At 62.5% G+C, this 54,921-nt stretch carries 55 protein-coding genes and 2 pseudogenes (1 of these 57 only partly in view); 20 read left to right on the top strand and 37 right to left on the bottom strand.

The window, feature by feature from the left end; translation table 11 throughout:
• Positions 1–765 carry the 3' portion of a Gfo/Idh/MocA family protein gene (locus NKH49_RS09825; RefSeq protein WP_352614242.1) on the top strand. 294 nt of this gene lie to the left of the window's left edge, so only the last 765 of its 1,059 coding nucleotides appear in the window; the start codon falls outside the window, past its left edge; it ends in the stop codon at positions 763–765.
• 15 nt (positions 766–780) lie between these two features.
• Positions 781–1,779 (top strand): ABC transporter ATP-binding protein, encoded by a 999-nt coding sequence (locus NKH49_RS09820; protein ID WP_352527632.1) that lies wholly within the window; start codon positions 781–783, stop codon positions 1,777–1,779.
• A gap of 105 nt (positions 1,780–1,884) precedes the next feature.
• On the opposite strand, the gene NKH49_RS09815 is transcribed toward NKH49_RS09820, so the two are convergent.
• The 5 genes from NKH49_RS09815 to NKH49_RS09795 all read right to left on the bottom strand — a co-directional run bounded on the left by NKH49_RS09815 (position 1,885) and on the right by NKH49_RS09795 (position 8,231).
• Positions 1,885–2,730, bottom strand: coding sequence for a fumarylacetoacetate hydrolase family protein (locus NKH49_RS09815; protein ID WP_023677125.1), 846 nt, complete (start codon positions 2,728–2,730; stop codon positions 1,885–1,887).
• Positions 2,731–2,896: 166 nt separating this feature from the next.
• Positions 2,897–3,628 (bottom strand): SDR family oxidoreductase, encoded by a 732-nt coding sequence (locus NKH49_RS09810; RefSeq protein ID WP_352614245.1) that lies wholly within the window; start codon positions 3,626–3,628, stop codon positions 2,897–2,899.
• Positions 3,629–3,805: 177 nt separating this feature from the next.
• Positions 3,806–6,178, bottom strand: a complete 2,373-nt coding sequence (locus NKH49_RS09805) for an aldehyde dehydrogenase family protein (protein WP_352614246.1) — start codon at positions 6,176–6,178, stop codon at positions 3,806–3,808.
• 13 nt (positions 6,179–6,191) lie between these two features.
• Positions 6,192–7,241 carry a deoxyribose-phosphate aldolase gene (gene deoC, locus NKH49_RS09800; protein ID WP_352614247.1) on the bottom strand — a complete coding sequence of 350 codons (1,050 nt, stop codon included), beginning with the start codon at positions 7,239–7,241 and terminating at the stop codon, positions 6,192–6,194.
• Between the two features lie 162 nt (positions 7,242–7,403).
• A complete protein-coding gene (locus tag NKH49_RS09795; protein ID WP_352614248.1) occupies positions 7,404–8,231 on the bottom strand; it encodes a ferredoxin--NADP reductase in 828 nt (275 codons plus the stop codon).
• A 218-nt stretch (positions 8,232–8,449) separates the two neighbouring features.
• On the opposite strand from NKH49_RS09795, the gene NKH49_RS09790 reads away from it, so the two are divergent.
• From NKH49_RS09790 to NKH49_RS09780, 3 genes are read left to right on the top strand one after another with little or no spacing between them, the layout of a single operon-like run.
• Positions 8,450–10,534 (top strand): hydantoinase/oxoprolinase family protein, encoded by a 2,085-nt coding sequence (locus NKH49_RS09790; protein WP_352614249.1) that lies wholly within the window; start codon positions 8,450–8,452, stop codon positions 10,532–10,534.
• Position 10,535: 1 nt separating this feature from the next.
• A complete protein-coding gene (locus NKH49_RS09785) occupies positions 10,536–12,251 on the top strand; it encodes a hydantoinase B/oxoprolinase family protein (RefSeq protein WP_352614250.1) in 1,716 nt (571 codons plus the stop codon).
• On the top strand, positions 12,223–12,966 hold the full coding sequence (locus NKH49_RS09780) for a hypothetical protein (protein ID WP_352614251.1): 744 nt from the start codon (positions 12,223–12,225) through the stop codon (positions 12,964–12,966). Before NKH49_RS09785 ends, NKH49_RS09780 begins: the two co-directional genes overlap by 29 nt.
• Positions 12,967–12,993: 27 nt before the next feature.
• Here NKH49_RS09780 and NKH49_RS09775 read toward each other — a convergent pair whose 3' ends face one another.
• From NKH49_RS09775 to NKH49_RS09760, 4 genes are all read right to left on the bottom strand, one after another.
• Entirely contained in the window at positions 12,994–13,623 is a 630-nt protein-coding gene (locus NKH49_RS09775) for a methionine ABC transporter permease (protein ID WP_352925970.1), read from the bottom strand.
• Positions 13,604–14,701, bottom strand: a complete 1,098-nt coding sequence (locus NKH49_RS09770; RefSeq protein ID WP_502907862.1) for a methionine ABC transporter ATP-binding protein — start codon at positions 14,699–14,701, stop codon at positions 13,604–13,606. The genes NKH49_RS09775 and NKH49_RS09770 overlap by 20 nt, the downstream gene beginning before the upstream one ends.
• A gap of 101 nt (positions 14,702–14,802) precedes the next feature.
• The gene (locus NKH49_RS09765; protein ID WP_352614253.1) at positions 14,803–15,651 is read right to left on the bottom strand and encodes a MetQ/NlpA family lipoprotein; all 849 of its coding nucleotides are present in this window, start codon (positions 15,649–15,651) and stop codon (positions 14,803–14,805) included.
• 345 nt (positions 15,652–15,996) lie between these two features.
• Positions 15,997–16,296 carry a DUF1236 domain-containing protein gene (locus NKH49_RS09760; RefSeq protein WP_352614254.1) on the bottom strand — a complete coding sequence of 100 codons (300 nt, stop codon included), beginning with the start codon at positions 16,294–16,296 and terminating at the stop codon, positions 15,997–15,999.
• A gap of 204 nt (positions 16,297–16,500) precedes the next feature.
• Between NKH49_RS09760 and NKH49_RS09755 the strand changes: the two genes are divergently transcribed.
• A complete protein-coding gene (locus NKH49_RS09755) occupies positions 16,501–17,283 on the top strand; it encodes a DUF1236 domain-containing protein (RefSeq protein WP_352614255.1) in 783 nt (260 codons plus the stop codon).
• Positions 17,284–17,388: 105 nt separating this feature from the next.
• On the opposite strand, the gene NKH49_RS09750 is transcribed toward NKH49_RS09755, so the two are convergent.
• The gene (locus tag NKH49_RS09750) at positions 17,389–17,631 is read right to left on the bottom strand and encodes a polymerase (protein ID WP_352473088.1); all 243 of its coding nucleotides are present in this window, start codon (positions 17,629–17,631) and stop codon (positions 17,389–17,391) included.
• A gap of 247 nt (positions 17,632–17,878) precedes the next feature.
• Positions 17,879–18,433 (bottom strand): DUF4142 domain-containing protein, encoded by a 555-nt coding sequence (locus NKH49_RS09745; RefSeq protein WP_352473087.1) that lies wholly within the window; start codon positions 18,431–18,433, stop codon positions 17,879–17,881.
• Positions 18,434–18,688: 255 nt separating this feature from the next.
• Between NKH49_RS09745 and NKH49_RS09740 the strand changes: the two genes are divergently transcribed.
• Positions 18,689–18,919, top strand: coding sequence for a hypothetical protein (locus NKH49_RS09740; RefSeq protein ID WP_352614257.1), 231 nt, complete (start codon positions 18,689–18,691; stop codon positions 18,917–18,919).
• A 72-nt stretch (positions 18,920–18,991) separates the two neighbouring features.
• Here NKH49_RS09740 and NKH49_RS09735 read toward each other — a convergent pair whose 3' ends face one another.
• Complete coding sequence (locus NKH49_RS09735) at positions 18,992–19,429, bottom strand: hypothetical protein (protein ID WP_352539853.1); 438 nt, start codon at positions 19,427–19,429, stop codon at positions 18,992–18,994.
• Positions 19,430–19,611: 182 nt separating this feature from the next.
• Between NKH49_RS09735 and NKH49_RS09730 the strand changes: the two genes are divergently transcribed.
• Positions 19,612–19,776: a DUF3309 family protein gene (locus tag NKH49_RS09730; RefSeq protein ID WP_352539854.1), complete on the top strand. Its 165-nt coding sequence runs from the start codon at positions 19,612–19,614 to the stop codon at positions 19,774–19,776.
• 268 nt (positions 19,777–20,044) lie between these two features.
• On the opposite strand, the gene NKH49_RS09725 is transcribed toward NKH49_RS09730, so the two are convergent.
• Entirely contained in the window at positions 20,045–20,242 is a 198-nt protein-coding gene (locus NKH49_RS09725; RefSeq protein WP_352449586.1) for a hypothetical protein, read from the bottom strand.
• Between the two features lie 501 nt (positions 20,243–20,743).
• Between NKH49_RS09725 and NKH49_RS09720 the strand changes: the two genes are divergently transcribed.
• On the top strand, positions 20,744–21,475 hold the full coding sequence (locus NKH49_RS09720; protein ID WP_352473082.1) for a Crp/Fnr family transcriptional regulator: 732 nt from the start codon (positions 20,744–20,746) through the stop codon (positions 21,473–21,475).
• Between the two features lie 169 nt (positions 21,476–21,644).
• Positions 21,645–22,172: a YciE/YciF ferroxidase family protein gene (locus tag NKH49_RS09715; RefSeq protein WP_352614258.1), complete on the top strand. Its 528-nt coding sequence runs from the start codon at positions 21,645–21,647 to the stop codon at positions 22,170–22,172.
• A 131-nt stretch (positions 22,173–22,303) separates the two neighbouring features.
• Here the strand turns inward: NKH49_RS09715 and NKH49_RS09710 are convergent, their stop codons facing one another.
• The gene (locus NKH49_RS09710; RefSeq protein ID WP_352614259.1) at positions 22,304–23,302 is read right to left on the bottom strand and encodes an ATP-dependent DNA ligase; all 999 of its coding nucleotides are present in this window, start codon (positions 23,300–23,302) and stop codon (positions 22,304–22,306) included.
• A 30-nt stretch (positions 23,303–23,332) separates the two neighbouring features.
• Positions 23,333–23,500, bottom strand: coding sequence for a hypothetical protein (locus tag NKH49_RS09705; RefSeq protein WP_352614260.1), 168 nt, complete (start codon positions 23,498–23,500; stop codon positions 23,333–23,335).
• Positions 23,501–23,726: 226 nt separating this feature from the next.
• On the opposite strand from NKH49_RS09705, the gene NKH49_RS09700 reads away from it, so the two are divergent.
• Both NKH49_RS09700 and NKH49_RS09695 read left to right on the top strand, forming a co-directional pair.
• Positions 23,727–24,431, top strand: coding sequence for an MgtC/SapB family protein (locus NKH49_RS09700; protein WP_352614284.1), 705 nt, complete (start codon positions 23,727–23,729; stop codon positions 24,429–24,431).
• 103 nt (positions 24,432–24,534) lie between these two features.
• Positions 24,535–25,797 carry a DUF763 domain-containing protein gene (locus NKH49_RS09695; RefSeq protein ID WP_352614262.1) on the top strand — a complete coding sequence of 421 codons (1,263 nt, stop codon included), beginning with the start codon at positions 24,535–24,537 and terminating at the stop codon, positions 25,795–25,797.
• Positions 25,798–25,807: 10 nt separating this feature from the next.
• On the opposite strand, the gene NKH49_RS09690 is transcribed toward NKH49_RS09695, so the two are convergent.
• The 5 genes from NKH49_RS09690 to NKH49_RS09670 form a co-directional block, all read right to left on the bottom strand.
• A complete protein-coding gene (locus tag NKH49_RS09690; protein WP_352614263.1) occupies positions 25,808–26,251 on the bottom strand; it encodes a PPC domain-containing DNA-binding protein in 444 nt (147 codons plus the stop codon).
• 281 nt (positions 26,252–26,532) lie between these two features.
• Complete coding sequence (locus NKH49_RS09685; RefSeq protein ID WP_352925966.1) at positions 26,533–28,248, bottom strand: HAD family hydrolase; 1,716 nt, start codon at positions 28,246–28,248, stop codon at positions 26,533–26,535.
• 4 nt (positions 28,249–28,252) lie between these two features.
• Complete coding sequence (locus NKH49_RS09680) at positions 28,253–29,224, bottom strand: SDR family oxidoreductase (RefSeq protein WP_352614265.1); 972 nt, start codon at positions 29,222–29,224, stop codon at positions 28,253–28,255.
• Positions 29,225–29,286: 62 nt separating this feature from the next.
• The gene (locus NKH49_RS09675; RefSeq protein WP_352614266.1) at positions 29,287–30,384 is read right to left on the bottom strand and encodes an FAD-dependent oxidoreductase; all 1,098 of its coding nucleotides are present in this window, start codon (positions 30,382–30,384) and stop codon (positions 29,287–29,289) included.
• Positions 30,385–30,485: 101 nt separating this feature from the next.
• Positions 30,486–30,656 carry a hypothetical protein gene (locus NKH49_RS09670; protein ID WP_352539862.1) on the bottom strand — a complete coding sequence of 57 codons (171 nt, stop codon included), beginning with the start codon at positions 30,654–30,656 and terminating at the stop codon, positions 30,486–30,488.
• Positions 30,657–30,986: 330 nt separating this feature from the next.
• On the opposite strand from NKH49_RS09670, the pseudogene NKH49_RS09665 reads away from it, so the two are divergent.
• A pseudogene (locus NKH49_RS09665) lies at positions 30,987–31,370 on the top strand (cytochrome c3 family protein); the annotation flags it as partial.
• A 59-nt stretch (positions 31,371–31,429) separates the two neighbouring features.
• Here NKH49_RS09665 and NKH49_RS09660 read toward each other — a convergent pair.
• The 3 genes from NKH49_RS09660 to NKH49_RS09650 form a co-directional block, all read right to left on the bottom strand.
• Positions 31,430–31,717, bottom strand: a complete 288-nt coding sequence (locus NKH49_RS09660) for a hypothetical protein (protein ID WP_352449563.1) — start codon at positions 31,715–31,717, stop codon at positions 31,430–31,432.
• Positions 31,718–32,184: 467 nt separating this feature from the next.
• On the bottom strand, positions 32,185–33,585 hold the full coding sequence (locus NKH49_RS09655) for a phospholipase D family protein (protein WP_352925963.1): 1,401 nt from the start codon (positions 33,583–33,585) through the stop codon (positions 32,185–32,187).
• A 63-nt stretch (positions 33,586–33,648) separates the two neighbouring features.
• A complete protein-coding gene (locus tag NKH49_RS09650; protein WP_302893445.1) occupies positions 33,649–34,464 on the bottom strand; it encodes an endonuclease/exonuclease/phosphatase family protein in 816 nt (271 codons plus the stop codon).
• Positions 34,465–34,646: 182 nt separating this feature from the next.
• On the opposite strand from NKH49_RS09650, the gene NKH49_RS09645 reads away from it, so the two are divergent.
• Positions 34,647–35,057: a DUF427 domain-containing protein gene (locus NKH49_RS09645; protein ID WP_352814075.1), complete on the top strand. Its 411-nt coding sequence runs from the start codon at positions 34,647–34,649 to the stop codon at positions 35,055–35,057.
• 31 nt (positions 35,058–35,088) lie between these two features.
• On the opposite strand, the gene NKH49_RS09640 is transcribed toward NKH49_RS09645, so the two are convergent.
• From NKH49_RS09640 to ku, 4 genes are all read right to left on the bottom strand, one after another.
• The gene (locus NKH49_RS09640; protein WP_352539867.1) at positions 35,089–35,505 is read right to left on the bottom strand and encodes an HD domain-containing protein; all 417 of its coding nucleotides are present in this window, start codon (positions 35,503–35,505) and stop codon (positions 35,089–35,091) included.
• A gap of 118 nt (positions 35,506–35,623) precedes the next feature.
• Positions 35,624–35,995, bottom strand: a complete 372-nt coding sequence (locus NKH49_RS09635) for an avidin/streptavidin family protein (protein WP_352539868.1) — start codon at positions 35,993–35,995, stop codon at positions 35,624–35,626.
• A 75-nt stretch (positions 35,996–36,070) separates the two neighbouring features.
• Positions 36,071–37,414, bottom strand: coding sequence for a PAS domain-containing HWE histidine kinase family protein (locus NKH49_RS09630; protein WP_352614285.1), 1,344 nt, complete (start codon positions 37,412–37,414; stop codon positions 36,071–36,073).
• A 150-nt stretch (positions 37,415–37,564) separates the two neighbouring features.
• Complete coding sequence (gene ku, locus NKH49_RS09625; protein WP_352539869.1) at positions 37,565–38,398, bottom strand: non-homologous end joining protein Ku; 834 nt, start codon at positions 38,396–38,398, stop codon at positions 37,565–37,567.
• A gap of 119 nt (positions 38,399–38,517) precedes the next feature.
• On the opposite strand from ku, the gene NKH49_RS09620 reads away from it, so the two are divergent.
• Positions 38,518–38,982, top strand: coding sequence for an NUDIX hydrolase (locus NKH49_RS09620; protein ID WP_352501155.1), 465 nt, complete (start codon positions 38,518–38,520; stop codon positions 38,980–38,982).
• Between the two features lie 54 nt (positions 38,983–39,036).
• Here NKH49_RS09620 and NKH49_RS09615 read toward each other — a convergent pair whose 3' ends face one another.
• Positions 39,037–39,639, bottom strand: a complete 603-nt coding sequence (locus NKH49_RS09615; protein ID WP_352614272.1) for an alpha-ketoglutarate-dependent dioxygenase AlkB — start codon at positions 39,637–39,639, stop codon at positions 39,037–39,039.
• A gap of 111 nt (positions 39,640–39,750) precedes the next feature.
• Here NKH49_RS09615 and NKH49_RS09610 point away from each other — a divergent pair, with 111 nt between their 5' ends.
• Positions 39,751–39,966 (top strand): KTSC domain-containing protein, encoded by a 216-nt coding sequence (locus NKH49_RS09610; RefSeq protein WP_352473055.1) that lies wholly within the window; start codon positions 39,751–39,753, stop codon positions 39,964–39,966.
• Between the two features lie 16 nt (positions 39,967–39,982).
• On the opposite strand, the gene NKH49_RS09605 is transcribed toward NKH49_RS09610, so the two are convergent.
• Positions 39,983–41,164, bottom strand: a complete 1,182-nt coding sequence (locus NKH49_RS09605; protein WP_352614274.1) for an acetate/propionate family kinase — start codon at positions 41,162–41,164, stop codon at positions 39,983–39,985.
• Positions 41,164–43,575, bottom strand: coding sequence for a phosphoketolase family protein (locus tag NKH49_RS09600; protein ID WP_352614275.1), 2,412 nt, complete (start codon positions 43,573–43,575; stop codon positions 41,164–41,166). Before NKH49_RS09600 ends, NKH49_RS09605 begins: the two co-directional genes overlap by 1 nt.
• A 301-nt stretch (positions 43,576–43,876) precedes the next feature.
• Here NKH49_RS09600 and NKH49_RS09595 point away from each other — a divergent pair, with 301 nt between their 5' ends.
• Positions 43,877–45,877, top strand: a complete 2,001-nt coding sequence (locus NKH49_RS09595; protein WP_352614276.1) for a protein-L-isoaspartate(D-aspartate) O-methyltransferase — start codon at positions 43,877–43,879, stop codon at positions 45,875–45,877.
• A 48-nt stretch (positions 45,878–45,925) separates the two neighbouring features.
• A complete protein-coding gene (locus NKH49_RS09590; protein WP_023720508.1) occupies positions 45,926–46,171 on the top strand; it encodes a hypothetical protein in 246 nt (81 codons plus the stop codon).
• Positions 46,172–46,288: 117 nt separating this feature from the next.
• Here NKH49_RS09590 and NKH49_RS09585 read toward each other — a convergent pair whose 3' ends face one another.
• The 4 genes from NKH49_RS09585 to NKH49_RS09570 form a co-directional block, all read right to left on the bottom strand.
• Positions 46,289–46,780, bottom strand: a complete 492-nt coding sequence (locus NKH49_RS09585; RefSeq protein ID WP_352614277.1) for a DUF1772 domain-containing protein — start codon at positions 46,778–46,780, stop codon at positions 46,289–46,291.
• A 102-nt stretch (positions 46,781–46,882) separates the two neighbouring features.
• On the bottom strand, positions 46,883–48,421 hold the full coding sequence (locus NKH49_RS09580; protein ID WP_352473050.1) for a SpoVR family protein: 1,539 nt from the start codon (positions 48,419–48,421) through the stop codon (positions 46,883–46,885).
• On the bottom strand, positions 48,421–49,743 hold the full coding sequence (locus tag NKH49_RS09575; protein WP_352539876.1) for a YeaH/YhbH family protein: 1,323 nt from the start codon (positions 49,741–49,743) through the stop codon (positions 48,421–48,423). Before NKH49_RS09575 ends, NKH49_RS09580 begins: the two co-directional genes overlap by 1 nt.
• A 19-nt stretch (positions 49,744–49,762) precedes the next feature.
• Positions 49,763–51,712 (bottom strand): PrkA family serine protein kinase, encoded by a 1,950-nt coding sequence (locus NKH49_RS09570; protein ID WP_352449545.1) that lies wholly within the window; start codon positions 51,710–51,712, stop codon positions 49,763–49,765.
• Positions 51,713–51,982: 270 nt separating this feature from the next.
• Here NKH49_RS09570 and NKH49_RS09565 point away from each other — a divergent pair, with 270 nt between their 5' ends.
• The gene (locus NKH49_RS09565) at positions 51,983–52,144 is read left to right on the top strand and encodes a hypothetical protein (protein ID WP_292655465.1); all 162 of its coding nucleotides are present in this window, start codon (positions 51,983–51,985) and stop codon (positions 52,142–52,144) included.
• Between the two features lie 16 nt (positions 52,145–52,160).
• Here the strand turns inward: NKH49_RS09565 and ocd are convergent, their stop codons facing one another.
• Entirely contained in the window at positions 52,161–53,228 is a 1,068-nt protein-coding gene (gene ocd / locus NKH49_RS09560) for an ornithine cyclodeaminase (protein WP_352614278.1), read from the bottom strand.
• A 3-nt stretch (positions 53,229–53,231) separates the two neighbouring features.
• Positions 53,232–54,152, bottom strand: a complete 921-nt coding sequence (gene rocF, locus NKH49_RS09555) for an arginase (protein WP_352614279.1) — start codon at positions 54,150–54,152, stop codon at positions 53,232–53,234.
• Between the two features lie 128 nt (positions 54,153–54,280).
• Here rocF and NKH49_RS09550 point away from each other — a divergent pair, with 128 nt between their 5' ends.
• Positions 54,281–54,718 (top strand): Lrp/AsnC family transcriptional regulator, encoded by a 438-nt coding sequence (locus NKH49_RS09550; protein WP_352449541.1) that lies wholly within the window; start codon positions 54,281–54,283, stop codon positions 54,716–54,718.
• Positions 54,719–54,801: 83 nt separating this feature from the next.
• On the opposite strand, the pseudogene NKH49_RS09545 reads toward NKH49_RS09550, so the two are convergent.
• Positions 54,802–54,921 (bottom strand): annotated as a pseudogene (locus NKH49_RS09545) (IS110 family transposase); the annotation flags it as partial.

The raw sequence follows: 54,921 nt of genomic DNA, 5'->3' as shown, positions 1-54,921 counted from the left end.
ACCGTCGCAGATGCAGAGCGCGTCGTCGCCGCCGCCAAGGCCAACGGCAAAAAAAAGCTGGTGATCGGCTATATCCTGCGCCACCATCCGTCCTGGATCAGGCTGATTGCCGAGGCGCGGAAGCTCGGCGGCCCTTACGTGTTCCGCATGAACCTCAACCAGCAATCCTCCGGACATACCTGGGAGACGCACAAGCAGTTGATGCAGACGACGTCGCCGATCGTCGATTGCGGCGTGCATTATCTCGACGTGATGCTGCAGATCACCGACGCCAGACCAGTCGAGGTGCGCGGTATGGGACTCAGGCTGAGCGACGAGATCGCGCCGTCAATGTACAATTACGGTCATCTGCAGGTGCTATTCGACGACGGTTCGGTCGGCTGGTACGAGGCCGGCTGGGGGCCGATGATTTCGGAGACGGCTTTCTTCGTGAAAGACGTGATCTCGCCCAATGGCTGCGTGTCGATCGTCATGAAGGAGGGTGTCAGGTCCGACGACATCGACACCCACACCAAGACCTCGACCATCCGCCTGCATAGTGCGGCGACCGGCGCCGACGGCAAGTTCGCGAAACCGGACGAAATGCTGTCGATGCAAGGCGAGCCCGGCCATCAGGACCTCTGCGACCTGGAACAGGCGTTTGTGCTGAAGGCGATCCGCGAGGATCTGGACTTGACCCGCCACATGGACGACGCGGTGAAGTCGCTCGCCGTCTGCCTTGCCGCAGACGAGAGCGTGCGCAGCGGCCTCGCCGTGAAACTCTAGAACAGGGACGAAGCCGTGGGCTCGCTGAACATCGAGAACGTGAAAAAAGCCTTCGGGCCGGTCGAGGTGCTGAAGGGCATCAACCTCGAGGTGACGGATGGCGAGTTCGTCGTCTTCGTCGGTCCATCCGGCTGCGGGAAGTCGACGCTGCTCAGGGTCATTGCCGGGCTGGAGGACTCGACCTCGGGCCGCGTGGTGATCGACGGGGCGGACGTCTCCGCCACGCCGCCGGCCAAGCGCGGTATCGCCATGGTGTTCCAGACCTATGCGCTCTATCCGCATCTGACTGTGAAGAACAATATGGGCCTCGGCCTCAAGCAGGCGGGCACGCCGGCGGCCGAGATCGACCGCCGCATCGGCATCGCTTCCTCGATGCTGTCGCTGGAGCCCTACCTCTCGAGGCGGCCGGCCGAGTTGTCCGGCGGCCAGCGCCAGCGCGTCGCCATCGGCCGCGCCGTGGTGCGTGAGCCCAAGCTTTTTCTGTTCGACGAGCCGCTGTCGAACCTCGACGCCGCACTGCGCGTCAACACCAGGCTGGAGATCGCGCAATTGCATCGCCGGCTGAAGGCCACGATGATCTATGTCACCCACGACCAGGTCGAGGCGATGACACTGGCCGACAAGATCGTCGTGCTGAACGCGGGAAAGATCGAGCAGATCGGCGGACCGATGGAGCTTTACAATTCGCCGGCAAATGAATTCGTCGCCGGCTTCATCGGCTCACCGAAGATGAACTTCGTCGACGGGGCCAGGCTTGGCGAGACGGCCAAGACCATCGGTGTCCGCCCCGAGCACCTGACCGTCGATCCGAAATCCGGCGCCTGGAAAGGCACGGTCGTCCATGCCGAGCACCTTGGCGCCGACACCAATCTCTATCTCGACTGCGAGAAGGCCGGCTTGATCACAGTGCGCATCTTCGGCGTCTATAACGCCGAACCGGGTGCCACGCTCTACGCGACGCCGGATCCGGCAAAGACATACCGGTTTGGGGCCGATGGGAAGGTGCTGAAATAGCGCAGGTGCCGACTCCCCTTCTCCCCTTGTGGGCTAGCGTGCGCACACCTCTCCGAAGCCGATGTGTGCGCACGCTAGCCCCCAGGGGAGAAGGCAAAGCGGCGCCTACAAATCCGCCTTGAACGTCTGCTTCTGGATGCCCAGCCCTTCGATACCGAGCTCGACCACGTCGCCGGGCTTCAGGAAGACCGGCGGCTTCATGCCGAGGCCGACGCCGGGCGGCGTGCCGGTAGAGATGATGTCGCCCGGGTGCAGCGACATGAACTGGCTGAGATAGGAGACGAGATAAGCGACGCCGAAGACCATGGTCTTGGTCGAGCCGTTCTGCATGGTCTTGCCGTTGACCGTCAGCCACATCGGGATGTTCTGCGGGTCCTTGATCTCGTCCTTGGTCACCAGCCACGGGCCGATCGGCCCGAACGTGTCGCAGGACTTGCCCTTGGTCCACTGGCCCTGGCGCTCGGCCTGGAAGGCGCGCTCGGAGACGTCGTGCGCGACGCAATAGCCGGCGACATAATCCAGCGCCTCGGCCTCGGTGACATACTTCGCAGTCTTGCCGATCACCACGCCGAGCTCGACCTCCCAGTCGGTCTTCACCGAGCCGCGCGGGATCAGCACGTCGTCGTTCGGCCCGACAATAGCCGAGCTTGCCTTCATGAAGATGATCGGCTCCGGCGGCACGGTGGCGCCGGTTTCGGCAGCATGGTCGGAATAGTTGAGACCGATGCAGATGAATTTGCCGGTGCCGGCGACGCAGGCGCCGATGCGTGGCTTGCCGGAAACCGCCGGTAGCGTTTTCGGATCGAGCTTCGACAATGTCTCAAGCGATGCCGGATCGAGCGTCTTGCCGGCAATGTCGGTGACATGGGCGGAGAGGTCGCGGATCGTTCCATCCGCATCGAGCAGGCCGGGGCGTTCGCTCCCCGCCTCGCCATAGCGCAGCAGTTTCATGCAGTTTTCTCCCAGTTGCGACCAGAGGCCGTTTGCAAACTCGCTCCGCTGCGGCGAATGGCGTGGGTTTCGAGAACCGGAGCGGAGCGTACTTAAAGTACGTGAGCACCGGAAGCGCAGAAAGCCGCGTCAGGCGCCCGGCGGAGTAGGGTTTTCAAATGGCCTCTTAGATCGACCAGCCACCGTCGATATTATAAGCCTGCCCCGACGTATAGGTGGCGCCGGCCAGATAGACGGCGAGGTCGGCGATTTCCTCGGGCGTGCCGAGGCGGCCCATCGGCTGGCGGGCGATGAAGGCGGCGCGAGCTGCTTCGTAGTCGCCCTGCGCATGCATGCGGTCCTGCAGCGACGGGCTTTCGACCGTGCCCGGACAGATCGCATTGCAGCGTATGCCCTTGCCGATATAGTCGGCGGCGACCGACTTGGTCAGGCCGATGACGGCTGCCTTGGTTAGGCCATATACGAAGCGGTTCGGCACGCCCTTGGTCGAACTGGCCAGCGAGGCCATGTTGATGATCGAGCCGTCGCCGCGCTCCAGCATGCCGGGCAGCACGGCGCGGATGGTGCGGATCATCGAGCGGACATTGAGATCATAGGCAAAGTCGAGATCGCCGTCCTTCATCTCGAGGATCGAGCCGGAATGGACGAAGCCGGCGCAGTTGAACAGCACGTCGACGGCGCCGATCTCGGCAAACGCGGCGTTCACCGCCTCGTCGTTCAGCACGTCGAGCTTGCGGGTCTTGATACCGGGCGTCTTGCCGAGGTCGGCGAGCACCACCTCGTTAATGTCGGTGGCATGGACGACGGCGCCGGCCTTGGCGAACGCCAGCGCGCTCGCCCGGCCGATGCCTTGCGCCGCCGCCGTGACGACAACGACCTTGCCTGTCAGATCCGCCATGCTTCTCTCCTCGCCCGTCTGTGATCGTTCGGCTTTTTACCGGCATTAGGCCGGGGCGCAATGTGCCAGCCGGGCACTACCATCCCGCCTGTTTCGATATTCGCCTGCCGGCCAAATGTTTTTTCTCGGTAAAGAACATTTGTTGGCCCGTCAAGCCCGGACGTCCCTCCGGGACACTCAGTCGCCGTAGGGCACCCAGACGTTCTTGACCTCGATCGCACGGCGCAGCAAGGCATCGCCGGCTGCTTCGTTCGAGGGCCAGTCGAGGCTGTGGCCGTTGCCGGTCCAGACGCGTTTGAGATTGCCGATGGACTCGGCCTCGGCCTTGGCGCAAGTCTCGGCGTCGGCGAACACCCAGAGCCCGTCGACATCGTCATGCTTGGCCAATACGCCGGCAAGCTCGGCGCTACGGCCGGTGACGATATTGATGGCGCCTGCCGGAACGTCGGAATATTCGATGACCTGGTAGAGGTCGGTGGCAAGCAGCGGGTATTTTTCGGATGGCACTGCGACTACGGTGTTGCCCATGGCAAGCGCCGGCGCCACCAGCGAGATCAGGCCAAGCAGAGGCGCATTATCCGGCGCGATGATGCCGACGACGCCGACTGGCTCGTGCAGCGCCAATGTGACGGCGCGGGCCGGCGGCTGGTGGACGCGGGCCTCGAATTTGTCGGCCAAGCCGGCATAGAGGAAAAGGCGCTCGATCGACAGCGCGACCTCGTCACGCGCCGCCTTGGCGGTCGCGCCGGTGAGCTGGGTCAAACGGGCGGCAAACTCGTCTGCGCGGCCGGAAAGGTTTTCGGCCACGTAGTAGAGTACCTGGCTGCGGTTGTAGGCGGTCGCCTCCGGCCACGACTTGCAGGCGCGCGCGGCCGCGACGGCGTCACGGATATCCTTGCGGTTGCCGAGACCGATCTCGCCGGCAAGCTTGCCCTTGGCGCTGGCGATGGCGAAGGAATAATTGCCGTCCGGCCGGACCTGCTTGCCGCCGATGAACAGCTTTGCCGTGCGGTCGATGGCGCCACCTTCCGCCTGCTCGACAGGTCGGGCCGAAGACGTTGCCGGTTTGATGATCGGGCCGAGCGGCAGTTTTGCCGAGAGATATTCGAACATGCCCTCGCGCCCGCCTTCGCGGCCAAAGCCGCTCTCGCGGTAGCCGCCAAAGCCGCAGGAGGCGTCGAACATATTGGTGCCGTTGACCCAGACGACGCCGGCCTTCAATTGCGGCGCGACGTGCAGGGCAAGATTGATGTTCTCGCTCCACACCGAAGCGGCCAGGCCATAGCGTGTGTTGTTGGCGAGCTCGATCGCTTCCTCGGTGTTGCGGAAGGTCATAGTGGCGAGCACCGGCCCGAACACCTCTTCCTGTGCCAAGATGTTAGCCGGCGAAACACCGGTCGCCAGCGTTGGCAGATGGTAATAGCCCGCGGCGGGCAGTGCCGAGTCCGGCTGCCAGCAGATCGCGCCCTGCTTGGCGCCTTCGGCGATCAGGCCCTTGACGCGATCGAGCTGAGTCAAATCGACCAGCGGGCCGATATCGGTGTTCTTGTCGAGCGGACTGCCGATGCGCAGCCGGCTCATCCGCGTCTTGACCTTGGCGATGAAGGCGTCGGCGATGCCTTCTTGCACCAGAAGGCGCGAGCCGGCACAGCACACCTGGCCCTGGTTGAACCAGATGCCGTCGACCAGACCCTCGACGGCGCTGTCGAGGTCGGCATCCTCGAAAACGACGAATGCCGACTTGCCGCCAAGCTCCAGCGACAGTTTTTTGCCCGAGCCGGCAGTGGCCTTGCGGATGATCTTGCCGACCTCGGACGAACCGGTGAAGGCAATCTTCTGGACGCCGGGATGGTTGACGATGGCTGCGCCCGCCTCCGGCCCGCCCTGGACGATGTTGACGACGCCCTTCGGCACGCCGGCGCGTCCGCAGATCTCGGCAAACAGGATCGCGGTGAGCGGCGTGAATTCCGCGGGTTTGAGCACCACGGTGCAGCCCGCAGCGAGCGCCGGCGCGATCTTCCAAGCGAGCATCAAGAGCGGGAAGTTCCACGGGATGATCTGGCCGACGACGCCGACGCCCTTGTGGCCGGGAAAATCCCTGTCCAGCGCCTGCGCCCAGCCGGCATGATGGATGAAATGGCGGATCGCCAGCGGCACGTCGATGTCGCGGCTTTCGCGGATAGGCTTGCCATTGTCGATCGATTCCAGCACCGCGAACAGCCGTTGGTGGCGCTGCATGGCGCGGCCGATGGCATAGAGCACTTTGGCTCGGCTGTAGCCGGTGCTGGCGCTCCATTTCGGCAGCGCTTTTGTGGCCGCCGCAACCGCCGCGTCGATATCGGCGGCACCGGCATCCGACACCTTGGCCAGCAGCTTTCCCGAGGACGGATCGCTGGTGTCGAAGGTTTTGCCTCCGCTGGCTGCCTTCCAGTCGCCGCCGATAAACAGCGCTTTGCCGAAATCCCGCGCGGCAAGCCACGCATCCGCCTCGTTGCGCGCCTCCGGCGCCGGGCCGTATTCCATGGCGTGATAGCGTTCGAGAATGTTCATGGCGCGCTCCGAATCACGCCATCGCGTGGCGATGATTGGCCGAGTAGTGGCCGGTCAGATGATGCTCGAGCTGGCGCTCGATGTCGGTCAAAAGGCTCGATGCTCCGAAGCGGAACAGCTCCGGCTCCAGCCACGGCCGGCCCAGTTCTTCTTTCATCAGCACCAGCCAGTCGAGCGAGGCTTTTGCCGTGGAAATGCCACCGGCCGGCTTGAAGCCGATGAGATAGCCGGTTTCCTCGAAATAGGCGCGGATGGCGCGCACCATGGCAAGGCCGACCGGCAGCGTCGCGTTGACGCTTTCCTTGCCGGTCGAGGTCTTGATGAAATCTGCACCCGCCATCATCGCCACCATCGAGGCGAGCATGACGTTGCGCAGCGTCGCGAGGTCGCCGGTGCCGAGGATCACCTTCAGATGGGCCTCGCCGCAAGCGGCGCGCATCGAGACAATCTCGTTATAGAGCTCCTGCCATTTCGCCCCGAATACCAGGCCGCGCGGGATGACGACGTCTATCTCGTCGGCGCCGTCGCGGACCGATGCTTCGATCTCTTGCAGGCGCGTAGAAAGCGGTGCAAGGCCATGCGGGAAGGCGGTCGAAACGGCGGCGACATGGACGCCGCTGCCGCGCAGCGCTTCTACGGCGGTGGCGACGAAGGGATGATAGACGCAGACCGCCGCCGGGCGGATCTTTTCACCAGTAATGCCCAGCCCCTCGACGACGTCGCGGCGGAACGGGTTGACCGCCTTGGCACAGAGCCTGCGCACGCGCTCTTCCGTGTCGTTCGAGTTCAGCGTCGTCAGGTCCATGCAGGCGACGGCGCGCAGCAGCCAGGCGGCCTGGTTATCGGCCTTTATCGAGCGTCTTTTGGTCAGGCTGGCGACGCGGCGTTCCAGCGCCGAGCGGTTGACGCCGCGCATCGATTCCATGAAGCCGAGATCGAGCCTCATGCCGGGATTGCGAGCAATGCCATGGGCTTGCGGGATTGGTGCATTGGCGGCGGCGCGCGCCGGCAGCGGCGTGACCTTCGATGTGCCGACGTCGGTTTCGCGGATTGTGCTGCTCATCTCCTGCCCCTTGTTCAGCGACTTATGCCGAAGATAGACCGTGAAGCAGCGCTTCACGAGTCCTTCAAGCGGTCATAGCGGAAAAAGACAGTCAAGGCAGCCGATTTTTGACCGCATGATCAAAATCAGGGTCTCGAACCAGTGGACGCTGAACTGCGCGTCTCAGCCGACGAAGGCGCGCTCGACGACGAAGCTTGCCGGATGGTGCAGCGAGCCTTCCTGGAAGCCGAGGCTTTCGGCCAGTTCCTTGACGTCCTTGAGCATATGCATCGAGCCGCAGATCATGATGCGGTCGGTCTCGGGATTGAGCTTGTCAATGCCGAGATCGGTGTAGAATTTGCCCGAGCCGATCAGCGCGGTAATGCGGCCCATGCGCTCGGAGGTCTCGCGCGTCGTCGAATTGTAGAGCGTGACGCGGCCGCCGGTCAGTTCGCCGATCAGCGGATCGTTCTCCAGTGCGGCCACCAGCTCCTGGCCGTAGGTGAGCTCGGCATTGTCGCGGCAGGTATGGGTCAGGACCACCTGCTCGAACTTCTCATAGGTGTCGGGATCGCGCAGCAGGCTGGCGAAGGGTGCGATGCCGGTACCTGTCGAGATCATGAACAGGCGCTTGGCCGGCGTCAGCGCGTCGACCACCAGCGTGCCGGTCGACTTCTGCCGCATGATGACTGTATCGCCGATCCCGATTTTCTGCAGCTCCGAGGTAAGCGGGCCGTCCGGCACCTTGATCGAGAAGAATTCGAGTTCGTCGTCCCAGGACGGGCTGGCGATCGAATAGGCGCGGAACACTGGCTTCTCGGCATTGGGCAGGCCGATCATGACGAATTCGCCGGAGCGGAAGCGCAGCGACTGCGGCCGGGTGATGCGGAACGAAAACAGCCGGTCGGTATAATGCTTCACCGAGACCACGGTTTCGGCATAGACATTGGCCGGTATCGGGAACTGCAGCGGCCGGGCGCCGGCTGTGTTGAACGCGGATGTGGTGTTCATCAAACCTAACCTTCTGGGCCGGCTCAGCGCCGGCGCCAAATCTCCACCTGCGCGCCCGAACCGGTCAGGTTCCAGCGTGCCGTTTGCACACTCCGAAGCGGTAAGCTCTTGTGTCCGGAATTTATTAGTATACAAACGATATTTGCGTCAAGACGCCACCGTAAAACAGCTTTCCAAACTAAGGCATCTAGGCAGTTCGGGCATTTCGGGTTTCGACAATGGGACAGAATTTTTCGGCGCAAGCGCTGGATTCAACTGGCGGCGTCGTCGCCGGCATCGATGTCGGTGGAACTTTTACCGACCTGCTTCTGATCGACGGCCGTGACGGTGGCCGGGTTCACATCGCCAAGACCCCGACGACAGTCGACAACCAGGCGTTCGGCGTCGTTGCAGCACTTGGCGCCACCGGCTTTCCGGTCGACGGCATCGACCTCATCGTGCACGGCACGACGACTACCACCAACGCGGTCCTGGAGCGCCGGCTGGCCAAGACCGGCATGATCACCACGCGCGGCTTTCGCGACGTCATCGAGCTTGGCCGGCGGACACGGCCGCAGGCCTATGGCATGACGGGCACGTTCGTCCCGATCATTCCGCGCAATCTGCGGCTCGAAGTGTCGGAGCGGGTCGAGGCCTCGGGCGCGGTGCGCATCCCGCTCGACGAGGCCGAGATGCGGACAGCGATTTCACAACTGATCGCAGCCGGCTGCGAATCCCTGGTCATCCATTTCCTGCATTCCTATGCCAACCCGGCGCATGAGCGGCGCGCCGCCGAGATCGCGGCCGAGCTTTGGCCGAACGGCTACATCACGACAGGCCACGCCCTGCTTTCGGAAGCGCGCGAATTCGAGCGCGGGGTGACCGCTTCGGTCAACGCTTCGGTGCAACCGATCCTCGAACGCTATGTCGAGCGGCTGCGCAAGGAGCTGGCGTCAAAAGGCTACGCCCGCGACTTCCTGATCATGAACGGCAATGGCGGCATGATCTCGGCCCGCTTTGTCACACGTGAGTCGGCCAAGACCGTCATGTCCGGCCCCGCTTCCGGCGTCATCGCTGCCGCCTATACCGGAAAACGCGCCGGCTTCGAAAACCTGGTCACCTATGACATGGGCGGCACCTCGACCGACGTGGCGCTGATCCGCAACGCCGAGCCGGCGGTGTCGAACGAGATCGAGATCGAATATGCGATGCCGATCCACGTGCCAATGGTGGCGGTGCATACGGTCGGCGCCGGCGGCGGCTCGATCGCCCGCGTCGATGCGGCCGGCCTGATCCAGATCGGCCCGGAAAGCGCCGGCGCCAATCCCGGGCCAATCTGCTACGGACGCGGCGGCTTGGAGCCGACCATCACCGACGCCAATCTGGTGCTCGGCAGGCTGGCGCCGAAGAAGCTGCTCGCGGTGGAAAACCCGGTCACCGTCGAACGCGTCACCGGCATATTCGAGGACAGGATCGGCCGACCTACCGGCCTGTCCGGCGTCGAGGCAGCGGGTGCGGTGTTGCGGCTCGGCAACATGAGGATGGCCGGCGCCATCCGCATGGTCTCGGTGTCGCGTGGCCACGACCCGCGCGATTTCGCGCTGTTCGCCTTCGGCGGCGCCGGGCCGCTGCATGCGACGGCATTGGCGCGCGAGCTCGGCCTGCCCAAGGTGCTGGTGCCGGCGCGGCCGGGCATCACCAATGCGCTCGGCTGCGTCGTCGCCGATCTGCGCCATGATTTCGTCAATACAGTCAACCAGCCGGTGGCCAGTCTCGATGAAATCCAACTCCACGAGACATTGGAACGGCACCGAAACGAAGGCGAGGAGCTGATCGGCAAGGAAGCGGTGAAGCCGGAAATGATCCGGGTCACGCATTCCGCCGACATGCAGTTCGTCGGCCAGACGCATATCATCAACGTGTCGCTGCCGTCGTCTGCGGTGACACGCCAGGGACTGCAGCAACTGTTCGAGAGTGCCTATTTCGCCCGCTTCAAGGTCGAGCTACCCGAGATCCGCGCCAATCTGGTCAACCTCAACACGTCGGTCACCGGCGTGCGGCCGGCAATCGATCTGTCCCGGCTGATCGACCCGGCTGGGCGCGCCAAAACGCTCGAAGAGGCGCGGCGCGAGATCCGGCCTGTCTGGTATGGCGGGCGCTGGTACGACACGCCGGTCTACAGCAGGGAAAAGTTGCCGCTCGACGCAACAATCGAAGGTCCGGCGATCCTCGAACAGATGGACGCGACGACTGTGCTGGAGCCCGGCGACCGGGCGCGATCGGATGCCGACGGCAACATCATCATCGACATCGGTGAGGCCTGAGATGGAAGAACTCGACGCCATCACCCTTTCGGTCATCCAGGCGGCCCTGCAGCAAGTCTGCGACGAAATGGACCTGACGTTTTCGCGCGCCGCGTTCTCGCCTGTAATCGCCGAGGCCAATGACCGTTCGGATGGCATCTATTCGGCGCTCGATGGTTCGCTGATCGCGCAAGGCAGCCAGGGCCTGCCGGTGTTCGTCGGCGTCATGCAGTATTCGACCAAAACGGTGATCGAGATGATCGCCGACGGACGCTGCCTGCCGCCCGAGCCGGGCGATATCTACATCGTCAATGATCCCTATCTCGGCGGCACCCATCTCATGGATGTGCGCTTCGCCATGCCGGCCTACCGGGAGGGGAAGATCTTCTGCTGGCTGTCGAACACCGGCCATTGGCCCGACATTGGCGGTTCGGTGCCGGGCGGATTCTCCGCCTCGGCAACGGCGGTCGAGCAGGAAGGCTTGCGGTTGCCGCCGGTGAAACTGTTCAAGAAGGGCGTGCTCGACCCGGAGATCTACGCCATCATCTGCTCCAACATCCGTGTCGCCGACCAGCGTATTGGCGATATCCGCGCGCAGGCGGCGGCACTGCTGATCGGCCAGGACAGGCTTAACGGAATCCTGGATCGTTACGGAGATGAAACGGTTGTCGAAGCGATCGACGAATTGCGGCGCCGCGCCGCTGAACAGATGCGCGTCAACATATCGGCCATTCCCGACGGAATCTATCGCTCGCGGGCCTTCGTCGATTCAGACGGCGTGGTAAACGAGCCGCTGATCATCGCGCTGGCAGTCGAGAAAAAAGGCGACACGCTCAGCTTCGACTTCTCGGGCTCATCAAAGCCCTGCGCCGGGCCGATGAACAGCGTTCTGGCGACGACCTTGTCCTCTGTGTATCTCGCCATGCGCCACATTTTCCCGGATGTGCCGATCAGCGCCGGCGCCTTCGAACCGCTGATCGTCAAGCGGCCGGAAGGCACCTTCCTCGACGCCAAATATCCGCGCCCGGTGTCGGGCTGCGCGGCCGAGGTTTCGCAGCGCATCGCCGAGGCGGTGTTCGCGGCGATGGTGCAGGCCCTGCCGGACAGGGTGACGGCGGCTCCGGCTGGCTCCAGCGGCAATTTCGCGCTCGGCGGCAACGATCCGGTCCGTGGCCGCGATTATGTCATGTACCAGATCTCCGGCGGCGGCTATGGCGGCAATGCCGGTCACGACGGCCTGACCAATGGCTGCTCTACCATCGGCATCTCCAAGTCGCCGCCGGTCGAGATCATGGAGCAGGCCTTCCCGGTGCTCTACCGGCATTATGCGCTGCGCGAAGGCTCGGGCGGCGCCGGCAAGCACCGCGGCGGGTTTGGGCTCGCCTATGAGGTAGAGATCCTGCGCGGCGACGCCCGCGCCTCTTTCGTCATGGATCACGGCCGCTTCGGCCCGCAAGGCGCGCTCGGCGGCAAGGACGGCGCGGTCAACACGGTCACCGTGTTCCGCAACGGCGAGGAACATGTGCCGCAGCACCTCTCCAAGGAACAGGACATCGCGCTGAAGACAGGCGACCGCGTGCGCGTCGGCACGCCGGGCGGCGGCGGCTACGGCGATCCGTTGCAGCGGGATCCGGAATTGGTCGCTCGGGACGTCAGGCTAGGGTACTATACCGCCGAGCAAGCCAGGGACCTGTTCGGAGTCGTAGCGGATGAGCAACCCAAATCCCCTGGAGGCTGATCTCTCGTCTGAACTGGCCCACGCAGTCGAACGCGTCTATGCCGCTTTCGCGTCTTATCCATCGCCCCGCCACCTGCATGGCTCGCCGTACAAGGATTTGGAATCGATCTTTCGGGGAGTATCCAGTGGTCCGCTTCGGGAGCTCAGTGGTGAAAACCTCGGCGCCTATGCCGGATCGGCCATATGGACGGTCGGCGACGTCGATGACTACCGGCACTTTCTGCCGAGAGTGCTTGAACTTGCCATCCAAGGCGAACCTTCGATGGGGTTCGACGCCAACGTGATTGCCGCAAAGCTCGAAAGGACCTCCTGGCGCGATTGGCCGTTGGAAGAACAGCAGGCTGTCGAGGAGCTGTTTCAGGCTGCCTGGCGAAAAGCGATGACCATGCATCCCGATGAAGGGAACGCGGTTCCCTGGCTGGAGGGCATAGTGCTTGCCGGAATGGATGTAGCAGCTGCATTAGCGGCATGGCGTGATAGCCCTTACCCCGAGGCCATGTTGCACTGTGCGGACTTGATTACCGGCAACATCAAGACACTCGATAAGGGGCACGTGATCTTCAGCGAACAGGTCACCACATGGCTTCTATCCGACAGTCTCGCCTGGCACTTGTTCACCGTCGCGGTCGAGGCTCCCTTGCGCCCCGACGATCGCGAAAAGCTCGCTTGGGCCAGCGAGACCATCGAGAACAATCTGAACTTTCTCAGAAATTAAAGGCGTTGATTGGCCGCGGTTCGCCGGTCACGCTCTGTGGTCCAGCCTCGCGACCAGCCGGTCGCCGGCCCACTGGATGCCGCAGACCAGGATGATCAGCACAATGACAACGGCGATCATGACGGACGTCTCGAAGCGCTGGTAGCCGTAGCGGATGGCGAGGTCGCCGAGGCCGCCGGCGCCGATCAGCGTCACCAGCGTCACCGTGAAGCCGGCGACGATGCCCGGCAACGCTTCCGGCACCAGCACCTCTCGAATAATCGTCCAGCGGTTGCCGCCCATGGCGCGTGCTGCCTCGATCAGCCCATGGTCGACCTCGCGCAGCGACACTTCGGCGATCCGGGCATAGTAGGGCGTCGCCGCGATCGACAGCGGCACAATCGCTGCCCAGGTGCCGATCGAGGTGCCGACGATCAGCCGCGTCACCGGGATCAGCGCAACCAGCAGGATGATGAAAGGCACCGAGCGGAAGCCGTTGATGACCGCTCCGAGCGCGCGGTTCACCCACAGGTTTTCGGCGATACCGCCGCGGTCGGTGGCGACCAGCGCCAGGCCGAGTGGCAGCCCGAAAACCAGCGAGATGAGGCCGGAGGCGGCCGTCATCAGGATCGTTTCCCAGATCGAACGGACGAGAAGCTCAAACAGAACCGGCGACATGGCCAAGCACCTCTACCCGCGCTTGGCGGGCTTTCAAGAACGCGATCACCTCTGCCAGGTGAGCTTCATTGCTGCCGGCGACCGCCACGAACAGTGTCCCGACAGGCTGCTGCTGAACGTGATCGATGCCGCCATGCACGAGGCGGAACGAGCCGGGAACTGCCGAGGCAAGATCGGACAAAAGCGGGCTTCGGGCGGCCTCACCCGCCACGTCGATCCTGAGGATCGCCTCCAGGCCGGCGTTCTGCGTTAGCCGGCTTGCGATCTCCGCCGGCAATTGCGGCCGGATGCCGCCGAGCAGGCTTTGTGTGATCGCCGACTTCGGATCAGCAAACACCGACCACACCGGCCCTTGCTCGACGATCCGCCCAGCGTCAATCACCGCGACACGATCGGCGATCGAACGGATCACCTCCATCTCATGGGTGATGAGCAGGATGGTCAGGCCGAGCTGCCGGTTGATATCCCTGAGCAAGGCGAGGATGGAGCGCGTCGTCTCCGGGTCCAATGCCGAGGTCGCTTCGTCGGACAGCAGCAGCGCCGGGCGCGCCGCAAGCGCCCGGGCAATGCCGACGCGCTGCTTCTGCCCGCCCGACAGCGACGCCGGATAGGCTTTCGCCTTCTCCGACAGGCCGACGAGCTCGAGCAGCTCGGCAGCGCGCGCCAGGCGTTCGGCCCTGGGCCGGCCTTCGATCTTGAGCGGCAGCGCTACGTTGTCTTCGACCGTCTTGGCGGACAGCAGGTTGAAATGCTGGAAGATCATGCCGATACGCCGGCGCAGCGGTTGCAATTCGCGCTCGCCGAGCCGGCTGATGTCGCGGCCTTCAATGAAGACCTGTCCTGTATCCGGCCGCTCCAGGCCGTTCAGGCAGCGTATCAGCGTCGACTTGCCGGCGCCGCTCCGGCCGATGATGCCGAGGATCTCGCCCTGGCGCACGCTGAGCGATACGCCGTCCAGCGCCGCCGTCGCGCCGAAGCGGCGCTTCAGCTCGATGAGGCGCACGACGTCGTTCGGTCCGGCGGAACGGCTGCCGGCGGGATGCATGACTTCGGTAGCCGTGGCGAAATGCTGGTTCATGAAAGTTCCTGTATTGGTGTCCCGCAAAACGCGATCGCGGTCCGCGTTGGAGCGCGGACCGCTTTATCATGCCGGGCTTCAGCGCCAAGTCGAGCTCGGCATCAATAGGCGCTGATGCCGGTTCCCTTGTAGACTCGGTCGAATTCCGCCTTCACCTTTTCGTTCTGGTAGGAGGCGACCAATGTCTTTACCCAGGGCTGGTTTTCATTGCCGGCCTTGACCGCGATGAAGTTGCGGTAGGGATTGTCGGCCACCGCCTCCTGGGCGATGCGGTTCTCCGGTGTGAGGCCGCTTTTAAGCGCCCAATCCGTGTTGACCACGGCCCCGTCGAGGTCTTCCACCGAGCGCCCGACAATCCCGGCGTCAAGCTCCTTGACGACCAATTTCTTCGGGTTTTCGGCAATGTCGGTGGTCGTCGCCAGAATGCCGGTGCCTTCCCTGAGCTTGATCAGACCTTCGCTCTGCAGAACGCGCAGTGCGCGGCCCTCATTGGACGGGTCGTTCGGCACGCCAATGACGGCGCCTTCGGGCAGGTCGGCAATCTTCGTGTACTTCTTGGAATAGAGGCCGATCGGCCAGACCCCGGTATAGCCGACCGGGACGATGTGATAGCCCTGCGTCTTGATCTGGTTGTCCAGATAGGGCTTGTGCTGGAAGGCGTTGGCGTCAATTTCGCCACGCTCGAGTGCTTCATTCGGCTGGGTGTAGTCGTTGAACACCACGGTCTCGATTGTCAGGCCCCTCTCCGCCGCCTGGGCGGTGACGACGCGCCAGACGTCCTCGTCCTCGCCGCTCATGATACCGACCTTGACCGCCGTCTTGTCCTCGGCGAGCGACGGCGCAGCAAGGCCGACAATCGCAACCGCCGACGCGAAAAGTACAGCCAGACCGGCGCGCCGGCTTATACTTGCGGAGAGAAATGAGAGCAAAGTGTTGGTGTTCCCAGACATGATCTATCCCGTCGGTTCTGAAGTCGTTGCGGCCAGGCGGAGTGCCAAGCCTTGCCGGCATCATCGGGAATGCTGACCGTCGGATCAAAGCACCGTATTTCCCGCGAAATGCGAAGCCAGGAATATTCTCTCAAAGTTTCGGGCCTGGCGAGCACAGGGCGTGCTGGGATCATGTGTTCTAAGCCAATGCTGGTTCAGAAATTGTCCGGACGTCGTCTCCGCTATGAGGCCCGCCGTGCTTCGAAACGGCGGGCCTTTCTGCGTCCGAATGCCCAACACGGGCAGCAGTGTGGGATGTCGACAATGCTAGACGCGCCGCATGTCCCTTCAAAGCGACGCGCTTGCTCACTGGATGACCTTCACGATCCTGCGTGTGCCTGGATCGACCAGGACGGTCTGGTTGTCGACGACGACGTAGCGGTATTTGACGTTGGGGACTTCATGAAGCTCGACGGTATCGGGCAGGGTCGAGCCGACATTGAGCTCCACGCCGGGGAGCTGGACGGACGCCAGAGGCTGCTTTTTCACATACTCGCGTACGATCGTCTCCTGCTGCGGTTCGATGACCACATCCTGGGCGGCAGCGGCGCCGACACCCGCAAGCAGCAAAAACCCAGCCGCGGCTGCGGAAAGATGCATTCTCATGATTGTCTCCTTTCCTCGTGAGCCACCTCTGCGCTGCGCCGCGTCATGCCGTTCGCAGCGGGGTCGCTATAGGCCGGTAACGTCATCAGGTGGAGCTTGTTCCGCCACTCGGATCGCTTGCCGTTTCCTTCCATTAGTTTGGAACAAAGTTTTTTAAACGCAGTTTTGCGGGGTGAAGGGACGCATTTTCCAAGGAGATCTCTCATGAAAGGCGTTCTGATCACCAGCATGTTAGCAATCAGCGTCAGCTGCGGGGCCGCACTTGCCCAGACGCAGCAGTCGACCGACGATCAGTCCGGCGCCAATTGTGCAGCCGGCACTGCCAATTGCCAGAACGGCGCCAAGATGGGCGAGCAGGCTCAGGGCAAGGCCGGCGCCACCACTGATCAACAGGCGCAGGGCAAACCGAAGCTGAAGACCGGCGAGCAGGCTCAGGGCAAGGCTGGCGCTACGACTGAGCAGCAGGCCACGGGCAACACGAAGATGAAGACTGAAGAGCAGGCCCAAGGCAAGGCTGGCGCCACGACTGACCAGCAGGCCACGGGCAACACGAAGATGAAGACCGAGGAGCAAGCCCAGGGCAAGGCTGGAACCACCACCGAGCAGGCTCAGGGCAGCTCCAAGATGCAGACCGAACAGCAGGCTCAGGGTAAGGCTGGGACCACGACCACAAACCAGGCTCAGAGCAATACTTCTACCCAGCAGGACCAGAGTTCGACCGCTTCCATCAGCAATGTGACCGTTGAGCAGAAGACAGAGATCACTCAGGTCATCAAGGAGACGAACGTCCAACCCGTTTCCAACGTCGATTTCGACATCTCCGTCGGTGTCGAGGTCCCGCGAAAGAAGGTCCGGCTGCATCGCCTGCCGGCGCGCATCGTCAAGATCGTTCCGGCTTACGAAGGCTATGAGTATTTCGTGCTCGCCGACGGCCGGATCGTCATCGTCGACCCGAATACCTACAAGATCGTGATTATCCTGACCTAGTCGTGGCCAGACGGTCTACCGTGGGTTGATTCACCAAAAAAGCCCGCCGCCCGAGCTGCGCGGCGGGCTTTTCCGTACCCAGCTCCAGCGTCTGCAAATCGCAAATCAAGGTCCGTCCTCGGGGCGAGGAGTGAGCACGGTATGATCGATGGTGTCGGGCAGGCAGGGACTGGGCAGGCAGCTTGTTCGGACTGACGCGGTGGTCATGGCATCGATATCCGTAACCAGCACCATTCTCGCGTAGTGCCGCGGCCACAGCGGCTCTCCAAACAGGACGAAGACGCCGCCAATCATCAAGGCCAGCAACATGAGTGCCGTAACATTTGCAAATATCTCGCCGTAGCGCATGAAGGCAGCCTGTCCCGTTCGGAAAGCGATTTCAGCCTGTGACAGCGGCGACCAGGACGGCGCCGAAAGCCGGCGCTACTATCCTTGACGCCCCGCGAACGCCGCCTTCCATTGGATCCTCCCCGAACAAGCCGGGTAAATAACGGCACTCTCGGTGCTTTGTTCCCGGCCGTGTGGCCGGACGACAGCCGCGTCACATAGGCCGTGTGTGGGGCGGCCTTTCGTTTGCAAAAGGCACTCTTCGCTCTCATTGATGTGCGGCAGCGAGGTCCTTGACGTGACGTTCGTGCATTTGCAGCACCGGCAGCGTCTTCTTGGCAAACTCCTTCATCGCGGGATCGTCGCCGGAATTCGCGTAAGCGGAAAACAGCGCCACCGCTTCCTTATGCGCCTGGGTCTGCATGTCGATATATTTCGATTGGAAACTGTCCCCGCTGGCCTCCTTGAGTTGGTCGAGCAGCGCCTGGTGCTTGGTGTCCAGCGACGGGCCGGCCGGCGCGGTGGCCGAAGTCGTCTGCCCCTTGCTGAGCGCCGCCTTGAAGTCCTCGCCGGCCTTGGTATGGTCCGTGACCATTTGCGCCGCGAAGGCCTTCACATCGTCAGCCGTCGCCTGCGTCTGCGCAAGTCGGCTCGATTCGATTTCAAATGTATTGGCGATGGGCACGGTCTTGACGAATGTCGCGGTGTCAACCTTGCTCATGGTGTCGGTCGTCAGCGGCGTCAGCGTCGCCGATTGGGCAAAAACAGCCAAAGGCGCGCCGGCCATCATCGCTGCCGCAGTGATGGATAGAAGCGTTTTCATGGGGGTTCTCCGAGGCTGATGTCATCCCTCCGATGGCTCAACGCGGAAGCTGCGACGAGGTTGCCTGGTCGCAGTGGCCACAGCCGCCGCGAGCCAAACAAATGATTTGGATAACACAAAAATACAAAAATAGAGGACGCCGGCTGGGTCCTGCAAAGTGCAACGCAACCCGTAGGACCGTACGGAATCGTACAAGCTCTTTCGCTTTGCCGCAGTCTTGCTATCGTCTGCCGGGACAGATGGGTGGAGGCTTCCGTGGGGCAGATCAAGTCGCCGCTTGGAATCGGTATTGATACCGACAAAGCCGTTCATATCGTCATGGCCGACTACAATTCGGGCGACATTCTCTCGACCACTGTCGTCATAGCCGATTTGCGCAAACGCTTTCCCTGGTTCCGGCAAACCGACGAGGAACTGGTTGGCTTCATCGTTCGGGCGCTGGACGGTCGGGATATCGCGGTCAGCTTCGACCACCGCTGCCGTTAGACGGCCGATTTTCAATACAGCTGCGGAGCGTACGCTCCGCAGCCTCATCACAGACTATGATAAACCGGGCGCTTACTTGCCGCAGTGGTTGTCGTTCACCGTCGGCGCCATCGTGCCCGGAGACTTGCCGGTCGCGTCGGGCAGAGCCCCCTGCGGGCCTGGTGGGCAATTCCGGTCGGCATTCGAATTCGTCGTTGAGAAATCGCGAATGCTGTTGGTGATGGTCGAATCCGTGCCGGTGTCAGGGCCGCCATTATCCGGGACTACTATCGTCCGCCCGCTGCCGTCGGCAGCAGCTCCGGAGGGATCGCCGACGTTCTGGGCCATCGCTGACGTGGCCAGACCGATCGTAAGCGCCGAAGCTGCGAGAATTTTCGTGAGCATGATGCTTCTCCTTTTTACGAGGGTCGTCGCGTTGCGACTACGAAAACAACCGTTCGGGCGGGCGAAGGTTCCGACAAATTCCCCATGAATTTCAGCATGTTCTTGGGTGTTCAAGGCGGCCGCCATGCCATTCTCCTCGGGCATGCATCTGTGGACTTTTCTGACGGCCCGGCCCGGTATTTTGCTCGCCGCATGAGCGTACGCCTTACCGTCCGCCGGAACAGGAATGCTCCTTGTGAGTTCATACCTTTGTACAATGCGACGCGCTGATGCGAATGGCGGCAGCGCAAACAAGGAGAGCAGACATCATGGGCCTTGGAACCATTCTCATCATCATCTTGGTCCTTGCCTTGCTTGGCGGCTTCAGCGGCTTGGGCGGCGGACCGTTCTATGGCACCGGCTATTACGGTGGTGGCGGCCTCGGCTTGGTGCTGCTTATCGTCATTGTCCTGGTCCTGCTTGGGCGCATTTGATGCATGTCGTGCAAAAGTGTGCAGCGGTTTTGTGATAACGACATGCATAAAACAGGAAGCTAAAGCGCGTCGCATGAGGCCGGCCAAACGCGACACGCGTTAGTGTCACGCTCGCGACAAAAAACGCCTGCCGCTTGGTAATTAGCGCCGGGCGTTTTTGTCGTGAAAAGACTAGATTTCCAAGATCCTTGGCAAACCGGGACCCTGGCTAGAAAGGGCGACTCGGTGCCGAACCTTTCGGCGCCGAGGACGCCACCATAGCAGCAGCTTATTGTTGGCGATCGGCGGCCAGCGCTTCTTTCAGATCGGCGTTGAGCACACCCTCGTTGAACAGCGACATGATACGGGCTGCCAACCGCTCGCGGACAGGACTGTCGTCCGCAACACCCAACTCGCGGCAGCAGTCGTCGAGCGCTTTTCTCAGCACGCTCAGTTCGGCTGGAGTTGCTGCACCTTGCATCGGCATGCCATCCTCCCTTGAAAAGGGCGAAAGCGCGAAGCGTCTTTCAAGCGTCCACTCGCCGTGCCTGTGTGGACGACTCCAATTCAATTAGCGCCGCTCTCGTCCAAACTCAATGTACGGAAATTACCAAGCAGACAGTTTGGGAACGACTGCCTTGCACCTGCATTGTTGCTGCGATCCAACCCACCCCTCATTTGGATCACTGGGCGTAGCCCACGACGCCCGAATGGAGCCCGTTGCATCCCTCGCGACGGGCTCTTTTCGAGCCCGGCGATCTCAATTGTCGTTTTCGTACCAAACCGACTTTGGTACGTTTCCAACTCTAACTTTCAGCCGGATGTTTTCGTAGGCAAGCGGCAGGAGAAACTGCCGTGCATCGATTCATTTTTTTATTTAGTAGGCTCCATACCTTTCAGTGCTTATATAAGCGTTATCGTCCGCAGGTTATACCGGGCGCGGACGGCTGGGAGATAAAAAGGCTCTTGCCCTGTTTTGGGCCCAGCTATGTCTGATCCAGCAAATTCCAATAAAAATCCGTACAAAAACAAGCTGTTGCGCCGAATGAGCGCCGGCGATTTCGCATCTCTCGAGCCGCACATCGAGCGCTGTTCGCTGGAGTTACGGCAATCGCTCGAAGTGTCCGGATCGCCGATCGAGGCCATTTATTTCCTCGAGGACGGCATCGGTTCGGTGGTTGCGAAAATGCCGAACGGCAGCGATGCGGAAGTTGGCCTTGTCGGCTTGGAAGGTATGACCGGCTCGGCCCTGATAATGGGCGACGACCGTACGGTCCATGATTGCTATGTGCAGCTGGCGGGAGAAGCTGCCAGGATCGACGCCGAGCCGTTCAAGGCGGCGCTGACGCAAAGCCCGACGCTGCGGCTGTTCTTGCTGCGCTACGTGCAATATCTGCATGTCCAGACTGGCTATACCGCGCTGGTCAACGCGCGATCGAAACTTGAAGACCGGCTGGCGCGCTGGCTTCTCATGTGTGACGATCGGGTGGACGGCGGCCGGCTGACGATCACGCACGAATTCCTGTCGATCATGCTTGGCGTAAGGCGCCCGGGTGTAACGGTCGCGCTGCAGCTGCTCGAGGGGCGAGGGCTCATCCGGTCCCGCCGCGGCGAAATTATCATCCGCGATCGCGATGGTCTCGTCGCACTGGCGGATGGCGGCTACGGCCTGGCCGAGGCCGAATATACCCGCCTGGTCGAGCATATCGGCGAGCGCTGACGGCGCTTTTCTGGCCGATTGCTGCCGCAGGTCGAAGGCCCCTGCGACACCACACGGCGGGTCGGAAAAATTTGCAAAGCTGCCGGACCGTCAGGGAACTTGTTTCCTGTCGGAGGGTTATCGGACGCCTCCACTTTGCGAGGCGGCACCAACCATTCGGGAGAGGATCATGGCGACTACGAAAAAGGCCGCGAAGGCGGCAAGCAAGGGCCTTGAGGATCTGTTCCTCGACGGGCTCAAAGACCTCTACTACGCCGAGAAGAAGATACTGAAAGCGCTGCCCAAAATGGCCAAGGGCGCGGAGTCGGAAGAAGTGACCGCCGCTTTCGAGAAACACCGCATGGAAACCGAAGGACATGTCGACCGCCTCGAGGAGGTGTTCGACAAATTCGGCAAGCCGGCCCGCGGCAAAACCTGTCCGGCGATTGACGGCATCATCGAAGAGGGCTCGGAAATGCTCGAGGAGTATAGTGGTGCTCCCGCGCTCGACGCCGGGCTTGTCGGTGCGGCGCAAGCCGTCGAGCATTACGAGATCGCTCGCTACGGCACTTTGATCGCGTGGGCGGAAGAACTCGGCAAGAGCGACGTTGTCGAGCTGCTCAGGGCAACTCTCAAGGAAGAGGTCGCGACCGACGAAGCGCTTTCCAAGCTCGGCGAAAGCGGCGTCAACGAACGCGCCATGCAGGAAGCTGCCTGATTTCAAAACCGCAACCGAGCCTTGGTTGCCAAGGCTCGGTTGGCCGCGGCGAACCGGTGAAATGATGCATTGGTCCGTCATGAACGGTAGAGCGGGCAGCAAGCGCCTTGAAGCGGTTTCTCGGATCGGACTTACTCGATCTGCTCGAACGTGCATTGCCGCGGCTCCTTGTCCGGCCGCCAGCGCAACAGCTTGGTTCCGTGCCGGAACCGGTCGCCTGTCACATGGTCGAACCGAACCTCGACCACCAGTTCAGGCTTTATCGGTTCCCATTGTCCGCTCCGCTCCGTGCTCCAGCGGCTTGGTCCGCCCGGCGCCTTGCCGGTGAAACCTGGTTTGGCCCGCAGTTTTTCCAGCCGTCTGGTCAGCGCCGCCCTGTCGTCCTTGCCGATGGTCGAGGTGAATCCGACATGATCCAGCCTGCCTTCGTTATTGTAGAGGCCGAGCAGCAGAGATCCGACTTCGTTGCTGCCGGCGAGATAGCGAAAGCCGCCGACCACGCAATCCGCAGTGCGCAGCCGCTTGACCTTGACCATGGCGCGCTCGCCGGGCCGGTATGGCCCGGCGATCAGTTTTGCAACAACACCGTCGGTCGAGCCGTGGCCGGCGCCCTGCAGCCAGCGCTCGGCGGTGGCGGCGTCGTGCGTATATTTGGACAGGTGCAGTTGGGGCCGTGCCGCCGACGCGACAAAGGCCCCAATCGCCTGCCTCCTGGTGGTGAGAGGCTCTTCGATGATGATCCTGCCGCCGGGCTCGGCCAGCATATCGAACAGGATCAGCATGGCGGGCGTCTCGAGGCTTAATTTGCGGATCCTGCTTTCGGCGGGATGGAGGCGCATTTGCAGGGCCTCGAACGAGGACGATCCGTCGACCTCGATGACAATCTCGCCGTCGGCAACAAACCGTCGCGAGCTCACATCGCGCAGCACCGCGACCAGTTCGGGAAAATAGCGGCCAAGCGGCTTGCCCGATTTTGCACGCAGATCGACGGCATCGTCGCCCTTGAACACGAGGCAGCGAAACCCGTCCCATTTCGGCTCGTATTGCCAAAGCCCGTCGCCGCCAGGGATTGCATCGGCGGCTTTGGCTTCCATCGGACGAAGGTCGAGCGGCAACGGAAATGCGGTCATGGCTGGTCCGCGCCGCCGCTACGGCATTCGCTACCGCCGTCGGCCATTCCTCTGTGCCCCGCTTTGCCGCCTCGGCGCCTTGCGGCCGGTTTGCTCGGGCGAAGGCGACAGCGGATCAACCTCGTCGGTCCCGCCGATCTCCTTGGTGATGCGATAGGCCAGATAAGCGACGGCTCCGGCAAGCAGCAAGCGGACCATGACTGCAAATCCTTCGTTGGTGTGAACCCACCAACCCGCAGGCCGAAGGTTTTGTTCCGCCGCTGCCCATCGCCGGGGTGAATCGTCGGCGGCGCAACCAAAATCCAAGCGCATCGTTTGTTGCTTATCGACGAAAAGAATTTGCGATGAAGACGCTCTTGCCCTTGTTCGCTTTGACCATGGCGCTATTCCTGGCCAGCAGCGCTTGGCCTGACGGGTGACCGCGATGCTCCTCGTTGTTCCGGTCTGGCAGGACATCGCGGCACGACTGCTTCTGACCGCGCTCGCCGGCCTGTTGATAGGCCTCAACCGCGAGGCGCGCGGGCACGCGGCGGGGCTACGCACCACCGTGCTGGTCGGATTGGCCGCCGCCATCACAATGATCCAGGCCAGTATTCTGCTCGAGACCGTTGGCAAGCACCCGGATTCGTTTGCAACGATGGACGTCTTGCGCTTTCCGCTGGGCGTGTTGACCGGCGTCGGCTTTATCGGCGGTGGCGCCATTCTTCGCCGCGGCAATCTTGTCAGCGGCGTCACCACGGCGGCCACGTTGTGGGTGATGACGGCGATCGGATTGGCTTTCGGTGGTGGCCAATACGGCTTGGGCGCGGCCGGCACGGCGCTGACGCTGGCCACCTTGCTGGTCCTGAAATGGGTGGACCTTCGAATGTCGCGCGAACACCATGCCCAGTTGGCACTGACCTGGAAGGCCGCGGCTCGACAGGAGCTCGATGCGCTCATCGGGCCGCTTGGCTACCGGGCACGCCTCGTCGCGATAGAGAGGCGCCCGGATCTCAAAGACCCTGTTTTCTCGTTCGAGATCAGTTGGAGGCGGCCGGACACTGGGGCACCGCCAATGGATCTGCTGGAATCGGTGGGCGAGCATTGCGAGATCCAGAAGTTTGATCTCCTCAGCGAACCTGCCCGCTAGCTGGCGGCTTGCAACGATCGCGGCCTGAATCGGGCCATAGCTTCTCCACACCCCTTTCGATACCTATCTGTCGAGGCAGGACTCAAGGAGCAAGCAAAAGACCGTGGCACAGCGATCGGGAAGTGCTGATCTCCCACTTCACGGCGGGCGCGTACCGAAATGGCTCGGCGACCGCATGACGCGGCTTGGCGCGGTCATGTGCGAGGCGATCATCCACCATTACGGCCGCGATGAATTGCTGCGCCGGCTGGCGCATCCGTTCTGGTTCCAGTCTTTTGGCGCCGTGATGGGGATGGACTGGCATTCCTCCGGCATCACCACCAGCGTCGTCGGAGCGTTGAAGCGCGGTCTGTCGCCGCTCTCCGGCGAGCTCGGCATCCACGTTTGCGGCGGCCGCGGCGCGCATTCGCGCAAGACCCCGCACGAGCTTGCCCTGATCGGCGAGCGTGTCGGCCTCGACGGGCAAGGCCTCGCGACTGCCAGCCGGCTTGTCGCCAAGGTGGACAGCGCCGCGGTCCAGGACGGTTTCGATCTCTATCTGCACGGCTTTATCGTCACCGACGACGGCAACTGGGTGGTGGTGCAGCAGGGCATGAACGGCGACAGCAAGGTGGCGCGCCGCTATCACTGGCTGTCCGAGGGCCTGAAGAGCTTTGTCGACCAGCCGCATGCTGCCATCGAGGGCGCCAACCAGGGCGAAATCGTCAACCTGACCGACCGCCGCGCTGAAGCGTCGCGCCAGGGACAACTGGACCTTCTGCACGACCTTGGACCGGATCGCATCGTGAGGGAGCTTGCCGCTTTGGAGCGGGGTTCGGCGCCAGCGCCGGAGCCGGCACAAAAGCTGCTGCCGCATCTGGTGATGCCGGCGCACCACGATGTACGCGAAAGCGATGTCGTCATGCGCCGCCTGCACGGCAACATCGCCGCGGCGGCCGAGCGCGGCCCGACGGATTTCGCCGGGCTTCTCCTAGTGCCCAATGTCGGCGCGCGCACAGTGCGGGCGCTGGCGCTGGTCGCCGAAGTGGTGCATGGCGCGCCGTGCCGATTTTCCGATCCCGGCCGCTTCTCGCTGGCGCATGGCGGCAAGGACAGGCACCCGTTTCCGGTGCCGCTGAAGGTCTATGACGAGACGATCGGCGTGCTGAAGTCGGCTGTCCAGAAGGCCAGGCTCGGCCGTGATGAAGAGATCGGCGCGTTGCGGCGGCTGGACGACCAGTCGAGGCAGGTCGAGCGCTATGTCACCGGCCCAAGCCTGAAGGAAATCGTCGCCGGGGAGTTCGAGCAATCGCATCTGCTCGGCGGCCGCAGCGTCTTCGGTTGGGAGGTCGTACCCGAAACGGCCGCAGTCAAATCAACGAAGTGATCGGCTCGGATCAAGCCTCCAAGTCGATCAGGGCGACGCCGAGTTCGGGACGGTGCCTGCGGCGCAGATGGCCAGGCGTCTCCACCAATGTGACCTCGAGCGTCGGCCGCACGATGCCGTCCAGCAGATGACCGCCCCTCGTGGTGCCGTCACTCAATCCAAGGACTGCGTGGACGTGCAAGCTGGGCCTGCCGTCGTCGCCGATGGCAACATCGCCGATCGCGCTCAGCACTTCACACTGTTCCCGGACGGGGATTTTCCGGTAGGTCCTTTCTCCAGGGTCGAACCAGCCGACGGTCGCCCTTTCGAAAGCGCCGAGCGCGGTCAGCGACGCGCCGCCGACGCCACGGTCGACCGCAAATGACGTCAGCTGCGCAAACGCCTCTTCGCCGGGATCAAGCACAACGACGAACGTTCTCTGTCCGGCGCTTTCGGCAACAAGCTGTGATTTCATGATTTCGCTCCAGCCGTCAGGAATTCAAATCCACCACACCAGCAATGCCAGCAAGACGAGACCCACTAGGCCGGCGATGAAAATGATCCGCGCGCCCGCGTCCGCAGGATGATCTCGCCCTGCCGCGCCTGCTCCGCCGAAAAGACAGGACCATTCTTGTCCCGGTCGCTGCTCATCCATCGTCTCCTTCCGGGGCATTATTCGGCATTGAATGGATCTGGCGCCCGATAGAACACAATCTCGTTTGGCGGATGAGGTTCCACGGCGGGGCGCCGTTGCAGCTATTCCTTTGGCGCGGTGGCGGGCGCGGTATAGCGGCGGCGCACTGCGTCCAGGATGTGGTTGCGGCTCTCCTGCGCCGAAAGTGTGCCGTCTTTCTCCGCTTCGGCGGTTTCGCGCGCCAGTTCCTTGTCCCTGATCTGGTGGCGAAACCATTCGGAATAGTCGCCGGCGCGCAGATGATGTTCCCAGGTCCTGTCGTCGATGCCCTCGGCGATCTGGGCGAAAATCATCAGATTATGGGCGCGGAGGTTCATCGCATTGTCGGGGCCGCGGAAATAGAAGCTGCCCTTCTCGTCCAGCTGGCCCTCGGCATATTTGCGGCTGTGGCGCTTGAGCGACTGCCGCGGTTCGATCGGCTCGACCATGGCAGGTTTCTTGCGCGCCTGCGGCCGCCAGAACAGCACGCGCTCGTCTTTTGGAGAGTTCAGGTCCTTGTCCTTTGGCGGTTCGGTGCCGGTCTCGCGACAGAACGTCTTGATGACCTTTTTCGCCTTGGGGCCGAGTGCGATGACGGCGGTGACCAGCCGCAATGCCTCGGTTGAGATCGCGTCCGGATGAACCGTGATCAGGATCGTGCCCGGCAATTCCATGGCCAGCACCATTGGCGTGTCGTCGCGCCGCTTCGGCAAGAGGTGATGCGCCTCGTCGATGATCAGCCAGTGTGGTCGTGCCGTGCGGAAGCGAACACCGCCAAGGCCCGGCAGCAGGTCGGCAAAGAAGTCCGGCCGCTCGTTGACGCGCAGCGCCAGGCCATTGACGACCAGATTGTTGTCCGGCTTCCCCAGGAGATCGAGCAGTTGAGTCTTCGTCGGCGCGTTCGAGCCGTCGCCCAGCCGGACGGCGCCTTCGAGGCCGTCATAGTCGCCTTCCGGATCGAAGATGCAGAACTGGAACTTTCTCTCGACGAAGCGCTCCGTCAGTGCGGTTGCCAGGGTCGATTTGCCGATGCCGGAGCTGCCGGCGATCAGCACCGTATCGGTTGGCGACAGATACACCTCCTTGCCATCCTCCGAGCCAAGCACAATGCCGTCGCGGCTCGGCACAAGCTCGCGATCGCGCTCCACCACCTTGGCGATCAGTTCCTCGACGCCTTTTCCGCGCGCGCCACGTGTCACGAGATCCGCCGTATCCTTGACTGCCGGCAGTGCGTTTTCGACGGCGACGCTGAAGCCGCAGGCGCGCAGGAAGGCGTGGTCGTTTTCGGCGTCGCCGACACCGACGACGTTGTGCGGCGACAATCTGAGGTCCCGAAGCGCGGCTGTCAGCCCGGTCGCCTTGTTGATGCCGCTGGGCAGGATCATCACCGCGCCCTTGTTGAAGATGATTTCCAGCTCCAGCCCCAATTTCTTGATGACCTCGAGCGCGGTAGCCTGATGCGGTTCCCAGGTTGCGACGATCGAGCGTCCGACCGAAAGCGGTTTGACACCGCGTTTCCTGAGTTTGGCGATGAACTCGGGGGCGGGCGGCGGAGATATCGTCCGCTCCTCCTCGCTGGCCGGCGTGTAGATCAGCGCCCCGTTTTCCGCGACCACCTTGTCGATGATCGCGACTTCGGGAAAGACGCGTTTCAGGTCGGGCAGCTCGCGCCCGGTGACGAGAATGAGTTTGCGGCCGCTCTTCTTGAAGCGTTCAAGCGCCGCAAGCGTCTTCTCGGCAACGACCCCTTCATGCGCCAGCGTGCCGTCATAGTCAGTGGCCAGGGCAATGAAATACATGCCGTCAGTAGCCGCCCACGATCGGCAATATCTCGCCGGTGATGTAGCTCGAGCAGTGCGACGAGGCGAGGAACACGTAGGCCGGCGCGATCTCCTCCGGCTGGGCCGGCCGTTTCATCGGCGTGTCAGCGCCAAATTTCGAAACATCGCCGGCTTCCTTGTCCGAGGGGTTGAGCGGCGTCCAAACCGGGCCTGGCGCCACGGCGTTGACCCTTATGCCCTTCTCGACAAGGTTGCCTGAGAGCGCGCGGGTGAAGGCATGAATGCCGCCCTTGGTCATGGAGTAATCGACCAGTTGCTTCGAGCCCTCGATGCCGGTCACTGAACCGGTATTGATGATCGCCGAACCGGGTTTCATGTGCGGCACGGCCTCCTGCGCCATGTGGAAATAGCCATAGAGGTTGGTCTTCAGCGTCGTGTCGAAATGCTCCTCGGTCAGCTCGCTGAAATCGCTGGAGTGGATCTGGAAAGCGGCGTTGTTGACCAGCACGTCGATCCGCCCAAACTCCTGCACGATCTCAGCCACCGCGTTGTGGCAGTGGTTGCGTTCGCTGACGTCGGCTTTGATCAGGATGCAGCGCCGGCCTTCCGCTTCGACGGCCCTTTTGGTATCTTTGGCGTCCCTATCCTCCGAGAGATAGACGATCGCCACATCGGCGCCTTCACGCGCATAGAGCACGGCCACCGCACGGCCGATGCCTGAATCGCCGCCGGTAATAACGGCCACTTTGCCGTCGAGCTTTTTCGATCCGATATAAAATGGCGCATCGTAAAGCGGCGCCGGCTCGATGGCCCATTCATGCCCCGGCTTCGGCTGGTGCTGCTCGGGGAAGGGCGGCTCGGGATATTTGCGGGCGCCGGCCTGCATGGCGCCTTTTTGCTTGCCATTGGATTTGGACTTGTCCTTCTCGTCGATCCGGCGCTGGATGTGCCGTTGCTTGGCGGCCTCGCCGGCGACTTCCGATTTCATCTGCATGGTCATCTCCCTGGCTTGAAACCCAACAACGCATGTCCGGCGAAAAGGTTTATGCCACCACGTCATTCCTTGAGCCCGGCGACACGCTCCAGCAGCGGCCGTTGCAGCAGCGGCAGATGGCCGACGACGCTGAAGGCCGCGTTTCTGACGCCTTGCATGATGCCGTTGTCCGATTGGGCCACCGAGAGGATGCGCTCGCTGAGCGTGATCCACCGTTGCCCCACCGGGTGGCGTTCGCTTGTGTAGCCGGCAAGCGTGCCGTCGACGAAACGCCTGGCGAATGACGCGGCGTCCTCGATGCCGAGATTCATGCCGCGCGCGCCCAGCGGCGAATGCACATGCGCGGCATCGCCTCCCAGGAAGGCGCATGCGGTTTGATAGCGCGGCGCCTGTCGTACCGGAATATGGAAGCGGTCGGCCCGCAACAACCGCGTGATCCGGTAATTGCCGGGGATGCGCGCCAACGCATCCTCGCTGTTTGAAACCGCGCGATAGCGCTTCTCGCCGATCGGGATGATGAAACCGACGTCGCCGTTCCTGTGAAGAAATGCGTGGGCGGCCATCGGCTCATAGGGCCAATCGTCGATGTCGGCGTCGGCAATGCTCCATCGCCGCCGATGCGTGTAGCCATCGAAGCCGATGCCGATGGCATCACGCACCGTGCTTTGCGCACCGTCGGCTCCGAAGACAAGGTCGAAACTTGCCTCGTCACGGCCGTCTGGCGCCTCGATCCGCACCTCGGCCCGGCCTTTGTGCTCGGCCATCCTGACAAATGTGCTTCGCCATTCGACGTCGACGCCGAATCCCTTGAGCGTGTCGGTCATCAGCGATTCGGTGTCGCGCTGCGGCAATGACAGCAGAAAATTATGGCGGTGCGGCAGGATCGAGAAATCGATCTCGCCGAGTGCTCGTCCTTCGAAGTAGAAACGGGCTCGACGAATTTTCAATCCCTCGGCGAGCAACCGGGCAGCGACTTTGGACGGTTCAAGGACGTCCAGGCTATGCGAACTGATGCCGACCGCCTTGGCGAGCGGCGTAGGGCCTTCCTTGCGGTCGATGACGCGAGGTGCAATGCCGCGCCTTGCCAGTTCGACTGCCGCCGTCAGCCCGGTCGGGCCGGCGCCGACGATCAGGATGGAAGCGTCCCGCGAAGCCGTCATCGTCGGGCGTCAGCTTTTTGGCAGTGCGTAGGCAATAATGGCGTCGCCGATCCTGGTCTCCATGAAATGGTGGCTGCCGGGTGCAAGGGTCGCCAGCCAGGTCAGGACGTAAGCCATACACCGGCGGCATTGCCGGCAAGCAGCAGGCTGCCGGCGGCCAGCAGGGCGATCCCGGCGGGCAGATAGTACCAGGATCCGCCCAGCGCGATCAGCCAGGCACCACCCCCTCCGATCAGCAGGCCGAGGATCGTCAGCAGCGCGCCGACGAACATCGTCCACCAGAAGGCAACGCCGGACCGGCGAATGGGATGGGGTGGGGGATGGTCATGATCATGATGCTTATCCGGGTGAAACAGAACGTGACCTCATCCGAACGTATGGAGGGTTCGATGGTTTCCGATCAGCCCGACCAGATGGGCCAGGGCGGGGTAACCATTCTGTGATCTCCGCTGCCCCAGCCGGAACTTACCCACGCAGCCGCAGTTAGGGGTTTTGGGGGGTGAATACGGTTTGCTGGATGCGAAATCGGCGAGGGAATGCCGCAGGTCTTTTCAAGGAGCGCCAACGGCATTTCACGCTTCGCTCTGTGGGGCGTGTGTTTCATGGCGATCTTTGCGGCTCTCGGCGGCACCGCCATCCTGCGTTCGGACTTCGTCACCGGCGTTGGCCGGCCGTTGGCGCAACCAGTGCCGTTCAGCCACAGGCACCATGTTGGCGAGCTTGGCCTCGATTGCCGTTATTGCCATAGCGGCGTCGAGACTTCGTCATCGGCGGGTCTGCCGGCGACCGAGGTGTGCATGACCTGCCATTCGCAGCTTTTCACCAACGCGGACATGCTGGCGCCGGTACGGGCAAGCCTTGCCTCCGGGCAGCCATTGCAGTGGCAGCGGGTGAACAGTGTCCCCGACTTCGTCTATTTCAATCATTCGATCCATATCGCTAAAGGCGTCGCCTGCGAGACGTGCCATGGCGAGGTCGATGACATGATCGGACAATAGGCCGAAGCGGCGCACCTCGTGATGCCTTGCCTGCGCTCGGACCGGCCTCATACGGCCCGCTTTTGCCCGGCCGCCAGCGTAGAAATCTTTTGGCCGTGGCCATTGAGTTGCCGGGCCTCGTCCTCGGCTGCGTCTTCAAGCTTGGCGACGAGCAGGTCCTTGAGGTCGCCGACCTCTTCCTCGATGTCTTCGATGGGTACGCCGGCATCGGCAGCCTCTTCCTTGCATTCCCTGGCGAGGATTTCCGCCTCCCTTTCAAGCTTGATCGGAGGCGGCGGCACATGAACGTTTTCGTGGATCCAGTCCTGCAAGAATTCTATCGCACTATCACTCATGGCGCTCACCTATAGCGGCAACCTGTAGTGCACATTAACGTACGTGCTGCAAAATGGATGCTTGGCAACGCCGGATTTCGAATAGCGATACTTGACGATAGCGTGATCGCAGTAGGGGATAGAGCTTCTGCAGCCAAATGGGATTATCGGCGTCGCGGAAATGCGGCTAGCCAGACAGTCGGAGCGGGATCATTCTGCCCTTAGGACGTATTGCGCCGCCGCGCCGGTGCTGCTCGATTAGGATCGCCTGACGGCCGAACAGCGTCATCCGCAGCAGCCGGTCGTGCCGGCCACTCGGCGGCGCGGTCGGCGCGCATTTTGCGTTTATGCGCCATCCAGAACGGCAAGAGCTCAGCAAGAAAACTGTATATCGTGGTCTTCATCGGCATGCTCCGGACACGGGTTACAACTCGTGATCCCCGAGTTCCGTTCCGACAAAGAGTTCCGTTCCGACAAATCCGTCGCTTCTACAATTGCGATTCGATCGGCAGGCACCCAACCAGCGCTGCAACGATGCGCCGATAGAGACTGGCCTCCGGTTCACGCGAATATTGCCGCATCTCGCCATCCGCCATGCCGAGCCACCGCAAGGCGCCTTTGTCCAGGACCAGCTGATAGCTCGTCTGCGGTGACCTTTCGTGCTCGAACAGCCGGCGCAACTCCATCACCAGATTGGTATCATGGAAAAGCACGCCCATTTCCGCATTCAACGACACCGAACGCGGATCGAAATTGAAGGAGCCGACAAACCCGAGCGTATCGTCGACCGTGAAGGCCTTGGTGTGGAGGCTGGCTCCCTTTGAACCGAAAACGGAGATGTTGGCCTGGCGGTCGAAGGGCTGCAATTCGAAAAGCTGGATACCTTTTTTAAGCAGCTTGCGGCGGCATTTGGCATAGGCGCCGTGCACGGCGGCGACGTCCGTCGCGGCGAGCGAGTTGGTCAGGATTGCAACCTCGGCGCCACGATCCACCAGCTTCGACAGGATGGCCAACCCGGTGCGGCTGGGGATGAAATAGGGCGAGACAATTTCGAGGCGCTGCCTGGTCGCCGCGATAGCGGGAAGCAGCTCTTTGGTCAGCCAGTTCCTGCGCCTTTTGCCGCGCACCTTTTCCGGCGGATCGGAAATGACGCGAACGTCTTTGGTCCAGCAGACGTCGCTGTGCGCTGCAACGAACTCCGTGATCGTGCGCCAGGCACTGAGGCTGTTCAAAAGCTGGCCGTCTGCTGTCGCATCGAGATTGTCGAGGAAATCGGCGCGCGAGACCACCGCAGCCGGGTTGAGCAGCTGGATCGGCTTTGCCGCCTCGCAATTCCAGAACGCCTCGAATATCTGCATCGTCTGCCCTACGGCAGGACCGAGAAGCAACAGGTCGAGATCGCGAAAATTCGTCTCCGCAGCGTCGAAATAGGCATCGCCGATATTTCTTCCGCCGACGATGGCCAAGCCCTCATCGGCGATCCAGGCCTTGTTGTGCATGCGGCGGGTCATCGCAAACAGCCGGGCGACCATCTCCAGCGTGCGAAAGATGCTGCCGTTCCTCATGCCGCTGGGGTTGAACAGCCTCAGCTCGATGTTCTTGTAGCTGTTGAGCGCCAGGTAAGCAGCGTCGCTGTTGCGCGGATTGATATCGTCCAGCAGCATGCGGACGCGGACACCGCGCTCCGCCGCCTTGACGACCTCCTGCATCAGCAGCCGGCCGCTATGGTCGTCGTGCCAGAGATAGTACATCAGGTCGAGGCTGCTTGTGGCACTGCGCGCAGCAAGGATTCGCGCGGCAAACGCGTCATAATTGTCGGCGATCAGCAGCAGCCCGCTATTGCCGGCAGCGATCTTGTCCCGGGCAAACCGCGAGATGGCTGTATCCATGAAGTGCACCGATAAACATCAGCGAAGCAAACCGTCTGAAATCTGACTAACAACCCTTCAGGTTCATTCTGGTTGCAGCCGCGGCTGCCGTATCGCGTCCAGGTTCAGCCGGGCCTTGATCGGCAGATGATCGGAAGCCCGCTGCGCCAGCGGCGTCTTGTGCACCTCGATGCTGGAAATCAGGTGCGGCGGCCTGGCCAGGATGCGGTCGAGCGCAAACAGCGGAAAGCGCGACGGAAAGCTCGGCAGAACCGCATCGATCGGACCGAAATGCGGCAGCAGGGCCAGCAGCGAAGACCTGTTGCGGACGCGCCATTCGTTGAGGTCGCCGAGCAGGATTGTTGGCCGCAGAACCGGGTGCGTGGCTTCGACCAGCGCGTTGGCCTGCTGCGAGCGCGACCGCCGCAGCAAGCCGAAATGTGCGGCTATGATCCGGAGGGAGACGCCCTTCAGTTCCAGGTCCGCGATAACCGCACCGCGCGGCTCGAGGCCGGGCAGCCGGATCTGGTTCACGCTTTCGACCACGCCGCGGCGTGCCAGGATCAGATTTCCGTGCCAGCCATGGCTGCGGCGGTTTTCCGGGACATGGGTGGGGACGAGGTCGCTGTCCCGCTCGAGCGCTGCGAGATCCAGCAAACCCTGCCTGCTTCCGGTTCTTTCGTCGGCCTCCTGCAAAGCAATGATGTCGGCGTCGAGTTCCTTAACCACGGCCGCGACCCGCTCCGGATCGAACCTGCCGTCGGTGCCGACGCATTTGTGCACGTTGTAGGATGCGACCGTGGTGCACGAAATTTCATTGCCGGGTGCCGTAAACCGCGGCACTTCCCTTCGCAGCGCAGCGCCAAGCGACCTTGGAAGGGTAGGCGATCGATCCAGCATGTTATCCATTTGCTGTTGAGTCGGTGAGTGGCGGCCATTGCGATTATGGCGCGTGCGGAGGTCTGAAACAACGACGACCTTGCAGAACCGTTCCACCATCCGGGCTCGGCGCGCCGGCGGTCTGGAACCCTGACGGGCAACAACACGTTTCGGGAAGGCAGCGCAGTCAACGGAGAAGTCGAATGCAGTCCTTAGCCGCAGATTCCGCCCCCCGCCCAGGCCCGCTCAGGATTGTCCCGTTCGATGGAACCGTGACCGTCCGGTTCTCCGATGCCATTATTGCGTCGAGCGAGCGGGCAAAGGTGCTCTATGAAGACGGCCATGATCCTGTTTTCTACATACCCTTCGAGGACATCTATTTCGACCTTCTGGAGAAGACGAACACGACGAGCCACAGCCCGCTGAAGGGCACGGCAAGCTATTGGCGGGTTCATGCGGTCGGTTCGTCGGCAGAAGACTTCATGTGGGCCTACGAGACGCCCGACACCCCGGCATTGGCGATCGCCCGCCACGGTGCGTTCGATCCCGGCAGGGCGCGGATCGAGGCCGATCCCGCGGAAGACAAGCGGCACACACCGCACGTCACCGAGTAGACCCACATCGGCGACAGCCGCCAGCGGTCCGTCAGCTCGCGAACTCTTCTCTGAGGATGCGCAGGCCGTCTTCGTATTTCGCCGTCGAGGCCCCGATCTGCCGTGCCTGCCATAGATTGTCGGCAAGATCGGCGCGCTTGACAGGCAACGCCAGCGGGTTGGCCGCAGCCCTGCGAACGAACGCGGCATCGTCCTCGTTCGGCAGCCGCGTCATGGCGTCGACGGCAGACACGATGGACGGCCCGAACCCGGCCGCCTCAAGCCGGTCGCGGTTCCAGCCGTCGCCTTTTTCGATGACGTCGTGAAGATAGGCGATAGCTTTCTGGTCGAGCGTTTCGACGGCATCGACGAGCCGGCGGCAATGTTCGATATATGGCCGCCCTGTCTTGTCCGCCTGCCCGGCATGAGCCTGTTCGGCGATTTTCGCTGCGCGATAAAGCACGCTCATTGGGTCGACCCCGTAACGAACAGAGCATGTCCTGGCGCACCAACGCGCCATCGTCGGTGCGAGTTCCTACGCGCCGCGGCACCCTGCTGCCTCACTTGCGAGCGGCGGGCGCGAGGCGTCAGGACACGCGTTCAAAACTGTCGAGGCTGGTTCCAAAGGCGCGCCAGGCGGGCAGTTTCCTGGCTCGGGCCGGGGCACCTTCCTTTTCCGCCGACAAAGCGGCATCCGCAACGGTGTGCCACAGCATCTCCAGCTTCCCATCCCTGAGAATGCCGGTATAGCTCACCGCTGCGGCTCCGACCCGCCCTTCGGCCGCGCAAGTGAAGCCGATGACATCTCCATGGCAGGCTCCGAACAGCGGCACGGTCATGCCGAAAAAGGCGCTGTCCTCCAGCGCCGTCCTGAAGGTTCCGCTGATCCGTCCGCCCTCTTCGCTGGTCAGTTCGACCACCGACCCGTACTGGTTTTGCCAGATGCCCAGCCAACTCATCGCTGCTCCTCCTGATTGCCTCCATGGGGATTGTGCTGCCACACGGCCGCCAAGCCGCGGCCGGTGTAGCTGCCTTCAATCAGCCGCGATGCCAGCCGTCGACATCTGCACGAAGCGTAGCGGCGCTTCCAGCGTCCAGCTGATGCCGTGCCTGGCGAATTCCAGGCGGCCGGTGCCGCTGAGCGCCTGCGGCGTGACGCGTTTGAGCACAACCGTTCCGAACCCGCGTCGCGTGTTTTCATCCACCAATGGCCCGTCCAGTTCCCGCCAGACAAAGCGGAAGCCATCGCTGCCGTCGGCGGCTGGCGTCACGGTCCATTCGACCTCGACCCGTCCGTCATGGTGCGACAGCGCTCCGTGCTTTACCGAATTCGTGGCCAGCTCGTGAAAGGCAATGCCGAGATATTGCACCGCGTTCGGCTGCAGCATGATCATCGGCCCGCTCATCGACAGACGGGCCTGTGTCGCGAAGGCCTTGGTCTGGGCATGGATCAGTTCGCCGATAGTCGCCCCACGCCATTCGGCATCGACCAGCAGATCGTGCGATTCCGATAGCGCCATGATGCGTTCCCGGACCTGTGAAAGGAAAGCCTCTGGCGTCCCCGCCAGCTTGCTGGTCTCGCGGATCATCGAGACGATCACCGAATATTGGTTTTTGACGCGGTGGTTCACTTCGCGCATGAGTGTGCGGATGCGCCGTTCGCTCTCCTTGTGCGGGCTGATGTCGCGCGCGATCTTGGAGGCGCCGATGATACGCCCAATGCCGTCGCGTATCGGCGAGATGGTGAGCGAAACCGGTACCAGGGTGCCATCCTTGCGCTGCCGGATAGTCTCGTATGAAGGAATCCGTTCGCCGGCGCGAATGCGGCTGATGATCATGGCTTCCTCATCCAGGTGGTCGGGCGGGATGAGGATCGTCACCGGGCGCCCGATCGCCTCGGCGGGCGTGTAGCCGAACAGGCGTTGTGCCGCGTCGTTCCAACTGGTGATAATGCCGTTCAGGTCTTTCGACACGATCGCGTCCATCGAGGATTCGACGATGGCAGCGAGCCTCATGCCGGCGTCGTCAGCCAGCGCCTGGGTGCGCAGGTCGAGCAGGGTGTTGATAGCGCCGACGACCTCACCGCGCACATTGCGAAGCAGGACCGGGTGCGCGCTGAACGGGATGAACTGGCCGTCCGGCCGCTCGGCGATCGCCCGGCCCCCACGAACGTCCCGCTCCTCCAGCAAGGCAACGGCCATCGGACATTCGTCATGCGCCATCGGTCGCCCATCAAGGTGGCGAAGCTTCCATGAACCGCACCAGAGGTCCTGGCCAAGCGTCGGACGATGTCCCCAGAGATCGGCAGCGGCTTCGTTGAAGAAGGTGATGTAGCCCTGTCTGTCGGTGGTGTAGACAGCCACAGGCAACGCCTGCATCAGATCGGCGGAAGAAACTTGCGGGATTCCGCCAGTCCTTAGTTCAACGACGTCCACCAGTCCCCCGCTCCGCTTGGATTGCCGACGGATTGCTACGTCATCTAAATGCGCGCGAGTGTTTTCGGTTCCGTTCGATCTGCTTTCGGACATTCAGGCCGATTTGCGTTTCGCCGCCGCCCTCGGACTTTTGTTCGGAGCCTTGCCGCCCTCCTGCGCCAGGCTCTTGCGCAGAACATCGGCGAGATTGACGACGTTCGTCCTCGGCTCGGGTGCCGGCTTGGGCGGTTTCTTGCCCTTGCGCTTGGCGTCGATCATCGCAACCAGCGCCTGTTCATAAGTGTCTTCGAACTTCGACGGGTCGAATTTGGCCGGCTTCTTGTCGATCAGCAGTTGCGCGATTTCCAGCATCTCGGGATCGACCTTGCGAGCCTTCAGCCCTTCGAACACCGCGTCCGCCGCGACCACTTCATTGTGGTTGCGTAGTTCCGTCATTACCATGCCCTTGCCAAGCGGCTGGATCAGCACCTCTCGGCCACGCTGGTACAGCACGACGCAGGAGCGGGCTGCCACTTTCTTCCTGGCCATGGCGTCCCGGATCACCGCGAAAGCCTCCGTGGAGGGCGCGTCGGCCGGAACCAGATAATAGGGTTTTTCGAGGTAGCGTGCGTCGATTTCGGCGGCGGGCACGAACTCGCCGATCTCGAGCGTATGCTGCGATACCATCTTCAGTTTCTTGATTTCGTCCGGCTCTATATGGATGAACTCGCCCTTTTCGACCTCATAGCCTTTTACCTGCTCCGCCGCCTCGACCGTGTCGCCGGTCTCCTCGTCGATATAAGCGCTCTTGACCGGGAGACCGTCCTTGCGGTTCAGGATCCTGAAATGCACTTTCTCGGCCTCGCTGACGGCGCCGATGATCTTGACGCCACAGGAAACCGATCCGACTTTCATAAAGCCCTTCCAGGCAGCTCGCGGCGTCGCCATGTCGATCACTCATTTGTCGAACGGACGGAACGGCTGCGAGCCGAAATCGTTCCGCCATGGCAGGCTGTTCCATATGCCGGCCCGGACGTTCGTTTCAGTTTCGTCAGGGGAATAGCGGGATGGCCCAACGCAGCGCAGGATTGCTCATCTTTCGCCGAAGGGAAGGACATCTCCAGGTCTTGCTGGTGCATCCGGGCGGACCATTCTGGGCGAAGAAGGACGACGGCGCATGGTCGATCCCGAAGGGCTTGGTCGACGAGAACGAGGACGACCTGGCGGCAGCAAAACGCGAGGCCGAAGAGGAGCTAGGCGTCGCCATCGATGGCGTTTTCGAACACCTTGGCAGCTACAGGCAGCCGGGCGGCAAGCTCGTCATCGCATGGTGCGTCGAGGCGGATTTCGACAGCGACGCCATCAACAGCAACACCTTCGTCATGGAATGGCCGCCAAGGTCCGGCTCGATGAAGGAATTTGCCGAAGTCGACAGAGCGGGCTGGTTCTCCCTGCCTGAAGCCAACCTCAAGATCCTGAAAGGCCAGCGCGCCATGCTGGCGGAGTTTGCCGGTCGGCATGGCGACGGATGAATTTGTTTCAGCCCAGTTCTTAAGGGCAGTGCTCGGGCTTGCTCCCGCTCTGCTTTAAGCGCGTTGCGGCCGCAGCGTGCGCAACGTGATCGAATAGCGGTGCTCGGCAACCGGCGGAATGCTGTGCTCCCATTCGTTGCGCGCAGCACCCGTCATCAGATAGGCCGATCTTGGATCGACGGCGACCGTCTTGCGGTCCCATCGCGTGCCGTTTTTCCGGCGCAGGCGGAAGCTGCAGGCGGCCAGCAGCGAAACGCCGGCGACCGCCTCGAAATGAGGCTTGTCGCGGTGCCAGCCGATACCGGCGCCCGGCCGGTACTCGTTGATCAGCACCTGCACGAAGGTTTCGGCGGGCAAGCGGGCAAAGGCTGCAACCTTTTCCCTGAGCGGCAGCAGAAAGCCGGGTATCGGCGGTGCCTCGACGACTTCGCCCCGGTCGTAATCATAACGCTGCCCAAAACCGACCACCCGCCGGTTTGCCAGATGGCCATAGAAGTCGAAGGGCTGAAAAGGCAGGGTTGCGAGCTGGCTCGCCAACGCTGCCTCCTCGTCCGGCGTGATCAGTTCGGGCTGGTAGCGGAATCCTTCCGGCAGGTCGTCGGCGGCGGCAAAGAGATCGCCCTGGCGGGCTGCAGCCGATGTCTTGAGCGGTGGCATCAACCGTATTTGGTGAAGCCGGCCCGTAGCGGCAAGGCTACTTCGGCAGGAAGGAACCTCGCTCTCCGTGCAGGGTTATTCACACGACGGCGTGGATTGGACCTGTTGAGAATGCCTTCAACTGCGATCAGAAGCATCGATTACCAGCCGGCGACGAGGGTACTCTCCGTATGGTTCGTCCCGAGCGGAAACCGCTATGATTACGAGGACGTGCCGCCGCAGGTCCACGCGGCATTCCGCAAAGCCTCGTCGAAGGGCCGGTTCTTCAACGCGCATATTCGCGACCGGTACAAATACCATCTGGTCGAGCAGAGCCATTCGAGCTGAGCCGAGGCCATCCGCCTCAGCCGGGCCCCTCCATCACCTTGCGCGTGTGGCGGGCGATCACACCTTCCTCGTCGGTCGCGACGATGCGGACTTCCACTTTGCTCTCCGCCTGGCTCATCAGCGCGGCATGAGAGCTGTTGGCGGCCTCGTCGATCGCCACGCCGAGCCAGTCAAGCCTGTCGCAAATCGCTTTACGGGCCGTGGCCGAGTGCTCGCCGATGCCGCCGGTGAACACCAGGCATTCCAGCCCGCCCAGCGTGTTGGCGAGGGCGGCAACTTCCCTGGCGGCGCGGAAGGCGAAAAGCTCCACCGCTTCGCGGGCCCGGCGGTCGTCGCTGGCCTCCAGCGTGCGCATGTCGCCGGAAATGCCGGACACGCCGAGCAGGCCGGATTCCTCGTAGAGCATGTCTTGCAGCGCCTCTCCGGAAACGCCTCTTTCCAGCAGCAGGTACAAAAGCACGCCCGGATCGATGGCGCCGCAGCGTGTGCCCATGACCAGGCCATCAAGCGCCGAAAAGCCCATCGTCGTATCGACGCTTCGCCCGTCGCGCATGGCGCACAGGCTCGCCCCGTTGCCGAGATGGGCGACGATGGTTCTTTTCGCCGCCAGATCGGGCGATATCTGCTTGAGCCGGCCGGCAACATATTCGTAGGAAAGCCCGTGAAAGCCGTAGCGGTGGATGCCGTCCGCCTCGTAGCGGCGCGGCAGCGCAAAACGGCTGACCAGAGGCTCGATGGTCCGATGGAAGGCCGTGTCGAAGCATCCGACCTGCGGCAGGTCGGGCCGCAGCGCGGCAAGCGCCCGGATTGGTGCGAGGCTGCGTGGCTGGTGCAATGGCGCAAGCGGGGTCAGCCTGTCGAGAGCCTCGATAACTGTCGGCGTCAGGCGGACAGGTTCGACGAACTCGCGTCCGCCATGGACGATGCGATGGCCGGCGGCGATCAACTTCCTTCCGCCAAGTTCGTTCTCGATCCACTGCAGCATCTGGCCGAGGCCCATGTCGCGTGATGCGTCCGCGGTAAGTGGCCGATCGCACTGCAGCTCCCCATCGGCGGCTTTCGCGGTCAGCCTTGGCGCATCGCCCAGATCCAGCGAACCGCGCGAGGCAAGATCCGGCTCGGCGGACGCTGCAAGGTCGTAAAGTCCGAACTTGATGCTGGACGAGCCGGCATTCAACGCAAGGATCGATCGTCGCATCAATCGCCGGCCCTCGTCGCGCCGTCCTGCGGCCAGGACCATTTCTGGATCTCGGGCATGTCCTCGCCATGTTCGCGGACATAGGCCGTATGCTCAGCCAATTTCCCATGCAGCGCCGCGGCAAGCTCCTTCGCCCGCTCGGCCAGCCCCGGCACGCGCGCGATCGCAGCGAGCGCCAGATGATAGCGGTCGAGCTGGTTGAGCACGACCATGTCGAACGGCGTCGTCGTCGTGCCTTCCTCGCGAAAGCCGTGCACATGCATGTTGTCGTGATTGGCGCGCCGGTAGGTCAGACGGTGAATGAGATAGGGGTAGCCGTGATAGGCGAAGATGACCGGCTTGGCCCTGGTGAACAGTGCGTCGAATCTGTCGTCGGCAAAGCCATGCGGATGCTCGGAATTCGACTGCAAGATCATCAGGTCGACGACATTGACGACGCGGATCTTCAGGTCCGGAATGCCCGAGCGCAGGATGCCGGCTGCGGCAAGCGCCTCCAGTGTCGGCACGTCGCCGGCGCAAGCCAGGACCACATCCGGTTCTTCGCCCTTGGCAACCGTCCCGGCCCATTCCCAGATGCCGGCGCCGGCCTGGCAGTGCGCTTCCGCGTCCTCGGCGGACAGCCATTGCGGCGCCGGCTGCTTGCCGGCGACGATGACGTTGATGCGGTTGTAGGTTTTCAGGCAATGGTCGGTGATCCACAGCAGCGTGTTGGCGTCGGGCGGGAAATAGAGCCTTACCGTGTCGGCCTTCTTGTTGGCGACGAAATCGGCAAAGCCCGGGTCCTGATGGCTGAAGCCGTTGTGATCCTGTCGCCAGACATGCGAGGTCAGCAGGTAGTTGAGCGAGGCGATCGGCTTGCGCCAGGCAAGTTCGCCGGAGGTCTTCAGCCATTTGGCGTGCTGGTTGACCATGGAATCGACGATGTGGACGAACGCCTCGTAGCACGAGAACAGGCCGTGTCGGCCGGTCAGCAGATAGCCCTCCAGCCAGCCTTGGCAAAGGTGCTCGCTGAGCACTTCCATGACGCGGCCGTCGCGGGAAAGATGGACGTCGTAAGGCTCGATCCGCTCCATCCAGATACGATCCGTGACTTCGAACACATCGTCGAGGCGGTTGGAGGACGTCTCGTCCGGTCCCATCAGTCGGAAGTTCCTGGCATCGGCGTTCAAGCGGATCACATCGCGAAGATAGCTTCCGACGGTCCGCGTCGCCTCTCCGACAGCACCGCCCGGACGCGGTACGTCGAGCGCCAGGCCTTTCCAGTCGGGAAGCACCAGGTCTTGTTTCAGCAGGCCGCCATTGGCGTAGGGGATTGCGCCCATTCGTCTTGGTCCTGTTGGCGCTAGCGCCGCGAGCTCCGCCAGGAGATGGCCGCCTTTGTCGAACAGTTTTTCCGGCTCGTAACTGCGCATCCAGTCTTCCAGGATCTGGCGGTGCGCCGCATCGCCGCGTGCATTCGACACCGGCACTTGGTGCGAACGCCAGAAATCCTCGACTCGTCTGCCGTCGACCTCTTTCGGCCCGGTCCAGCCCTTTGGGCTGCGCAGCACGATCATCGGCCACAGCGGCCGGTCTCCCTTCCAGCCCGCGGCTCGTGCCGGCTCCTGGATGGAGTGGACCCGGTCGAGCACCGTATCGAGCGTGCGGGCCATCTCGCGATGCATCGCGGCAGGTTCATGACCTTCGACAAAAAAGGTTTCGTAGCCATAGCCGAGGAACAGGCTGCGCAACGCCTCGTCTTCCATGCGGCCGAGGATCGTCGGGTTGGCGATCTTGTAGCCGTTGAGATGCAGGATCGGCAGGACGGCACCATCGGATGCCGGATTCAGGAACTTGTTGGAATGCCAGGCCGCGGCGAGCGGGCCGGTCTCGGCTTCGCCGTCGCCGACGACGCAGGCAACGACAAGGTTCGGATTGTCGAAGGCGGCGCCGAAGGCATGGACCAGTGCATAGCCGAGTTCTCCGCCTTCGTGGATCGAGCCGGGCGTCTCCGGAGCCGCGTGGCTCGGCACTCCGCCGGGAAACGAGAACTGCCGGAACAGCTTTCGCAGGCCGCCTTCGCCCCTGCCGACCTCGGGATAGATCTCGCTGTAGGTGCCCTCGAGCCAGGTGTTCGCGACCATTGCCGGGCCGCCGTGACCCGGACCGCAGATGAACAGGACATCGAGACCACGTTCGCGGATAATCCGGTTCAGATGCACATAGATGAAATTGAGGCCGGGCGTCGTGCCCCAATGGCCGAGCAGCCGCGGCTTGATGTGCTCGGGCCGCAAGGGCTCGCGCAAGAGCGGATTGTCGAGCAGATAGATCTGGCCAACCGAGATGTAGTTCGCGGCGCGCCAGTAGCGGTCCATCAGATCGATCTGGTCAAGGCCGGTCATGTGCGTAGTGGTGCGGGCCTCGTCGTTCATGGAAATGCCTCCGGAATACCCTCGTCCGTCGTTATCTGGAGTGGCGTCGCGTCGGAGAAAGGATTTGCCTCGAAATAAGTTTGGGCGGCGCGGCCGGCGCCCGCTTGTCGATCCTGCAACGCGCCTCGCCAGACAAAAGCGGGTCGGTCTTTTGGGGAACCTCGGGGCTTGCCAACGGTTAGGAAGATGCACCGCATTGCTTGAATCCAAGGGGACCGCCGAGGCCCTGAGATATGAGCCGGCCGAAGTGCCGTTGAGTAGCTTGGGCGATTGCAGCGGAAGCCCTAGGAGGAGCAGAAAGATGCTCGATCTCTCCCATGCCCGCAACCAAATGGTCGATATCCACCTGAGCCGCCGTGGCATTCGCGACCGCAATGTCCTTCTAGCGATGCGCGAGGTCCCGCGCGAGGCTTTCGTCGAGCCTGGTTTCGAAGAATTCGCCTATGAGGACGGGCCGCTGCCGATCGCCGAAGGTCAGACGATATCGCAGCCCTATATCGTTGCGTTCATGATCGAAATGGCGGAGGTCGGAGCCGGTGACCACGTCCTCGAGGTCGGCACCGGATCAGGCTATGCGGCTGCCGTGATGAGCCGTATCGTCGAACGCGTCTACACGATCGAGCGCCACGCCGCGTTAGCTGAAACGGCGAGGCAACGGTTCAAAAAGCTCGGCTACGATAATATCGAAGTCCGCACCGGCGATGGCACCAAGGGCTGGCCAGAGGCGGCACCCTTCGATGCGATCCTGGTTGCGGCCGCCGGACCCGGCGCACCTCTCGCTCTGCAGGAACAGCTCGACGTCGCCGGCCGGCTTGTCATCCCGGTCGGCGACGAATTCGACTCGCAGCGTCTGCTCAAGGTCACCCGGACCGGCGCAGCAACTTACACCGAGGAGGATTTCGGCGGCGTGCGGTTTGTTCCGCTGATCGGCGAGCAAGGTTGGGGCGAGCCAGGCAGCGACAGCCAGATAGCGGCCGAGCTTCCGCACCGGCATCAGCGCAGGAGCAGCCTGCCGCAGATGATCGCGGCCGCCGCCGAGCCGCTTCCGGATTTCGACGATCCGGCCTTCGGTGCGCTGTTCGACCGGTTTGCCGACCGCCGCGTCGTCTTGCTCGGCGAAGCCAGCCACGGCACGTCGGAGTTCTACCGCGCGCGCGCCGCGATCACTCGCAGGCTGATCGAGAAGCATGGCTTCACCATCGTCGCGGTCGAGGCCGACTGGCCCGATGCCGCGGCGATCGACCGTTATGTCCGCCATCGGCCGCGGCGGCCGGGCGCCGCGCCGCCGTTCCAGCGCTTTCCCACCTGGATGTGGCGCAACACCGACGTCGCGGCGTTCGTCGACTGGATGCGAGTGCGTAATGAGCGGATCAGCAAATCCTCCCGGCGGGCCGGATTCTATGGCCTGGACATCTACAATATGGGCGGATCGATTGCGGCGGTCCTGCAATATCTCGACCGGGTCGATCCGCAGGCGGCGAGGATCGCGCGCGAACGCTATGGCTGCCTGACGCCGTGGCAGAACGACCCGGCCACCTATGGCCGTGTCGCACTCACCTCCGGTTACCAGAAATGCGAGAAGGCCGTGCTCGAGCAATGCCGGGAACTGCTTTCCAGAGAGCTCGACTATGCGCAGCAGGACGGTATCGATTTCCTCGACGCCACCCAGAACGCCCGCCTGGTCGCCTCCGCCGAGCGTTATTACCGCACCATGTATTATGGCGGCGCGCAATCCTGGAACCTGCGCGACACCCACATGTTCGAAACGCTGGAGCACCTGCTGCAGGCCCGCGGCCCGAATGCCAAGGCGGTGGTGTGGGCACATAATTCCCATATCGGCGATGCCCGCTATACCGAAATGGGGATCGTCAGGGACGAACTGAATATCGGCCAGCTCTGCCGCCAGCGTTTTGGCGACGAGGTTGCCTTGATCGGGCTCAGTACGCATTCCGGGACGGTGGCCGCCGCCACCGACTGGGACGGCGACATGGAAGTGAAACCGGTTCGGCCTTCCCACAACGACAGCTATGAGCGGCTTTGCCACGACAGCGGCGTCTCGCCTTTCCTGCTCGATTTCGAGCGCGACGACACGCTGCGCGAACGGCTTCTGGAGCGCCGGCTGGAACGCTTTATCGGCGTCATCTACCGGCCCGAAACCGAGCTCCACAGCCATTATGCGGACGCATCGCTCGCCCGCCAGTTCGATGCTTTCGTCTGGTTCGATGAAACCAGTGCCGTGACGCCGCTTGGGCCGGAACATGCGGGGACAGGCCTTCCCGAGACCTATCCTTTCGGGCTGTAGCGAATTTGGACCTTGGGAAAGCGGAAAATCAAAAGAAGGAGGTCACCGATGGCCGGAAAAAAGACTCATGAGCAGCAATTGCGCATCATCGAAGAGCGCGAGAACACGAAAAACGCCGGCAAGGATTTCGACGCGGAAGCGGATTTGAAAAAGACCAGGCAAGAGCGCGAGGCGTTCCGGCGCGGTGCCGAGCTCAGATCGGACCCGAAGGATATTGCCGATCCCGACGATCGCAACATCATCCGCGGCGAGCACCAGGAAAGCGCCCACAACAAGCATCGCGCCGACCGCTGAACGGCCGGATCGCTTGACGTTAAGACAATACGGCGCCGGGTCCGTTCCCTGATCTGACGGATGCAGCGTTCGTGGCCGCAAAATTGGCGGACGAGGGCGCCGTCTCGATCCCTGGGGCTATTCGGCAAAGAATGTCGCGGCGACAGCAATTGAGACGAGGCTCAGCATCGCCAGGCCTGCCCTGGCGACATGCGAAGCCTCCCAGACGCTGCGCAAATCTCTCCAGTCGCCGGTCTGCTTTCGAGAGAACATTGAAAAGAACGTCGCGGCGGATTTCGGCAGGGCAGTGTCTTGCACCCAGAAATTATTGACGGGGTGCGTGACCAACCAATAGGTCGCGTGCTCCGCCAGCAGGAAGACAAGCGCCGCCAAGGTCCACCAGAATCGGGCGCTTGGATAGGGCGTCAGGTAAAGCAGGACGGCGAGTGCAATGATGCCGCCGATCTCGGCGAACCCGCCGATCGTGAAGCCGGGATAGTAGATCGCCTGCACTGATCTGTAGGTGGCCTCCTTGAGGCGCAACTTGCCGGGCAATTCCAGAGCGTGCGCGAGCGAGAGCGCCATCGACACGGCGACCAACAGAAGCGTGGCGATCGTCAATGCGCGCATGTTCCTGCTCCCGACCATGCCCTCGTGGTGCGCGCGTAGATAGGGTGGTTGGTGATCCGGTAAAGGCAACGACACCCGACTTCGCCGGCAAGTCCGGTTCGGTCATTCCCCGATCTGGCTGGTCGACCGTTCGTGGACTGTGGCGCCGGTCTGCGCGTCGACCGCGACCATGCTGACCTCGTAGCCCCAGAGCTTGCGGATATGCCGCAGTGTGGCGTCGCGGCTGCCGCCTTCCAGCACTATGCCGTCCTTGACCTTATGCTGCAGGCGCAGATGCCGGTCGCCGAGCAGGTCCACGTCCACCACCTGGATGTCCGGCCGGCTGGCGCCGATATCGTAGCTGTGGGCGAGTGCGGCGCGGATGCTCTCGTAGCCGCGCTCATTGTGTATCGAGGCGACTTCGTAGTGCGGATCGTTGGCCGCATCGGCAAGCACAAAGAACCGCCATTTCCGGATCAGGGTAGGGCTCAGATACTGGCGGATGAAGGACTCGTCGCGATGGTTGGCCCAGGCGTCCAGCAGGGTCTGGCGCCAGTCGCCATTGCCGGCGATATCGGGAAACCAGTCGCGGTCCTCGGCAGTCGGCGCGGTCGAGATGCGCTGGATGTCCTGCATCATGTCGAGGCCCAGCGCGTAAGGGTTGATACCGGAAAAGCGCGGATCGTCGAAGCCCGGCTGGAAGATCACGTTCGAATGGTTGCGCAGGATCTCCAGCATGGCACCTTCGCCGATCAGGCCGCGGTCGAACAAAAGGTTCATCAGCGTGTAATGCACGAAGGTGGCGCAGCCCTCGTTCATCACCTGCGTTTGGCGCTGCGGATAGAAATACTGCGCGATGACGCGGACAATCCGGATGACCTCACGCTGCCACGGTTCCAGGATCAGGCTGTTCTTCTCCAGGAAATAAAGCAGGTTTTCCTCGGGCAGCTTGAGCGATTTCTTGCGCTCCGCCATGATGTCCGTCTCGCGGGGCTTGGCGCCGTCCTTCGAAGGCGGCAGCGTGCGCCATAGGTCGTTGTAGGAACGCTCCTCGTATTCCAGGCGCTCGCGAACGCCCTCGCGCTGCTTTTCCGACGACAGCTTCGGCGGCCGGTGATATCTGAACACGCCCTGCTCCATCAGCGCATGTGCGGCATCGAGGATCTCTTCCACCGCATCGACGCCATGCCGCTCCTCGCAGCGGGCAATGTAGCCCTTGGCGAAGTCGAGATAGCTGAGGATGGCGCTGGCGTCCGTCCACTGCTGGAACAGATAATTGTTCTTGAAGAAATGGTTATGGCCGAGTGCCGCGTGCGCCGTCACCAGGGCCTGCAAGGCCATGGTGTTTTCTTCCATCAGATAGACGATGCAGGGATTGGAATTGATGACGAGTTCATAGGCAAGCCCCCGTCCGCCTTTGCGATAGAGCAATTCCTGGTAGAGGTAGTGCTTGCCGAAGGACCAGTGCCGGTACATCAGCGGCATGCCGACCGAGGAATAGGCGTCGAGCATCTGTTCGGACGAGATTATCTCCATCTGTACCGGATAGACGTCGAGGTGGAGCTCTTCGGTGGCGATCGCCTCGATGGTCTCGTAGGCGCGCGACAGCGTCCTGAAATCCCAGTCGGAACCGGAAAACAACAACCCGGATCTGCTCGCCATCAGCCCCCTCTTTCACCGCTCTTTTGATAACCCGGCTGTCTGGCGAAGAGCTGGCGGAAAACCGGGTAGATGTCGGCCGCCGTGGCGATGCGGCTCATCTGGAAGTTCGACCACCTCAGCTTGACCGCACTGTAGGCACGCCACAGCGACGTGCCGTTGTCGGTGGCGCCGAAGATGTGGCTCTCGCGCTCGTCGAGGATCTCGACGTAGGCAAAATACTGGCAAAGCCGCATGATCTGTTCGTCGAGCAGGGTGATGCAGCGCTCCGAATCGGTGACGAAATTGTCGCCGTCCGAGGCCTGGGCGACATAGATGTTCCATTCGCGGCTGGGATAGCGCTGCTCGACGATGCGGTGCATCTCCTCGAGCGCCGTGGAAACCACCGTGCCGCCGCTCTGGGTGTTGTAGAAAAAGGTCTCCTCGTCCACCTCCTGCGCCTCGTGCGTGTGGCGGATGAAGACCACCTCGGTCCGGTCGTAGCGCCGTTTCAGGAACAGGTGCAGCAGCACGAAGAAGCGCTTGGCCAGATCCTTCTCGCGTTCGCCCATCGAGCCGGACACGTCCATCAGGCAGAACATCACCGCATTGGCATTCGGCACCGGCTGGGCGTCGAAGCGGTTGAAGCGGATGTCGACCGGGTCGACATAGGCGATTCGCTTGCGGCGGCGCTCCAGTCGCTCAAGCTCTTCCTGCAGCGCCACGATGCGCTGGCGCATCTCGGCGTTCTGCGGCTTCGCCTCCAGCGACGTGATCTCCTGCGCGATTGCGTCGAGTTCCTCCTGCTTCGGGCGCCTGAGTGCTATGCGGCGGCCATGGCTGTTGCGCATCGTGCGCCCGACATTGATGTTGGTCGGCGAGCCGGTCGCGGCGAAGCCGGCCCGGCGCGGCTTGAAAGCGAGGATCTCCTTGAGGTTGAGCTTGACCATGTCCGGCAGTTCGAGGTCTTCGAAAAAGAGGTCGAGAACCTCTTCGCGCGACAGCACGAAACGGAAATCGTCCTCCGATTCGGTTCTTCCCGGGGCTGATCCCATGCCGCCGCCCTGGCCAGGCTTGGGCAGCCGGTCGCCTGGGGTGAAATGCTTGTTGCCGGGCAGGACGTGCTGGCGGCTGCCGCTGTTCCTGGCATCATTGAAGCTCGGCTCGCCGGTACCCCGCGCCGGCATCGAAACGGCATGCTCGGCGTCCACGTCGGCGATCTTGCCGGCGCGGATCTGATCGCGGATGGTGCGCTTCAACTCTTCGCGCGCCCGCCGCAGGAAACGCTGCCGATTGCCGAGGCTTTTGTCCTTCGGGTTCAGTCGGCGATCAATGAAGATCGGCATATGTTACCCCGGGCTGGCTTCAACCCGCCTTGTTCACCCGCATGTACCAGTCCACCAGCCGGCGGACCTGGCGCTCGGTGTAGCCGCGCTGGATCATCCGCTGCACGAATTCGGTATGCCGCTTCTCCGTCACGCTGTCCTGCTTGGAGCCGAAGCTGATCACTGGCAGCAGGTCCTCGACCTGCCCGAACATCCGCTTCTCGATGACTTCGCGCAGCTTCTCATAGCTTGTCCATGACGGGTTGCGGCCATGGTTTCTGGCCCGCGCGCGCAGCGTGAACTTCACCACTTCGTTGCGGAAGTCCTTGGGATTGGCGATGCCGGCCGGCTTTTCGACCTGCGACAATTCGTTGTCCAAGACCTCGCGATTGAGGATCTGGCCGGTATCGGTATCCTTGTAGTCCTGATCCTCGATCCAGGCATCGGCGTAGGCGATATAGCGGTCGAACAGGTTCTGGCCGTATTCGCTGTAGGATTCCAGATAGGCCTTCTGGATCTCGTGGCCGATGAACTCGGCATAACGGGTGGCCAGCTCCGACTTTATGAAATCGAGATAGTCCGCCTCGGTCTCCTTCGGGAACTGCTCGCGCTTGATCGCCTCTTCAAGGATGTACATCAGATGCACCGGATCGGCCGCCACCTCTTCGGTGTCGTAATTGAAGGTCTGCGACAGGATCTTGAAGGCGAAGCGGGTGCTGACGCCGGTCATGCCTTCGTCGACGCCGGCGGCGTTTCGGTATTCCTGGACCGACTTCGCCTTGGGATCGGTTTCCTTGAGGTTCTCGCCGTCATAGACGCGCATCTTGGTGTAGAGCGGCGAATTGTCGTGTTCGGCCAGGCGGGTCGAGACGGTGAACCGGCTGAGGATATCGAGCACTTCCGGAGCGCAGGGGCTGTTAGCCAATTCGCTTTCGCGCAACAGCTTCTCGTAGATCTGCCGCTCTTCGGTGACGCGCAGGCAATACGGCACCTTGACCACCAGGATGCGGTCGAGGAACGCCTCGTTGTTCTTGTTGTTCTTGAACTGCAGCCATTCCGATTCGTTGGAATGGGCAACGATGATGCCCTGATAGGGGAAAGCGCCGAAATTCTCGGTGCCGTTGTAGCTGCCTTCCTGGGTGGCGGTCAGCAGCGGATGCAGCACCTTGATTGGCGCCTTGAACATCTCGACGAATTCGAGCAGCCCTTGCGTCGTCCGGTTCAGCCCGCCGCTATAGGAGTAGGCGTCCGGATCGGACTGGCTGAAGTTTTCCAGCTGCCTGATGTCGACCTTGCCGACCAGGGCCGAAACGTCCTGGTTGTTCTCGTCGCCCGGCTCGGTCTTGGCAATGCCGATCTGGCGCAGCCTGGACGGCATCAGCTTGACGACGCTGAATTTGGAGATGTCGCCGGACAATTCGTCGAGGCGCTTGGCCGCCCAGGGCGAGATCAGGCCGTTCAGCCGCCGTCGGGCGATGCCGTATTTGTCCTCCAAAAGGTCGCCCATGCGGTCGGGGTCGAACAGCCCGAGCGGCGATTCGAAGACCGGGCTGACCTGGCCGCCGACCTTCAGCGTATAGATCGGACGCTGCTCCATCAGCCTTTTCAGCTGCTCCGCAAGCGAGGACTTGCCGCCGCCGACCGGGCCAAGCAGATAGAGGATCTGCTTGCGTTCCTCGAGCCCTTGCGAGGCATAGCGGAAATAACCGGCGATACGCTCGATCGTATCCTCCATGCCGTAAAAGTCGGCGAAGGTTGGATAGATCTTGATCGTCCGGTTCGAAAAAATACGGCCGAGCCGCTCGTCCTTGCTGGTATCGACAAAGGTCGGCTCGCCGATCGCCTCGACCATCCGTTCGGGTGCCGAGGCGTACATCGACTTGTCCTCGCGGCAGGCAAGCAGATATTGCTGGAGGCTTATCTCCTCCTGAGCCGCATTCTTGTAAACCTCGGAAAACAGATCGAAGACGTCGGATTGATTCTCACGCATGGTATTCCTAGCCCCGGAGCCGGTGTGGCTGCACGTTTGTCTCTTGAACAACCAAATGTCAGAAAGCCCTTGTGGTTCCCTTCACTTCGCAGAGAGTGCATGTGATCGAAGGATAAGAGTCTAGATAAGGACATCCTGAGTGCAGACAAGGCGTGCAACGTCCTGACCGAGGCATAAAATCCTGAATTGCACCGCGCCCCGCTGACGACTCCCAACAAGACGGAGGAACGGTTCGGGTCCTTCCCGGTTGTGAGGGAAAGGAGACGGTCGATGTCTGGGAATAGTTTGTGGTTGCTCGTTGTTGCAGGCGGTCCACTGCTGCTGGCAATCCTGATCGCCTACGCCCTGCTCACGCAGCGCCGTCGCGGCCCCGCGGAGCGCAGGGAAAGCGAGCGCGCCACCGAGCGCCTGTATCAGGAAAAGAAGGACTGACCGACAGGATCGCAGCTCAGCTGCCGGCGGCCGCCAGCCCGGTCGCTTTTTCGGCGCGCAGCAGCATGCCAAACAGGTCACGCGGCTCATCGGGATCGGCCAGAAGGTCTAGTTCCTCGTAAAGGCCGGTCCGCTGAAGCTGATCGCGAACGTAACGCAACGCGGAAAAATCCTCGATCGCAAAGCCGACGGAATCAAACAATGTGATCTGTCGGGCGTCCGTCCGGCCTGCTGCCTTTCCTGTCATCACCTGCCACAATTCGGTGACCGGATGATCCGCATCGAGCTGCTGGCTCTCGCCTTCGATGCGCGTCTGCGGCGGGTATTCGACGAAAATATCCGAGCGCAGCAGAATGTCGCGATGCAGCTCGGTCTTGCCCGGGCAATCGCCGCCTACCGCATTGATGTGCACGCCGGATCCCACCATGTTGTCGGTCAGGATTGTTGCCGACCGCTTGTCGGCGGTAACCGTGGTGATGATCTCTGCACCCTCAACGGCCTCCTGCGCCGACGCGCAGAGCTTGATGTCGAAGCCCAGGCCGGCAAGGTTCTTCATGCATTTGGTCGAGGCCGCCGGGTCGATATCGTAGAGGCGCAGCCTGTCGACGCCAAGCAGCGCCTTGAAGGCGATCGCCTGAAATTCCGATTGCGCGCCATTGCCGATGATCGCCATGCACCTGGCGGCCTCTGGAGCGAGGTATTTCGCCGCGACGGCCGAGCTTGCGGCGGTTCTGAGCGCCGTCAGGATGGTCATTTCCGAAAGCAGCATCGGATAGCCGTTGCCGACATCGGCAAGCACGCCGAAAGCGGTCACGGTCTGGCGGCCGTCACGCGTGTTCTTCGGATGCCCGTTGACGTATTTGAAGCCGTAAAGCTGCCCGTCGCTGGTCGGCATCAGCTCGATGACGCCGTCAATGCTGTGCGAGGCGACGCGCGGCGTCTTGTCGAACAGCTCCCAGCGCCTGAAATCCTCTTCGATATAGGCGGCAAGCTCGACCAGAAAGCGCTCGATGCCGATGGCAAGCACCAGCTTCATCATGCGGTCGACGCTGACGAACGGGACGATGTTCAAATTGGCGGTCATGGCTCAGAACCCCCTCGTCGGGCGGTCCATGATCCGCCGGCCCATCAGGCTTGCGGTCAGGTCAACCAAAAGAGTGGCGGTGCGGCCGCGCTCGTCAAGAAATGGGTTGAGCTCGACCAGGTCGAGACTGGTGACGAGGCCGCTGTCATGCAGCATTTCCATCGCCAGATGCGCCTCGCGGAAGGTGGCGCCGCCGGGAACGGTGGTGCCCACCGCCGGGGCGATCGACGGGTCGAGAAAATCGACGTCGAGGCTGACATGGAGCATGCCATTGGCGGCGCTCACCCGTTCGAGAAAGGCGCGAAGCAGTTGCGCTATGCCGTGCTCGTCGATCGAACGCATGTCGTGGACCGTCACGCGGGCTCTGCGCAATGCATCCCGTTCCGCCAGGTCCACGCTGCGGATCCCCAGCGCGCATATGCAAGCCGGCTCCACCTGTGCTGCAAGCCGGGGGAAATAGCCCTCGAAGCCGGGCTGCCCGCTGGCATAGGCCAGCGGCACGCCATGCAGATTGCCGCTGGTCGTCGTGTCGAGCGTATGAAAATCGGGGTGGGCGTCGAGCCACAGCACGAAGAGCGGCCGACCGGCATTCGCCGCGCGGCGGGCTATGCCGGCGAGCGTGCCGGCCGAAATGCTGTGGTCGCCGCCGAGAAAGATCGGCATCGCATCGGCGCTTGCGGCATAGGCAGTTTCGCTGATCGCTGCCGTCCAGGCGGCGATTTCCGGCAGCGCCTTCACCGCCGCGTTGCCGTGTACGACAGGGCGCATATCGGCAGGGACAATCGTTCCGAGGTCGGTCAGCGTATGGCCAAGCTCGGTCAGCGCGCCGGCCAGACCGGCCGTGCGAAGCGCGCTCGGCCCCATCTCGCAGCCCATGCGGCCTGAGCCGGCCTGGATCGGCGCCCCAACGATCGTGCAATGCATTGTCATACCCACCGAATTACGATGGCTTTATTGAAGCGGGCATCGCTGGCAAAATGAACATGTCAAATTGGCAAATTTGTTGAAGTGCCTTACCATAGCGGCAGCATCTACTTCCGTTGTGAGCAAACATGGACCGTCTCGATGAGCAGATCATCACCTCTTTGCGGCACGACGCCCGGCGCAGCATTTCCGACCTTGCCGTTAGCCTGGGTGTCTCCCGGGCAACGGTAAGGTCCCGGATCGAGCGACTTGAAAGAGACGGCGTCATCGTCGGCTACACCGTCATTCTACGCGCCGACGCGGTCGATCAGCGGGTGCGTGGCATCATGATGATCGAGATCGAGGGCCATGCCGCCGATCGCGTCATCCGGGCGCTGGGCGGCTTCTCCGAGGTCTCGACCATCCACACCACCAATGGCCGGTGGGACCTGGTGATAGAACTCGGAACCCAGACGCTGAGCGAGTTCGATGCGGTGCTGAGACGTATCCGGCTGATTCCCGGAATTACCGGCAGCGAAACAAGCCTGCTCCTGGCAACGCCGCGCACCACCAAGGCGCGGCTGTGATCTTCGCCCTTGACCTCCAGCGGCAATGAAATCCCAAGCCAGGGAACCTTCAATTGCCGCCGCGGTTAGAGTATCCGTGTTGGTCAAGGGAGAGATGGTGTCCAGGTCCGATTGTCCCTGAGTAGTGCGTTTGCGAGGATGATGAGCTTTCGCATGATGGCTGTGATGGCGAGTTTTGAGGCTTTGCCGTCGGCCGTGAGCTG

The organism is Mesorhizobium sp. M1088 (genome assembly GCF_040318575.1).
In the GTDB taxonomy this organism is placed as follows: Bacteria; Pseudomonadota; Alphaproteobacteria; order Rhizobiales; family Rhizobiaceae; genus Mesorhizobium.
The sequence above is the reverse complement of the archived record's forward strand: the minus strand, read 5'-3'. Positions and strand labels throughout refer to the sequence as shown.

What these genes read in the sequence shown, in the direction of transcription:
- NKH49_RS09815 (WP_023677125.1), bottom strand. Translation starts at nt 2,730, where the DNA reads ATGAAACTGCTGCGCTATGGCGAGGCGGGGAGCGAACGCCCCGGCCTG.
- NKH49_RS09810 (WP_352614245.1), bottom strand. Translation starts at nt 3,628, where the DNA reads ATGGCGGATCTGACAGGCAAGGTCGTTGTCGTCACGGCGGCGGCGCAA.
- NKH49_RS09805 (WP_352614246.1), bottom strand. Translation starts at nt 6,178, where the DNA reads ATGAACATTCTCGAACGCTATCACGCCATGGAATACGGCCCGGCGCCG.
- deoC (WP_352614247.1), bottom strand. Translation starts at nt 7,241, where the DNA reads ATGAGCAGCACAATCCGCGAAACCGACGTCGGCACATCGAAGGTCACG.
- NKH49_RS09795 (WP_352614248.1), bottom strand. Translation starts at nt 8,231, where the DNA reads ATGAACACCACATCCGCGTTCAACACAGCCGGCGCCCGGCCGCTGCAG.
- NKH49_RS09790 (WP_352614249.1), top strand. Translation starts at nt 8,450, where the DNA reads ATGGGACAGAATTTTTCGGCGCAAGCGCTGGATTCAACTGGCGGCGTC.
- NKH49_RS09785 (WP_352614250.1), top strand. Translation starts at nt 10,536, where the DNA reads ATGGAAGAACTCGACGCCATCACCCTTTCGGTCATCCAGGCGGCCCTG.
- NKH49_RS09780 (WP_352614251.1), top strand. Translation starts at nt 12,223, where the DNA reads ATGAGCAACCCAAATCCCCTGGAGGCTGATCTCTCGTCTGAACTGGCC.
- NKH49_RS09775 (WP_352925970.1), bottom strand. Translation starts at nt 13,623, where the DNA reads ATGTCGCCGGTTCTGTTTGAGCTTCTCGTCCGTTCGATCTGGGAAACG.
- NKH49_RS09770 (WP_502907862.1), bottom strand. Translation starts at nt 14,701, where the DNA reads ATGAACCAGCATTTCGCCACGGCTACCGAAGTCATGCATCCCGCCGGC.
- NKH49_RS09765 (WP_352614253.1), bottom strand. Translation starts at nt 15,651, where the DNA reads ATGTCTGGGAACACCAACACTTTGCTCTCATTTCTCTCCGCAAGTATA.
- NKH49_RS09760 (WP_352614254.1), bottom strand. Translation starts at nt 16,296, where the DNA reads ATGAGAATGCATCTTTCCGCAGCCGCGGCTGGGTTTTTGCTGCTTGCG.
- NKH49_RS09755 (WP_352614255.1), top strand. Translation starts at nt 16,501, where the DNA reads ATGAAAGGCGTTCTGATCACCAGCATGTTAGCAATCAGCGTCAGCTGC.
- NKH49_RS09750 (WP_352473088.1), bottom strand. Translation starts at nt 17,631, where the DNA reads ATGCGCTACGGCGAGATATTTGCAAATGTTACGGCACTCATGTTGCTG.
- NKH49_RS09745 (WP_352473087.1), bottom strand. Translation starts at nt 18,433, where the DNA reads ATGAAAACGCTTCTATCCATCACTGCGGCAGCGATGATGGCCGGCGCG.
- NKH49_RS09735 (WP_352539853.1), bottom strand. Translation starts at nt 19,429, where the DNA reads ATGGCGGCCGCCTTGAACACCCAAGAACATGCTGAAATTCATGGGGAA.
- NKH49_RS09730 (WP_352539854.1), top strand. Translation starts at nt 19,612, where the DNA reads ATGGGCCTTGGAACCATTCTCATCATCATCTTGGTCCTTGCCTTGCTT.
- NKH49_RS09725 (WP_352449586.1), bottom strand. Translation starts at nt 20,242, where the DNA reads ATGCCGATGCAAGGTGCAGCAACTCCAGCCGAACTGAGCGTGCTGAGA.
- NKH49_RS09720 (WP_352473082.1), top strand. Translation starts at nt 20,744, where the DNA reads ATGTCTGATCCAGCAAATTCCAATAAAAATCCGTACAAAAACAAGCTG.
- NKH49_RS09715 (WP_352614258.1), top strand. Translation starts at nt 21,645, where the DNA reads ATGGCGACTACGAAAAAGGCCGCGAAGGCGGCAAGCAAGGGCCTTGAG.
- NKH49_RS09710 (WP_352614259.1), bottom strand. Translation starts at nt 23,302, where the DNA reads ATGACCGCATTTCCGTTGCCGCTCGACCTTCGTCCGATGGAAGCCAAA.
- NKH49_RS09705 (WP_352614260.1), bottom strand. Translation starts at nt 23,500, where the DNA reads ATGGTCCGCTTGCTGCTTGCCGGAGCCGTCGCTTATCTGGCCTATCGC.
- NKH49_RS09700 (WP_352614284.1), top strand. Translation starts at nt 23,727, where the DNA reads ATGCTCCTCGTTGTTCCGGTCTGGCAGGACATCGCGGCACGACTGCTT.
- NKH49_RS09690 (WP_352614263.1), bottom strand. Translation starts at nt 26,251, where the DNA reads ATGAAATCACAGCTTGTTGCCGAAAGCGCCGGACAGAGAACGTTCGTC.
- NKH49_RS09685 (WP_352925966.1), bottom strand. Translation starts at nt 28,248, where the DNA reads ATGTATTTCATTGCCCTGGCCACTGACTATGACGGCACGCTGGCGCAT.
- NKH49_RS09680 (WP_352614265.1), bottom strand. Translation starts at nt 29,224, where the DNA reads ATGCAGATGAAATCGGAAGTCGCCGGCGAGGCCGCCAAGCAACGGCAC.
- NKH49_RS09675 (WP_352614266.1), bottom strand. Translation starts at nt 30,384, where the DNA reads ATGACGGCTTCGCGGGACGCTTCCATCCTGATCGTCGGCGCCGGCCCG.
- NKH49_RS09670 (WP_352539862.1), bottom strand. Translation starts at nt 30,656, where the DNA reads ATGTTCGTCGGCGCGCTGCTGACGATCCTCGGCCTGCTGATCGGAGGG.
- NKH49_RS09660 (WP_352449563.1), bottom strand. Translation starts at nt 31,717, where the DNA reads ATGAGTGATAGTGCGATAGAATTCTTGCAGGACTGGATCCACGAAAAC.
- NKH49_RS09655 (WP_352925963.1), bottom strand. Translation starts at nt 33,585, where the DNA reads ATGGATACAGCCATCTCGCGGTTTGCCCGGGACAAGATCGCTGCCGGC.
- NKH49_RS09650 (WP_302893445.1), bottom strand. Translation starts at nt 34,464, where the DNA reads ATGCTGGATCGATCGCCTACCCTTCCAAGGTCGCTTGGCGCTGCGCTG.
- NKH49_RS09645 (WP_352814075.1), top strand. Translation starts at nt 34,647, where the DNA reads ATGCAGTCCTTAGCCGCAGATTCCGCCCCCCGCCCAGGCCCGCTCAGG.
- NKH49_RS09640 (WP_352539867.1), bottom strand. Translation starts at nt 35,505, where the DNA reads ATGAGCGTGCTTTATCGCGCAGCGAAAATCGCCGAACAGGCTCATGCC.
- NKH49_RS09635 (WP_352539868.1), bottom strand. Translation starts at nt 35,995, where the DNA reads ATGAGTTGGCTGGGCATCTGGCAAAACCAGTACGGGTCGGTGGTCGAA.
- NKH49_RS09630 (WP_352614285.1), bottom strand. Translation starts at nt 37,414, where the DNA reads ATGCAGGCGTTGCCTGTGGCTGTCTACACCACCGACAGACAGGGCTAC.
- ku (WP_352539869.1), bottom strand. Translation starts at nt 38,398, where the DNA reads ATGGCGACGCCGCGAGCTGCCTGGAAGGGCTTTATGAAAGTCGGATCG.
- NKH49_RS09620 (WP_352501155.1), top strand. Translation starts at nt 38,518, where the DNA reads ATGGCCCAACGCAGCGCAGGATTGCTCATCTTTCGCCGAAGGGAAGGA.
- NKH49_RS09615 (WP_352614272.1), bottom strand. Translation starts at nt 39,639, where the DNA reads ATGCCACCGCTCAAGACATCGGCTGCAGCCCGCCAGGGCGATCTCTTT.
- NKH49_RS09610 (WP_352473055.1), top strand. Translation starts at nt 39,751, where the DNA reads ATGCCTTCAACTGCGATCAGAAGCATCGATTACCAGCCGGCGACGAGG.
- NKH49_RS09605 (WP_352614274.1), bottom strand. Translation starts at nt 41,164, where the DNA reads ATGCGACGATCGATCCTTGCGTTGAATGCCGGCTCGTCCAGCATCAAG.
- NKH49_RS09600 (WP_352614275.1), bottom strand. Translation starts at nt 43,575, where the DNA reads ATGAACGACGAGGCCCGCACCACTACGCACATGACCGGCCTTGACCAG.
- NKH49_RS09595 (WP_352614276.1), top strand. Translation starts at nt 43,877, where the DNA reads ATGCTCGATCTCTCCCATGCCCGCAACCAAATGGTCGATATCCACCTG.
- NKH49_RS09590 (WP_023720508.1), top strand. Translation starts at nt 45,926, where the DNA reads ATGGCCGGAAAAAAGACTCATGAGCAGCAATTGCGCATCATCGAAGAG.
- NKH49_RS09585 (WP_352614277.1), bottom strand. Translation starts at nt 46,780, where the DNA reads ATGCGCGCATTGACGATCGCCACGCTTCTGTTGGTCGCCGTGTCGATG.
- NKH49_RS09580 (WP_352473050.1), bottom strand. Translation starts at nt 48,421, where the DNA reads ATGGCGAGCAGATCCGGGTTGTTGTTTTCCGGTTCCGACTGGGATTTC.
- NKH49_RS09575 (WP_352539876.1), bottom strand. Translation starts at nt 49,743, where the DNA reads ATGCCGATCTTCATTGATCGCCGACTGAACCCGAAGGACAAAAGCCTC.
- NKH49_RS09570 (WP_352449545.1), bottom strand. Translation starts at nt 51,712, where the DNA reads ATGCGTGAGAATCAATCCGACGTCTTCGATCTGTTTTCCGAGGTTTAC.
- NKH49_RS09565 (WP_292655465.1), top strand. Translation starts at nt 51,983, where the DNA reads ATGTCTGGGAATAGTTTGTGGTTGCTCGTTGTTGCAGGCGGTCCACTG.
- ocd (WP_352614278.1), bottom strand. Translation starts at nt 53,228, where the DNA reads ATGACCGCCAATTTGAACATCGTCCCGTTCGTCAGCGTCGACCGCATG.
- rocF (WP_352614279.1), bottom strand. Translation starts at nt 54,152, where the DNA reads ATGCATTGCACGATCGTTGGGGCGCCGATCCAGGCCGGCTCAGGCCGC.
- NKH49_RS09550 (WP_352449541.1), top strand. Translation starts at nt 54,281, where the DNA reads ATGGACCGTCTCGATGAGCAGATCATCACCTCTTTGCGGCACGACGCC.